41 protein-coding genes and 2 pseudogenes are annotated in these 49,362 nt (G+C 70.4%); 26 read left to right on the top strand and 17 right to left on the bottom strand.

Annotated elements, in window-relative coordinates:
* Positions 1-14: 14 nt before the first annotated feature.
* Entirely contained in the window at positions 15-602 is a 588-nt protein-coding gene (locus ACFWXC_RS37775) for a Dps family protein (RefSeq protein ID WP_384486056.1), read from the bottom strand.
* A gap of 211 nt (positions 603-813) precedes the next feature.
* Here ACFWXC_RS37775 and ACFWXC_RS37780 point away from each other — a divergent pair, with 211 nt between their 5' ends.
* From ACFWXC_RS37780 to ACFWXC_RS37790, 3 genes are all read left to right on the top strand, one after another.
* Positions 814-2,175: a dihydrolipoyl dehydrogenase family protein gene (locus tag ACFWXC_RS37780; RefSeq protein ID WP_384486057.1), complete on the top strand. Its 1,362-nt coding sequence runs from the start codon at positions 814-816 to the stop codon at positions 2,173-2,175.
* A gap of 91 nt (positions 2,176-2,266) precedes the next feature.
* Positions 2,267-2,605, top strand: coding sequence for a GNAT family N-acetyltransferase (locus tag ACFWXC_RS37785; RefSeq protein WP_384486059.1), 339 nt, complete (start codon positions 2,267-2,269; stop codon positions 2,603-2,605).
* A 122-nt stretch (positions 2,606-2,727) separates the two neighbouring features.
* Positions 2,728-4,470, top strand: a complete 1,743-nt coding sequence (locus ACFWXC_RS37790) for a pyruvate dehydrogenase (protein ID WP_384486061.1) — start codon at positions 2,728-2,730, stop codon at positions 4,468-4,470.
* A 4-nt stretch (positions 4,471-4,474) separates the two neighbouring features.
* Here the strand turns inward: ACFWXC_RS37790 and ACFWXC_RS37795 are convergent, their stop codons facing one another.
* From ACFWXC_RS37795 to ACFWXC_RS37815, 5 genes are all read right to left on the bottom strand, one after another.
* Entirely contained in the window at positions 4,475-6,085 is a 1,611-nt protein-coding gene (locus ACFWXC_RS37795) for an MFS transporter (protein WP_384486063.1), read from the bottom strand.
* Positions 6,082-6,822 carry a YoaK family protein gene (locus ACFWXC_RS37800; protein WP_384486065.1) on the bottom strand — a complete coding sequence of 247 codons (741 nt, stop codon included), beginning with the start codon at positions 6,820-6,822 and terminating at the stop codon, positions 6,082-6,084. The genes ACFWXC_RS37795 and ACFWXC_RS37800 overlap by 4 nt, the downstream gene beginning before the upstream one ends.
* The gene (locus ACFWXC_RS37805) at positions 6,803-7,327 is read right to left on the bottom strand and encodes a DoxX family protein (protein WP_384486067.1); all 525 of its coding nucleotides are present in this window, start codon (positions 7,325-7,327) and stop codon (positions 6,803-6,805) included. The genes ACFWXC_RS37800 and ACFWXC_RS37805 overlap by 20 nt, the downstream gene beginning before the upstream one ends.
* Before the next feature lie 49 nt (positions 7,328-7,376).
* Positions 7,377-8,039, bottom strand: coding sequence for a hydrolase (locus tag ACFWXC_RS37810; RefSeq protein ID WP_384486069.1), 663 nt, complete (start codon positions 8,037-8,039; stop codon positions 7,377-7,379).
* Positions 8,040-8,106: 67 nt separating this feature from the next.
* Complete coding sequence (locus tag ACFWXC_RS37815; protein ID WP_384486131.1) at positions 8,107-9,978, bottom strand: amidohydrolase; 1,872 nt, start codon at positions 9,976-9,978, stop codon at positions 8,107-8,109.
* A 344-nt stretch (positions 9,979-10,322) separates the two neighbouring features.
* Between ACFWXC_RS37815 and ACFWXC_RS37820 the strand changes: the two genes are divergently transcribed.
* Genes ACFWXC_RS37820 through ACFWXC_RS37835 form a run of 4 tightly spaced genes read left to right on the top strand, consistent with a single transcriptional unit; the run spans position 10,323 to position 13,204 of the window.
* The gene (locus ACFWXC_RS37820; RefSeq protein WP_384486071.1) at positions 10,323-11,294 is read left to right on the top strand and encodes an alpha/beta hydrolase; all 972 of its coding nucleotides are present in this window, start codon (positions 10,323-10,325) and stop codon (positions 11,292-11,294) included.
* Positions 11,295-11,307: 13 nt separating this feature from the next.
* Positions 11,308-11,547 carry a hypothetical protein gene (locus tag ACFWXC_RS37825; RefSeq protein ID WP_384486073.1) on the top strand — a complete coding sequence of 80 codons (240 nt, stop codon included), beginning with the start codon at positions 11,308-11,310 and terminating at the stop codon, positions 11,545-11,547.
* Positions 11,548-11,587: 40 nt separating this feature from the next.
* On the top strand, positions 11,588-12,310 hold the full coding sequence (locus ACFWXC_RS37830) for an alpha/beta fold hydrolase (RefSeq protein WP_384486075.1): 723 nt from the start codon (positions 11,588-11,590) through the stop codon (positions 12,308-12,310).
* 18 nt (positions 12,311-12,328) lie between these two features.
* Entirely contained in the window at positions 12,329-13,204 is an 876-nt protein-coding gene (locus ACFWXC_RS37835; protein WP_384486077.1) for an alpha/beta fold hydrolase, read from the top strand.
* 283 nt (positions 13,205-13,487) lie between these two features.
* On the opposite strand, the pseudogene ACFWXC_RS37840 reads toward ACFWXC_RS37835, so the two are convergent.
* The 3 genes and pseudogenes from ACFWXC_RS37840 to ACFWXC_RS37850 all read right to left on the bottom strand — a co-directional run.
* Positions 13,488-13,903: pseudogene (locus tag ACFWXC_RS37840) on the bottom strand (Tn3 family transposase); the annotation flags it as partial.
* 33 nt (positions 13,904-13,936) lie between these two features.
* Positions 13,937-14,140: pseudogene (locus tag ACFWXC_RS37845) on the bottom strand (DUF4158 domain-containing protein); the annotation flags it as partial.
* A 157-nt stretch (positions 14,141-14,297) separates the two neighbouring features.
* On the bottom strand, positions 14,298-14,936 hold the full coding sequence (locus ACFWXC_RS37850) for a CGNR zinc finger domain-containing protein (protein WP_384486079.1): 639 nt from the start codon (positions 14,934-14,936) through the stop codon (positions 14,298-14,300).
* 195 nt (positions 14,937-15,131) lie between these two features.
* Here ACFWXC_RS37850 and ACFWXC_RS37855 point away from each other — a divergent pair, with 195 nt between their 5' ends.
* Positions 15,132-15,869 carry an alpha/beta fold hydrolase gene (locus ACFWXC_RS37855; protein ID WP_384486081.1) on the top strand — a complete coding sequence of 246 codons (738 nt, stop codon included), beginning with the start codon at positions 15,132-15,134 and terminating at the stop codon, positions 15,867-15,869.
* A 116-nt stretch (positions 15,870-15,985) separates the two neighbouring features.
* Positions 15,986-16,129 carry an alpha/beta fold hydrolase gene (locus ACFWXC_RS37860; protein ID WP_384486133.1) on the top strand — a complete coding sequence of 48 codons (144 nt, stop codon included), beginning with the start codon at positions 15,986-15,988 and terminating at the stop codon, positions 16,127-16,129.
* A 521-nt stretch (positions 16,130-16,650) separates the two neighbouring features.
* Here the strand turns inward: ACFWXC_RS37860 and ACFWXC_RS37865 are convergent.
* On the bottom strand, positions 16,651-17,154 hold the full coding sequence (locus ACFWXC_RS37865; RefSeq protein ID WP_384486083.1) for a MarR family winged helix-turn-helix transcriptional regulator: 504 nt from the start codon (positions 17,152-17,154) through the stop codon (positions 16,651-16,653).
* 312 nt (positions 17,155-17,466) lie between these two features.
* Here ACFWXC_RS37865 and ACFWXC_RS37870 point away from each other — a divergent pair, with 312 nt between their 5' ends.
* From ACFWXC_RS37870 to ACFWXC_RS37885, 4 genes are all read left to right on the top strand, one after another.
* On the top strand, positions 17,467-18,411 hold the full coding sequence (locus ACFWXC_RS37870; RefSeq protein WP_384486085.1) for an NADP-dependent oxidoreductase: 945 nt from the start codon (positions 17,467-17,469) through the stop codon (positions 18,409-18,411).
* 153 nt (positions 18,412-18,564) lie between these two features.
* Positions 18,565-18,738, top strand: a complete 174-nt coding sequence (locus tag ACFWXC_RS37875) for a hypothetical protein (protein ID WP_384486087.1) — start codon at positions 18,565-18,567, stop codon at positions 18,736-18,738.
* Between the two features lie 103 nt (positions 18,739-18,841).
* Positions 18,842-19,090: a winged helix-turn-helix transcriptional regulator gene (locus tag ACFWXC_RS37880; RefSeq protein ID WP_384486135.1), complete on the top strand. Its 249-nt coding sequence runs from the start codon at positions 18,842-18,844 to the stop codon at positions 19,088-19,090.
* 104 nt (positions 19,091-19,194) lie between these two features.
* Positions 19,195-19,371: a hypothetical protein gene (locus ACFWXC_RS37885; RefSeq protein ID WP_384486089.1), complete on the top strand. Its 177-nt coding sequence runs from the start codon at positions 19,195-19,197 to the stop codon at positions 19,369-19,371.
* A 183-nt stretch (positions 19,372-19,554) separates the two neighbouring features.
* Here ACFWXC_RS37885 and ACFWXC_RS37890 read toward each other — a convergent pair whose 3' ends face one another.
* Positions 19,555-20,586, bottom strand: a complete 1,032-nt coding sequence (locus ACFWXC_RS37890; protein ID WP_384486091.1) for an aldo/keto reductase — start codon at positions 20,584-20,586, stop codon at positions 19,555-19,557.
* 392 nt (positions 20,587-20,978) lie between these two features.
* Between ACFWXC_RS37890 and ACFWXC_RS37895 the strand changes: the two genes are divergently transcribed.
* Positions 20,979-22,046: an LLM class flavin-dependent oxidoreductase gene (locus ACFWXC_RS37895; protein ID WP_384486093.1), complete on the top strand. Its 1,068-nt coding sequence runs from the start codon at positions 20,979-20,981 to the stop codon at positions 22,044-22,046.
* A gap of 195 nt (positions 22,047-22,241) precedes the next feature.
* Positions 22,242-23,522: an NtaA/DmoA family FMN-dependent monooxygenase gene (locus ACFWXC_RS37900; RefSeq protein WP_384486095.1), complete on the top strand. Its 1,281-nt coding sequence runs from the start codon at positions 22,242-22,244 to the stop codon at positions 23,520-23,522.
* A gap of 56 nt (positions 23,523-23,578) precedes the next feature.
* On the opposite strand, the gene ACFWXC_RS37905 is transcribed toward ACFWXC_RS37900, so the two are convergent.
* Genes ACFWXC_RS37905 through ACFWXC_RS37915 form a run of 3 tightly spaced genes read right to left on the bottom strand, consistent with a single transcriptional unit; the run spans position 23,579 to position 27,877 of the window.
* Positions 23,579-24,259 carry a response regulator gene (locus tag ACFWXC_RS37905; protein WP_384486097.1) on the bottom strand — a complete coding sequence of 227 codons (681 nt, stop codon included), beginning with the start codon at positions 24,257-24,259 and terminating at the stop codon, positions 23,579-23,581.
* Positions 24,256-25,605, bottom strand: a complete 1,350-nt coding sequence (locus ACFWXC_RS37910) for a sensor histidine kinase (protein ID WP_384486099.1) — start codon at positions 25,603-25,605, stop codon at positions 24,256-24,258. The genes ACFWXC_RS37905 and ACFWXC_RS37910 overlap by 4 nt, the downstream gene beginning before the upstream one ends.
* A 7-nt stretch (positions 25,606-25,612) precedes the next feature.
* Positions 25,613-27,877 carry an MMPL family transporter gene (locus ACFWXC_RS37915; RefSeq protein WP_384486101.1) on the bottom strand — a complete coding sequence of 755 codons (2,265 nt, stop codon included), beginning with the start codon at positions 27,875-27,877 and terminating at the stop codon, positions 25,613-25,615.
* A 798-nt stretch (positions 27,878-28,675) separates the two neighbouring features.
* On the opposite strand from ACFWXC_RS37915, the gene ACFWXC_RS37920 reads away from it, so the two are divergent.
* The 5 genes from ACFWXC_RS37920 to ACFWXC_RS37940 all read left to right on the top strand — a co-directional run bounded on the left by ACFWXC_RS37920 (position 28,676) and on the right by ACFWXC_RS37940 (position 34,433).
* On the top strand, positions 28,676-29,764 hold the full coding sequence (locus ACFWXC_RS37920) for an alpha-hydroxy acid oxidase (protein ID WP_384486103.1): 1,089 nt from the start codon (positions 28,676-28,678) through the stop codon (positions 29,762-29,764).
* A gap of 127 nt (positions 29,765-29,891) precedes the next feature.
* Entirely contained in the window at positions 29,892-31,031 is a 1,140-nt protein-coding gene (gene dpgA, locus ACFWXC_RS37925) for a 3,5-dihydroxyphenylacetyl-CoA synthase DpgA (protein WP_384486105.1), read from the top strand.
* Between the two features lie 5 nt (positions 31,032-31,036).
* Positions 31,037-31,681: an enoyl-CoA-hydratase DpgB gene (dpgB, locus tag ACFWXC_RS37930; protein ID WP_384486107.1), complete on the top strand. Its 645-nt coding sequence runs from the start codon at positions 31,037-31,039 to the stop codon at positions 31,679-31,681.
* Between the two features lie 53 nt (positions 31,682-31,734).
* A complete protein-coding gene (dpgC, locus tag ACFWXC_RS37935; RefSeq protein WP_384486137.1) occupies positions 31,735-33,057 on the top strand; it encodes a (3,5-dihydroxyphenyl)acetyl-CoA 1,2-dioxygenase DpgC in 1,323 nt (440 codons plus the stop codon).
* Positions 33,054-34,433, top strand: coding sequence for a sulfotransferase (locus ACFWXC_RS37940; RefSeq protein WP_384486109.1), 1,380 nt, complete (start codon positions 33,054-33,056; stop codon positions 34,431-34,433). Before dpgC ends, ACFWXC_RS37940 begins: the two co-directional genes overlap by 4 nt.
* A 7-nt stretch (positions 34,434-34,440) precedes the next feature.
* On the opposite strand, the gene ACFWXC_RS37945 is transcribed toward ACFWXC_RS37940, so the two are convergent.
* Positions 34,441-35,604: a sulfotransferase domain-containing protein gene (locus ACFWXC_RS37945; protein ID WP_384486111.1), complete on the bottom strand. Its 1,164-nt coding sequence runs from the start codon at positions 35,602-35,604 to the stop codon at positions 34,441-34,443.
* 223 nt (positions 35,605-35,827) lie between these two features.
* Between ACFWXC_RS37945 and hppD the strand changes: the two genes are divergently transcribed.
* A complete protein-coding gene (hppD, locus tag ACFWXC_RS37950) occupies positions 35,828-36,904 on the top strand; it encodes a 4-hydroxyphenylpyruvate dioxygenase (protein WP_384486113.1) in 1,077 nt (358 codons plus the stop codon).
* A 37-nt stretch (positions 36,905-36,941) separates the two neighbouring features.
* On the top strand, positions 36,942-38,450 hold the full coding sequence (locus ACFWXC_RS37955) for a tryptophan 7-halogenase (RefSeq protein WP_384486115.1): 1,509 nt from the start codon (positions 36,942-36,944) through the stop codon (positions 38,448-38,450).
* Here ACFWXC_RS37955 and ACFWXC_RS37960 read toward each other — a convergent pair.
* Positions 38,447-40,357: an ABC transporter ATP-binding protein gene (locus tag ACFWXC_RS37960; RefSeq protein WP_384486117.1), complete on the bottom strand. Its 1,911-nt coding sequence runs from the start codon at positions 40,355-40,357 to the stop codon at positions 38,447-38,449. The two genes, ACFWXC_RS37955 and ACFWXC_RS37960, sit on opposite strands and share 4 nt — an antisense overlap.
* 524 nt (positions 40,358-40,881) lie before the next feature.
* Here ACFWXC_RS37960 and ACFWXC_RS37965 point away from each other — a divergent pair.
* On the top strand, positions 40,882-42,147 hold the full coding sequence (locus tag ACFWXC_RS37965; protein ID WP_384486119.1) for a PLP-dependent aminotransferase family protein: 1,266 nt from the start codon (positions 40,882-40,884) through the stop codon (positions 42,145-42,147).
* Between the two features lie 30 nt (positions 42,148-42,177).
* Here ACFWXC_RS37965 and ACFWXC_RS37970 read toward each other — a convergent pair whose 3' ends face one another.
* On the bottom strand, positions 42,178-42,903 hold the full coding sequence (locus tag ACFWXC_RS37970; RefSeq protein ID WP_384486121.1) for an aspartyl/asparaginyl beta-hydroxylase domain-containing protein: 726 nt from the start codon (positions 42,901-42,903) through the stop codon (positions 42,178-42,180).
* A 675-nt stretch (positions 42,904-43,578) separates the two neighbouring features.
* On the opposite strand from ACFWXC_RS37970, the gene ACFWXC_RS37975 reads away from it, so the two are divergent.
* The 3 genes from ACFWXC_RS37975 to ACFWXC_RS37985 form a co-directional block, all read left to right on the top strand.
* Positions 43,579-44,412: an alpha/beta fold hydrolase gene (locus tag ACFWXC_RS37975; RefSeq protein WP_384486123.1), complete on the top strand. Its 834-nt coding sequence runs from the start codon at positions 43,579-43,581 to the stop codon at positions 44,410-44,412.
* Positions 44,413-44,467: 55 nt separating this feature from the next.
* Positions 44,468-44,686 carry an MbtH family protein gene (locus ACFWXC_RS37980; protein ID WP_384486125.1) on the top strand — a complete coding sequence of 73 codons (219 nt, stop codon included), beginning with the start codon at positions 44,468-44,470 and terminating at the stop codon, positions 44,684-44,686.
* An 83-nt stretch (positions 44,687-44,769) separates the two neighbouring features.
* A partial coding sequence (locus ACFWXC_RS37985; RefSeq protein WP_384486127.1) for an amino acid adenylation domain-containing protein occupies positions 44,770-49,362 on the top strand: 4,593 nt, incomplete at its 3' end.

The following is a 49,362-nucleotide window of genomic DNA, read 5'->3' on the forward strand; positions in this document are numbered from 1 at the left end:
GACGTCGGCCTCCCTCAGACGCGGACCAGGGGAGTGTCGACCAGGTGTTCCGCCAGGAACCAGGCCTGCAGCTCCCCGGTGCGGATCACCTGCGAGACCAGCAGGTCGTTGGTGCCGTCGTCGCCCATCTCGGCGGCCCGGGCGGCCGCGTCATGGGCGTCGATCAGGATCGTCTCGTGGGCCTCCAGGAGCCGCGAGAGCATCGCCGGGACCTCCTCGACGCCGTCCGGCGGACGCGGGATCGAGGTGATCTCGGCGACGTGCCGCGGGTCGCCCACCGCGACCCCGCCCAGGGTCTGGACCCGCTCGGCGACCGTGTCGACGAGGGCCAGCTGGTCGTCCGCGTGCTTGTCCAGCAACAGGTGCAGTTGGTAGAAGGTCGCGCCACGCAGCAGCCAGTGATGCTTCTTGTAGAGGCCGTACAGGATCTGGGTGTCCGCCAGGACCCGGTTCAGACGCTGGCAGGAGTACATGCGCGCCTCGTACGAGAGGCCGAGGGGGAACTGCTTGACGGTCCCGAACTCCTGGATGATCCCCCCCTTCTGGTGCAGCCAAGGCTGACTGTGCTGCAAGGCTTTCCCGGGCTCGGAGCTGGTGGTCATGGTGCGCCTCCTGGCGGATGTCCGATGCGGCTGTGTACGCGAGTGACGCTAGGCGCGGCGGCGGGGGAGGCGTTGCCCGGGAGCGCCCGCGTCGGCACCCCTGAGCGCACCCGGTTCGCTCTGGGACCGACCGCCGTGCACGCACGGACACGGGCCGCCCGCCGTATCGCCCTACCGTCGATGGCCGGTGGTCGTATGGAGCGAGGCAGACATGAACGAGCAGGTGGACGTGGTTGTCGTCGGCCTGGGGCCGGGCGGGGAGTACCTGGCCGGCACCCTTGCCGAGGCGGGACTCGACGTGGTCGGCGTCGAGGCGGAGCTGGTCGGGGGCGAGTGCCCCTACTGGGGGTGCGTGCCCAGCAAGATGATGATCCGGGCCGGCAACGCCCTCGCCGAGGCCCGGCGCGTGTCCGCCCTGGCCGGGCGAGCCGAGGTGGATCCGGACTGGGGCCTGGTCGCCGGGCGTATCCGGCACGAGGCCACCGACGACTGGAACGACCGGGTCGCGGCCGACCGGCTGACGGGCAAGGGCGGCCGCCTGGTCCGTGGCCGGGGCCGTCTCACCGGCCCGCGCCGGGTGACGGTCGGCGACCGTACCTTCGAGGCCCGCCGGGGTGTCGTCCTGGCCGCCGGCAGCCGCCCCCGCATACCCCCGGTGCCCGGCCTCGCCGCCACTCCGTACTGGACCAACCGCGACGCCATGTCCGCCAAGGAACTCCCGGCGTCGATGCTGGTGCTCGGCGGCGGCGCCATCGGCGTCGAGGTCGCCCAGGTCTTCGCCCGGTTCACCTGTCGGGTCACCGTCGTCGAGGGGCAGGCGCGGCTGCTGGCCCAGGAAGAACCGGAGGCGGGCGAACTCGCCGCCGAGGCCCTGCACGCCGACGGAGTGACCGTGCTGACCGGAGTGCGGGTCCGCCAGGTTGCCCATGACGGCGCCGAGTTCACCGTGTGGCTCGACGGTGAGGCCGAGCCACGCCGTGCCGAGCGGCTGCTCGTCGCCACCGGACGGTACAGCGAACTGGCCGAGCTGGGCGTCGAGGCGGCCGGGCTCGACCCGACCGCGCGCGCTGTCCTCACCGACGGACAGATGCGGGCGGCGGACGGTCTGTGGGCGGTCGGCGACATCACCGGACGGGGCGCCTTTACCCATGTGTCCATGTACCAGGCGCAGATCGCCGTACGCGACATCCTCGGCAGGCCGGGCCCCGACGCCGACTACCGGGCACTGCCCCGGGTCACCTTCATCGCCCCCGAGATCGCGGCGGTCGGACTGACCGAGCGGCAGGCCCGCGACCGGGGGCTGCGGGTGCGGACCGCCGTGCTGCCGAACGCCTCCTCGACCCGTGGCTGGATCCACGGGCCGGGAGGCGAGGGCTTCCTCAAGCTGGTCGAGGACGCCGACCGGGGCGTCCTGGTCGGTGCGACCTCGGCAGGACCGGCCGGCGGCGAGCTGCTGTACGGGCTGAACGTCGCCGTTCACGCCGAGGTCCCGGTCGAGCGGCTGCGGCACATGATCTACACGTACCCGACCTTCCATCGCGCGATGGAAACGGCCCTCGCCGCCCTACGCTGACCGCGCTCCAGCCGCCGGACCGGCAGGTGATCGAGCCGAGCCGGGAGCCGAGGGCGCCACCGATGAAGAAGATCGCGATGAAGGGAATCCGATGAACCGGCCCGCCACCACCCCCGTAGTCGTACACAACGACGCCAAGAGCCGCTACGAGATCCTGGTCGACGGCGAACGCGCCGGCCTCACCGCCTACCGTGACCACGGTGACCAGCGGGTCTTCTACCACACCGAGGTCGACGACGCCTTCGCCGGACAGGGCCTGGCCGGCCGGCTGGTCGAGGAGGCGCTCACCGACGTCCGCGCCGGCGGGAAACGCGTCGTACCCGTGTGCAAGTACGTGGCCAAGTTCCTCCAGAAGCACGAGGAGTTCGCCGATCTGGCCGACCCGGTGACCCCCGACGTACTGCAGTGGCTGCGCGGCGAACTCGACTGAGCGTGACATGCGCTGCCGGAGGTGATCCGGTGCGCTGATGGTCAACTCCGGTACGCCCCGGGCCGTTACCGTGACCGGCGGCGCGACGGCCCCCGCCGCGCCGCCGGAGCCCGAGGAGTGCCATGGCCAAGCAGACCATCGCGGAACAGTACGTCGACCTCATCGCGCGCGCCGGTGTGCGCCGCATCTACGGAGTGGTCGGGGACAGCCTGAACCCGGTCGTCGACGCGGTCAGACGGCATGACGCGGTGGAATGGGTCCAGGTCCGCCACGAAGAGGTCGCGGCGTTCGCGGCCGGCGCGGAGGCCCAGCTCACCGGCCGCCTCGCCGCCTGCGCCGGCTCCTGCGGCCCGGGCAACCTGCACCTGATCAACGGCCTGTACGACGCCCACCGCTCGATGGCACCGGTGCTCGCGCTGGCCGCCCAGATACCCAGCGGCCAGATCGGCACCGGCTACTTCCAGGAGACCCACCCCGACCGGCTGTTCGCCGAGTGCAGCCACTACTCGGAGCTGATCTCCTCGCCCCACCAGATGCCGCGCGTGGTGCAGACGGCGATCCAGCACGCCGTCGGCCGCCGCGGTGTGTCGGTCGTGGCCCTCTCCGGCGACACCGCCGCCGAGGACACCCCGGACGCGGCGCCGGAACTGACCCTGCCCCTGGATCTGCCCGCCATCCGGCCGGGTGACCGGGAACTCGCCCGCCTCACCGAGCTCGTGGACGCCGCGGAACGCGTGATGGTGTTCTGCGGCCGGGGCGTCGCCGGTGCCCACGCCGAGGTGATGGCCTTCGCCGAGAAGGTCAAGGCACCGGTCGGGCACGCGCTGCGCGGCAAGGAGCACATCCAGTACGACAACCCGTACGACGTCGGCATGAGCGGACTGCTCGGTTACGGCGCCGCCTACGAGGCGATGCACGAGGCCGACCTGCTGATCCTCCTCGGCACGGACTTCCCGTACACCGAGTTCCTGCCACGTCACGTGCGCACGGTCCAGGTCGACGTCCAGCCCGAGCGGCTCGGCCGGCGCACCCAGCTCGATCTCGCCGTCTGGGGCGACGTGGGCGAGACCTTGCGGTGCCTGACCCCCGCTGTGCGGGAGAAGTCGTCGCGCCGGTTCCTCGACCGCATGCTGGAGCGGCACGCGCATGCCCTCGAAGGTGCCGTGAACGCGTATACACGCAACGTCGAGAAGCAGACCCCGATCCACCCCGAGTACGTGGCCGCGGTACTGGACGAAGAGGCCGCCGACGACGCCGTGTTCACTGTGGACACCGGCATGTGCTGTGTGTGGGCCGCGCGTTACCTCACGCCGAACGGCCGCCGCCGCATCCTCGGCTCCTTCGTGCACGGCTCGATGGCCAACGCGCTGCCCCAGGCGATCGGCGCGCAGTTCCTGGACCGCGGCCGGCAGGTCGTCTCGCTCTCCGGCGACGGCGGCTTCTCCATGCTGATGGGCGACTTCCTCACCCTCGTCCAGTACGGCCTCCCGGTGAAGGTCGTCGTCTTCAACAACTCCTCGCTCGGCATGGTCGACCTGGAGATGATGGTCGACGGCCTGCCCCCGCACGCCACGTCCTACCCGCACACCGACTACGCGGCCATCGCCACCGCGGCCGGGGCACGGGGTATTCGCGTGGAGAAGCCCGCCGACGTACGCGGCGCGCTGCGCGAGGCCTTCGCCCATGACGGGCCCGCGCTGGTCGACGTCGTCACCGACCCCGCCGTCCTGGCCGTCCCGCCGAAGATCACCGCCGAGCAGGTCAGCGGCTTCGCGCTCTCCGCGAGCCGGACGGTGCTGAGCGGTGGAGTCGGCCGCATGGTGCACCTGGCGCGGGCCAACCTCCGCAACATTCCCCGCCCTTGAGGGCTCAGCGCGGCAGCACCGCCGGTCCGCCCGAGGTGTCGAAGGCGTGCGTCACCTCGGGCGCGGTGCCCGGGGTGAGCAGTGCGCGGGCCTCCTCCTCGAACCGGCGGTCGGTGGCCGTCAGCCGGACGTGGTGCTGGGCCCGGTGCTCGGCCCAGGACGAGACCAGGTAGTTCTCGACGAAGCGTTCGGGGTCGTGGCCGTCCTGGTAGAGGCCCCAGGACAGGGCTCCGGTACGGCGCCGGGAGCGCGCCACGCGGTGCATGCGGTTCGTGAACTCGGCCTGCCGGTCGGCCGGGACGCGGTAGACGACGGAGACCAGGACCGGGCCGTCGGCCTCTCCGGGTTCGAACACCAGGGGAGGCGCCGGCCAGTGGTCGGAGGGCGTGGGGTTGATGCCCTCGGCATCGTGCAGCGGCCAGCGCCGTACGCTGGCCGCGCTCAGCAGCATGGCGCCGCCGGCGATCAGCAGACAGGCGCTCAGCCCGAGCCAGTCGGCCACCGCACCCCACAGGGGCGCGGCCAGCGCCTGTCCGCCCTGGAAGACCAGGAGATAGACGGCGAGTCCGCGAGCCCTGACCCAGCCGGGGAGCCGGGTCTGCACGGCCGCGTTGAGCGTGGACAGGACGGAGATCCAGGCGAGGCCCGCGGGCAGCAGGGCGAGCGCGACCAGCCACGGGACGTGGACTGTGGCCAGCACCGCGAGCACCCCGGCGAACACCAGGGCGCCGGCCGCGAGGGTGCCGTTGGCGCCCAGCAGGCGACGGGCGCGGGGCAGCAGGAAGGCGCCGCCGACCGCGCCGATGCCCACCGCCCCGAGGAGCAGTCCGTAGCCGCCCGAGCCGAGGCCGAGGGAGCGGCTCGCGGTCAGCGGCAGCAGGGCCCACAGGGCGGCGCCGCCGGGGATGAACAAGAGCGTGCGCAGCAGGATCCGGCGGACGCCGGGCGCGTTCCAGACGTAGCGGCGGCCGGCGTACAGGGCGGCCAGCAGCCCCTCGTTCCCGGCGGGCGGGACGGCGGCCGCGGCGGGGCGCCGCCACAGCAGCAGGACGGCCGCGATACCCACGTAGGACGCCGCGTTGAAGGCGAAGACCCAGCCCGCGCCCGCCGCCGCGACCACAGCCCCGCCGAGCGCCGGGCCGACGGCACGGGCCAGGTTCATGTTCACCGCGCCCAGCGCCGCCGCCTGACCGAGCCGCTCCCGCTCCACCAGCTCCGGCTGGATCGCCTGCCAGGCCGGGCCCATCAGCGCGGTGCCGCAGCCCAGCAGGAAGGTCAGGAGCAGCAGCGCCGTCGGCGAGAGCGCGTCCAGGAACGCGAGCGCGGCCAGCACCCCGGACACCGCGAGCATCGCGAACTGCGCGGTCACCAGCACCGCACGCCGGTCGAACCGGTCGGCGACCACCCCGGAGGGCAGCGCGAGGAGGACGACGGGCAGGCTGGACGCGGTCTGCACCAGCGTCACCAGTGCGGCACTGTCCCCGACCAGCAGCCACTGGGCACCGACCGTCTGCATCCAGCTGCCGATGTTGGAGACCAGCTGGGCGATCCACAGCGCCCGGAACACACGGATCGCGAGGGGCGCCCACGGGGAGTCGGCGGCGGCGTCGCTCATGCCGCTCCCGACCGGGTCCAGGCGGGGTCGCCGCCGGCCAGGCGGTGCGTCGCCAGGGACGTGAGGGCCAGGAGCAGCAGGGCCAGGCCCAGGGTGAGCACCAGATGGCCGTGGAGCAGGAGTTCGGTCCCCGCGAACGCGCCGAGCAGCATGGCCAGGACGGACAGGATCCGGCGGCCGGGCCGGGGTGCGGCGCCGCCCGCCGCGGTGGAGTCCGCGGCCAGGCCCGTCAGAGTCAGCGTAAGTACGGTCGTGGTCATGTCGGGGACACCGAGGCGCCGGGCGACCGCGTTCTGCAGGCCCATGGCGAGCCCGAGGAACACGATCAGTGTGTACTGCACTACGGTGCCGACCCGGCCGTCGCCGACCGCGGCGGCGGCCACCGTGACGGCGACCAGCACGGTCTGTACGGCCGTCGCCGTCTTCAGCAGATTCCCGCGGTGGGCGGCGAACCGGGTGCCCAGCCGCCCGCCGGCCAGCGCTCCGGCCAGGAACGCGGCCAGCGCGACGACGGAGGCGAGTGCGGACAGGTTCGGGGCGCCCGCCAGCGCGAAGCCGAGGAACACCACGTTGCCCGTCATGTTGGCGACGAAGACATGCCCGAGGGACAGATAACTCACCGCGTCGACCAGCCCGGTGACCACCGTGAGCATCAACAGCAGGGGAGGGAGCGGGCCGTGCCGGTCGTCCCGGGGCGGTACCAGTGTGTGGAGGGCGTCAGTCAGCAGCCTGCGCACGAGGAGCTCCTTCCGGTGCGGAGGGGGCGCGGTGCAGCACCGCGCGGGTGAGCAGTCCGCTCGTGGGGCCGGTCACGACAGCCGCGAGGACGAGCCACAGCGGCCACGGGGTGAGGCCCAGCGCGTGGTCGACGGACCACCGGCCGGGCCCGGTGAGGGCCAGTGCCACCGAGATGACGACGAGGACCAGCGGATACTCGTACCCGTCGTTCTGCACCCACAGGCCCTTGGGCCACTTGACCGTTCCGGCGACCGTCATCACGCCCATCGCGGCCATCGCGGCCAGCGGCGTGAGCAGGCCGGCGGCCAGGAACACGCCGGCGCCTATCTGGCTGCCGCCCGCGACGACGGCAGTCAGCCGGCCGCCGCGGAAACCGTCGTGGCGGAACTCCTCCGTTCCACCCACCAAGCCCTTGCCCCCGAGGTGGAAGCTCACCTTCTGCACTCCGTGGCCGGCGATGAGGAGTCCCGCCAGCAGCCGGAGGACCAGCAGTCCAGCATCCATGTCTTTCTGCCTGTTCCTGCCTGTTCCTGTCTCGGTATGTGACGTCTGCTCAGCCGGCCGCGTGGGCGCCGATCATGGTCTGGGCGTAGACCAGGCCGAGGCCGTAGGCGCCGCCGTTCTCCTTGACCACGTTCGTGACCGCCTCGTACGTCTCCGTGCGGGCCCAGTCGCGCTGCAGCTCCAGGAGTACCTGGACCCAGGTGACCGGCACGGCGCCGCCCTGGACCATGCGCTGCACGGCGTGCCCATGGGCCTGCGGGGTGACACCGCCGGATGCGTCGGCGACCACGTAGACCTCGTAGCCCTGGGCGATGGCGGAGAGCGCCGGCAGGACCACGCACACCTCCGTCCACAGACCGGCTATGACGAGCTTCTCGCGGCCGGTCGCCTTGACGGCCTCGACGAACGCCGCGTCCTCCCAGGCGTTCATCGTGGTGCGGTCGATGATCTCCTGGCCGGGGAAGACGTCCGCGAGCTGCGGCATGATCGGGCCCGAGAAGGACTCGGCGGCCACGGTGCTCAGCACGACCGGCACGCCGAACGCCTTGGCGGCCTTGGCCAGACCCAGGGTGGAGTTGATGATCGCGGTGCGGTCGCCGCTGCCGGTGCCGAAGAACATCTGCGGCTGGTGGTCCACGAACAGCACGGCGCAGTTGTCGGGGGTGAGGAGGTCGGGGCTGGGGGCAGCGGTGACCTGGGCGATATCGACCATGACGGGAAACCTTTCTCGGCAGGCAAGCAGGGACAGCGGCCCGGAAGGAGTGGTCCTCCCGGGAGTCTCAGAGGAAGCAGGGGTCGGACGGTGTGGCGGCGCCGTCCGGGATCAGGCCGCGCCGGACCCGCCAGGCGCGGTGCAGCTCGGACTCGGCGACGGCCTCGCCAAGCGCCTCCGCCTGGCGTACGCCCGCCAGTCCGCGCGGGGCAGCCTGGTAGCCGCCGAAGTGCGCCACCGGGCTCCAGCCGGGGGCGATGGCCGGCAGCTCCTCGTCGAGGCCCTCGTACTCGCCGGCGGCGTAGACGATCCGGCCGCCGGTGACCGTGAGCAGCGACTCGATGTGGGCGATCTCCGGTTCGGGCACGGTGAAGTAGTCGTCGGAGAGGATCGCGAGGTCCGCGAAGAAGCCCGGGCGCAGGATGCCCTTGACTCCCTCCTCACCCGTCAGCTCGGCGCCGGCCCGGGTGAACATGCGCAGGGCGGTCTGCCGGTCCACACGGTTGGACCGGGGGCGGAGCACGAGGTCACCGGCGTTGCGCCCGCTGATCAGCCAGTGCAGGGCGACCCAGGGGTTGTAGGTGGAGACCCGGGTGGCGTCGGTGCCGGCGGCCACGGTCAGCCCGCGCTCCAGCATCTCCCGGATGGGCGGGGCGTCGGCCGCGGCACCGGGGCCGTAGCGGCGCAGGAAGGCCTCGCCCTGGAAGGACAGCCGGTTCTGCACGGACAGCGCACCGCCGAGCGCGGCCACGCGGTCGAGGCTCTCGGCCGACACGGTCTCCGCGTGGTCGAACAACCATCGGTTTCCGGCCGGGAAGAGACCCTCGGCGGCCAGCTTCTCGAAGACCGCGAGATCCCGGCGGATGGTCTCGTCGTACGTGGCGTGCAGCCGGAACCCCCAGCCGTTCTCCATGAGAAGACGCACCGCCTTCTCGAACTCCGGCTCGTAGTCGTCGTGTTCGGGACGCGGCTGGTTGAAGTTCTCGAAGTCCGCCGCCGCCCAGGTGAGGTTCTCGCCCGCGCCGTTGAGCCGCAGCCATGCGTCGCCGTCCCCGTAGTCCGCCATCTCGATCCAGCGGGTGAGGTCGGCGACCTCCTGGCCCGCGGTCTGCGGGAAGAGGTGGTAGGCGATACGCAGCGACAGCTCACCGGCCGCGGCCAGCTCGATGACGGTGCTGTAGTTCTCGGGGAAGTTCTGGAAGCCGCCGGCCGCGTCGATCGCCGAGGTCAGTCCGAACCGGTTCAGCTCGCGCAGGAAATGCCGGGTCGAGGACTTCCGGTGCTCCTCGTCCAGCACCGGCGCCTTGGCCAGCGTCGAGTAGAGGATGAGGGCGCTGGGCGCGGCCAGCAGCATGCCCGTCGGCTCCCCGTCCCGGCCGCGCACGATCTGGCCGCCCCTGGGGTCGGGGGTGTCCTTGTCGAATCCGGCGGCCTTCAGCGCCGCCCGGTTGAGGACGGCGGACTGGTACAGGTGCAGGACGAACACCGGGGTGTCCGGGGCGGCCGCGTTCAGCTCGGCGACGGTCGGCAGCCGCCGTTCGGCGAACTGCTCGGCCGACCAGCCGCCCACCACCCGCACCCACTGCCCCTTCGGGGTGCGGGCGGCCTGCTCGCGCAGCATCGCCAGGCCCTGGCGCAGCGTGGGGACGCCGTCCCAGCGCAGCTCCAGTACGTAGTTGAGCCCGCCGCGGATCACGTGCAGATGGGCGTCGTTGAGCCCCGGGACCACCCGCCGCCCGAGCGCGTCCACGACTTTGGTGGCCGAACCGATGTGCGGGGCCACGTCCTTGTCGTCGCCGACGACCGTGACCACACCGTCCCGGACGGCGATCGCCCCGGCATGCGGGCGGTTCGGGTCTGCGGTGTGGATTTTCGCGTTGCGCACGACGAGGTCTGCGGGATCGTCGACGGCCTGAGGAACCAGACCGCCGACCGGCATTGAGGACACGCTTGCGGGACCCCCTCCGGGATGGGAATTGCGGTGCCGGGGTCCGTGTTCGCCGTCGAATCAGAGGCGAACCGCGACCGCCGAGCCGTCACGCTAGGTCCGGTCCCCGCCGCGGTGTGTCCTGTGCGCGCACTCGTACCGGTCCCGCAGCGCACCGCCATACCGGTCCCGCAGCGCATCGCTCCGCAGGCTCCGCGGCGCGGCGCGTCCGCACGTGCGCTGCGGGGCCGCCGGAAGTGCGCTCCGGGGCAACTGCCCGGCGCACCGCGCTCCTACGGTGGGCCGCAGCGGCGCCGGACCGACCGGTGTGCCCCACGCAATCCCAGGAGACTCCCATGTCCGAAGCGTTCACGCCCGTCGAGCCGGTGCTCGAACCCGCCGCCCAGGCCTTTGTCGAGGCCACCGCCAACCCGCCCTACCTCTTCGACCTCGCCCCGGCGGACGGCCGCAAGGCCGTCGACGACGTGCAGTCCGGCGAGATCGAGAAGCCGGTGATCGACGAGGAGTGGATCACGGTCTCCGGCGGTCCCACGGGCACCGTCCGGGCGCGCATCGTCAAGCCGGCCGGCGCCACGGGCACTCTGCCGGTCATCATCTACATCCACGGCGCCGGCTGGGTCTTCGGCAACGCCCACACCCATGACCGCCTGGTCCGCGAACTGGCCGTCGGCGCCAACGCCGCCGTCGTCTTCCCCGAGTACGACCTCTCGCCCGAGGTCCGCTACCCGGTCGCCATCGAGCAGAACTGGGCCGTCGCCCAATGGGTCGTGGAGCAGGGCGCCGGCAAGGGCCTGGACCCCGCCCGGATCGCGGTGGCCGGTGACTCGGTCGGCGGCAACATGACCGCCGCCCTCACCTTGATGGCGAAGGAGCGCGGCGGTGTTCCGCTGCTCCAGCAGGTGCTGTTCTACCCCGTGACCGACGCGAGCTTCGACACCGACTCCTACCACCAGTTCGCCACCGGCTACTTCCTGCGCCGCGACGGCATGCAGTGGTTCTGGGACCAGTACACGACCGACGAGGCCGAGCGCGCCCAGATCACCGCGTCCCCGCTGCGCGCCACCACCGAACAGCTCACCGGCCTGCCCCCGGCCCTGGTCGTCACCGGCGAGGCCGACGTCCTGCGCGACGAGGGCGAGGCCTACGCCAACAAGCTCCGCGAGGCCGGCGTGCCCGTCACCGCCGTCCGCTTCCAGGGCATCATCCACGACTTCGTGATGCTCGACGCGCTGCGCGAGACCCACGCCGCCGAGGCCGCCATCTCCCTGGCGGTGCGCACGCTGCACGCGGCCCTGTACACCGGCTGACCCGGGCGACGGCGTGACCGCGAACGAGCCGTCCGAGCCCTCCGCACAGGACGGCCACCCGCGCCTGAAGCACCTCAAGGACCAGCTGACCGAGCACCACCGCCGGACCAAGGCCGAGCGCGAGGAAGCCGAGCTGGAGGAGGCCATCGAGACGGCGGCCTTCGACATGGGGACCGACATCGCGCACCCCGCCCCCGACCACGCGGAAGCCGGATACGACATCGACACGGACATCGGCGTCGACCCGCGCTGACCGCCCGCCTCAGACCTCGCAGAGCCGACAAGGAAATCTCATGACCGACTCCACACCCACCGTCGTCCTCGTGCACGGTGCCTTCGCCGACGCGTCCAGCTTCGCCCGGGTCATCCCCGAACTGCTGGCCGACGGCCTGAAGGTGCTCGCCCCGGCCGTGCCCAACCGCAGCCTCACCGGCGACGCCGCCTACATCGCCTCGGTCGTCCGCGCCATACCCGGTCCCGTCGTCCTGGTGGGCCACTCCTACGGCGGTGCCGTCATCACCGTCGCGGGCGCCGAGGACAACGTGCAGGCCCTGGTCTACCTGGCCGGTTACGCCCTGGAGGAGGGCGAGAGCCTCGGCGAACTGCAGGGCCGGTTCCCGGACTCCGAGCTCGCCTCGGCCCTGGTGTACACGCCGTTCCCGGTCGAGGGCTCGGACGAGCCCGGCACCGACGTGACCGTCGAGATCGACAGGTTCCCCGCGATCTTCGCCGCGGACGTGGACCCGGACCTCGCTCAGGTGCTCGCCGTCTCCCAGCGCCCGCTGGCCGGCGCGGCCTTCGCCGAGGCGGCCCCGGTCGCGGCCTGGAAGACCAAGCCGTCCTGGGGCCTGGTGTCGTCCTCGGACCACACCATCAACCCCGACGTCGAGCGCTACGGCTATGAGCGCGCCGGCATGACCACGGTCGAGGTCGACTCGTCCCACCTGGTCATGCTCGCGCACCCCAAGAAGGTCGCGGACCTGATCCGCGAGGCCGTCCGCAGCGTCACCGCCTGACCGGCGAAGGAGAAACACATGAGACAGCTGTCCCGACCGAGAACGAGACGCGGGCGCGTGCTCGCCGCGTCCTGCATGCTCGCAGCAGCCGCCGCCTTGTTCGCCTCGACCTCGCAGGTGACCGCGGCGCCGGCCGCCGCCGCGACGGACACCGGCAAGAAGCCGACGATCGTGCTGGTGCACGGCGCGTGGGCCGACGCCTCCAGCTGGAACGCGGTCATGGGCCGTCTCCAGCGCGCCGGTTACACCGTCTACGCCCCGCCGAACCCGCTGCGCGGGGTCGCCTCCGACGCCCAGACCCTGGCGTCGTTCCTGGCGACCGTCCCCGGCCCGGTGGTCCTGGTCGGCCACTCCTACGGCGGCTTCGTCATCACCAACGCGGCGACGAAGAGCGACAACGTGAAGGCGCTCGTCTACGACGACGCGTACATTCCCGCCGCGGGCGAGACCGTCTTCCAGATCAACGCGGCCGAGCCCGGTTCGTGCGTCACGGCCGATCCGTCGACGTTCCTGAACCTGGTTCCCTACCCGGGCGGACCGTCCGGCGACGCCGACGCGTACCTCAAGTGGGACGCGAACGGCGCCTACCAGGGCTTCCAGGGCTGCTTCGCCAACGGTGTGCCCACCGCCCAGGCGCGTCTCCTCGCGGCGGGCCAGCGCCCCTTCGCGGTCAGCGCGGGTTCGCAACCCTCCGGCGCCCCGGCGTGGAAGTCCCTTCCGTCCTGGGCCGTGGTGGGCACCATCGACCATGTCATCGTGCCGGCCGAGCAACTGGCGATGGCCCGGCGCGCGGGCGCGCACGTCACCGAGGTGAAGGCGGGCCACCTGTCCCTGGTCACCCGCCCCGACGTGGTCACCCGCGTCATCACGGAGGCGGCCGACTCCGTCGGCTGACCCGTCCGCCACGCCCGGTCGGTGTGATCACCTCCCGGGCTTCCCCACGGAGCAGACGGCCCGCCCCGCGAGGGTGGTGCCGAGCGGGCCGCGCACCGGTCGACACCGGGGCGCGGCCCGTCCGCATGCAGGCACATGCCATGCGGACAGCGGCGACGAGCGTACGAGCACGGATGCGATCCCCCGGGGACCTGGGCGGCCCTCGCCGCGGTGACGGGAGTGTGCCGGGCGCTGCCGTTCGTCGTCGGCGGTGACGGCGGTGACGATCCCCGCCCGCCGTGGGCGGCCGAGGCCCGGCGTCGTAGAGGACGTCCAGCACGTACAGGGAGTCGCGCGGGGTACCGGCCACCACCTACCCGCCCAGCCCCGCCGCTTGGTCGTTGATCACGTTCAGCCGGGTGGCGCCGCCCCGGCGCCCGAAGTACTTCGGGTTCGGCCGGGTGTACACCGACGGCACGGGCACGACGAACCGCATGCCGTCCACCGATGCGACCAGACCGCCGCCCCACGCCTGCGCGAGCGGGATCGACGCCTGGCAATCGATCACGAGGCGTTCGCGGCCCCGATGACCGGGGTGTAGCCGATCCACCGCTCCCGCAGCTGGCGCAGGGAGGCCGGTTCCGGCTCCAGCGTGGCGACGTGCAGACGGTCATCGTCGTCGAACACGATCTGCGAGTTCGCCGGCACCCGCGCGGCGAGGTACGCGGCGACCTCCGCCGGCACCTGCCGCGGGTCCGGCATGAACCGGCCCAGGTAGCGCACGCTCGTCAGCTGGACTGCGAAGCCGAGCCGGTGGTGCGAGCGCCGTTTGGCCTGCACTTTCTCCAGCTCCGCACGTGACGGCGCTCCGTTGAACGCCGCGTACTGGGCTGCCTGTTGAACCGACAGAAAGTCGACCGCCACCAGGTCCTCCGAAGATCGACAACATCGACCCACGAAGGCTGTGCCGCACGATCAGCCCAGGTCAAAGCGCGAATCGGAGTGCCGCAAGATTCATTTCAGTGGAGGTCTCAGTACCGCACGGGAGATTTCAGCGCGTTACCAAGGGGCACCACCGTGGTGGCGCGGCAACGTGCGGTATGGCTGGAGTCGCTCAGCCCTGCGTGTGGCGCTCGTCGGTGGTGATCTGCGGGTTGCTGTTGGCCCCGCGCGTGCGCTCGTAGTGACGGGCGACTCTGACCCGGTTGCCGCACACGTTGGCAGCGCACCATGTCCGCCGCTTGTTCGCGGCGAGGAACAGCATCGAGCAGGACGGATTCGCGCAGCGACGCAGGGTGGCCAGTCGCGCGGGTGAGGCGAACAGTTCGATGGTCTCGCGGGCAACAGCGGCGAGGGCGGCGTTGCCACCCTGCTCTGTGTGCCAGCGGGTCTGCATGGTGGTGCCGGTCTGGGACCTGACCATGCGCGGGCTCGTGGGCACGGTCGCAGCAGCCGCGTTGATGTCCTCGACAGAGGTGTCCTGAGGGGGGCGGCCGGCCAGGTGGGCGTCGAATACGTCACGGATCGCGGCCCGAAGCGTTCGGGTGGCCTCAAGGCTGGGGGTGGGGCCCTCGGGGAGCCGCGATGCCTGCAACGCCCACCAGGTCGCGCTGGCGGCCGGCGAGTCCATCAGATCGACGGGTGGTTGGGCGGCGAGCATCAGGGTGTCCGCAAGGTCGAGGGCGGCCAGGGGTTCGCCGCCCATCGGGAAGTCGGCGCGCTGCATGTCTTCAAGGCGGGGCCGGTTCGTCATGAACCCCATGTTAGCCATTAGCCCGCTCTGTCTCGCTGCGGGACGGGCCCCGGAAACCGCATGCCCCAATGGGCATAACCGACGCGTTGCCATCAGCGAGCTAACGTGTATAGCCTTGTCGTATCCATTAGGTCGACGTGGTGGCCAGAGTCGTCAGAGGCAGCTGGCCCACGTCCGGCAGGTGAGGAACGAAGCATGTCCGCCACACGCATCAACGTCGTGCTCGTGCACGGCGCCTGGGCCGACGGATCGAGCTGGAGGAAGGTGATCGGCCCGCTCAGGGCCAACGGCTGCAACGTCTCCGCCGCGCCCTTGCCGCTGACCTCGTTGGCCGACGACGTTGCGGCGCTCGATCGTGTTCTGGAACGGCTTGAGGGCCCCGTCGTCCTGGTCGGCCACGCATATGGCGGCGCGGTCATCGCGGCGACCCGCGTCCCGAAGGTCGCCTCGCTGGTCTACGTCGCAGCACTTGCGCCCGACGAGGGGGAGTCCGCCGGCGACGTGTTCCACCGAGGTCAGCCGCATCCCAAGAGGCCGCAGCTCGAGCCCGACTCCCACGGGCTGGTCTGGCTGCGCGACGAGGACTTCGGCAATGCCTTCGCGCAGAACGCCTCTTCCGAGGAGCAGGCGGTCCTGGCCGCCGTGCAGCGTCCCATCGCTGTGTCCGGTATCGGCGCCCCGATGGAGCGGCCCTTGTGGAAGGACCGCCCGAGCTGGTCCCTCATCGCCGAGGAAGACCGAATGATCGCCCCGGACACTCAGCGCTTCATGGCCGAGCGGATGGGCGCCCGCGCCCGGACCCGACCGGTCGACCACACGCCGCAGGTCACCGCACCCGGGGACGTCGTGGACATCATCCTCGACGCCGTGCGCGACGTGGCGGCAACCCGGCAGCGGCCCGTCTCGAACCAGCCCGAAGGAGAGGCATCATGACCGCGATTGCCCATCGAACCACCGATGCGAACGGCCTGAAGGTCCTCTAGCGTGCGGCAGGGGCCTCGGATGCCCCGAAGCTGCTCCTGCTGCACGGTTTCCCCAGCTCCGGCCGCCTGCTCCGGGACCTCGTCCCGCAGCCGGCCGGCCGCTACCACCTCATCGCACCCGATCTGCCCAGTTTCGGGCAGTCCGACATGCCGCACCGTGACAGCTTCACCTGCACCTTCGAAGCCCTTACGGACATCACGAGTGGCTGACACTGCTCGAAGGTGTCGATGAGCGGCACCGCACCGGGTTCGGCACACGCGGACGCGGCGGCTTCTTCGAGGCGCCTCGGATCGGCGTCGAGGAACCGTGCGTCCATGTGCACTGCGCGGCGGCCGACGAGCTCCGCCTGCCGGGCGGCGTGGCGCACCAGCGAGCACTTGCCGGTGCCGCCGGGGCCGTGGAGCTGGGCCACGAGCGGAGCGTCCGCCGGGCCCGACAGCATCCGGTCGAGCACCGCCCGCTCCGGCTCCCGGCCCGCCCGCTCCGGCTCCCGGCCCACCAGCACCGGCTCGTGCCTCGGCCGGCCGGCTTGCCAGTCCCGTCGCACCCGATCCGGACTCCGGAGAGACCGTTCGGCGGCGCTTGCGTGCTCGCATGTACGCAGCGCCGACTCGACGTCGTCCGGACGCCGGCCACAGTCCCTGTCCTCGGCGTAGCTCGCCGCTTGAAACCGGCCCCAGGTCGAGCGGGACGTGCCGGCGCTACCTTCTGCGTGGGCTGAGTCCAGTCCTTATGCTCCGCCTTTGCGGCGGCGAGGCCCGGCCGAGCGAGGCGGCGTCGAGCGCATGTGGTCGCGCACCGGCGCCAGCAGGGAGGCGAGGGTTTTGACGTCGTCGCGCGAGAGCGGCTCGAACAGCAGCCCGCTGACCACCTCGATGTGACCGGGCAGTACCTGCGCGAGCAGCGCGCGCCCGGCATCGGTGATGGTGACCGTGATGCTCCGCTCGTCGTCCGGAGAAGGGGCGCGCACGACCAGGCCCGCCTTCTCGAGCGAAGCAGCCTGGTAGGTCAGGCCGCTGCGGCTGTAGACGACCCCGTCCGCCAGGTCGGTCATGCGGTGACTGCCCGTCGGCGAGTCGCCGAGCCGGGCCAGCAGCTGGAACTGCACGTAGCTGAGATGGCCGGCCTCGCGCAGCTGCTGTTCGACCGCGTGCCGCAGCAGGCTGGTCACCTCGATGAGGTCGAAATAGGCGCCGAGCTGCACGGGGTCGAGCGAAGGCGGCGAATCAGGCATGACCGAAGTCTACTGCTTCGAATTCGAAGAGTGTGGTCTGCCGCCGTTCGAGCCGCTGCAAACGCACGGTGTGGGCAGCCCTGGGCCCGACTGAGCACCGCAGAACGTGGAGGCCGGGCAGTGGTGTGGCGCAGGGGTGCGGTCAGGAGGACGGCGCCGCACGCATTGACCAAGCCGCCGCCGAGCTCGTCGCGCCGATGAGGGCGGACCGGCGGTGACGGACGCCGCTTGCTTCGAATTCGAAGCAGCAGTAGTGTGCTCCTAGTTGCTTCGAGTTCGAAGCAATCACCTTGAAGTGAAAGCGAGACTCTGATGAAGGCAGTGCGTTTCCACGAGTACGGCGACCCCGACGTCCTGCGCTTCGAGGACGTGGAGCAGCCCGTCCCCGGGGTCGGTGAGGTCCGGATCCGCGTCGCCGGGACGTCGTTCAACTCCGTGGACGGCAACATCCGTGGCGGCTTCATGCGCGGCCCCATCCCGGTGGTGCTGCCCCACACCCCCGGTCTCGACGTCGCCGGCACGGTCGAAGCGCTCGGTGAGGGCGTGAACGGCCTCGAGGTCGGTGACGATGTCGTCGGCTTCCTGCCGATGGACGGCAATGGAGCCGCCGCGGAGTACGTTCTCGCGCCGGCCGAGGTCCTGACCCCGGCGCCCAAGAGCGTCCCCTTGACCGACGCCGCCGCGCTGCCGGTGGTGGGCCTGACCGCGTACCAGGCGCTGTTCGACCACGGCAAGCTGACGGCCGGGCAACGCGTGCTGGTCAACGGCGCCGGCGGTGCGGTCGGCGGCTACGCCGTGCAGCTGGCCAAGAACGCCGGTGCCCACGTCATCGCCACAGCCAGCCACCGCAGCAGCGAGGCGGTCAGGTCCGCCGGCGCCGACGAAGTCATCGACCACACCACCACCAGCGTGACCACGGCAGTGACCGAACCGGTCGACATCGCACTCAACCTCGCACCGGTCGACCCCGCCGAGCTGGCCACGTTGGTCACCCTGGTCCGTCCCGGCGGGGTCGTCGTGAACACCACGGTGTGGATGCCCGCCCCCAGCGACGAGGAGCGCGGCGTGCGGGGCATCGACCTGTTCGTCCGCAGCGACGCCGAGCAGCTGGCGCAGCTGGTGGCGTCGATCGACCGCGGCGAGCTGCGCGTCGACGTCGCCGAGCGGGTGCCGCTGGCCGAGCTGTCGGCGCTGCACGCGCGAGCCGCCGAGGGCGCGGTGCACGGCAAGGTCATCGTCGTCCCGTCCGCGGAATGACGCCGATCCTCCACCGAGAGGAAGAGACCACGGCACTCAGTCTGGATCCCGAAATCGCCATCGCGCCGGCCCCGACCGCCGGTGCGATGGCGGACGCGATACCACCGGCCGTGGGCGATATCGCGGCGCCCCGCGCCATGTGGGAGCCGGTCCTTGGCGACGCGGGAACGGCCCAGCCGATCCATCCCGGCCGACGTCAAGACCGGCGAGCACCATGCGACCGCCGGCGACGGCGCGCAGATCAAGATGCGCTGGTACGTCAAGGCCGGGGCGACGTCGGGCTCGGCCGTGCTGGGTGAGCTCCGTCAGGAGGAGACGGCCACCTGACGGCCGAGGTCGTGCTCGACGCCCTCCGGCCGCTGGAGGCCGCCGTCGAAGAGCCGCTTGACGCGGTGGGCGTTCTCCGGGCGGCCGGAGGTGCGGAAGAAGGCTGCCAGCGCCGTCCCGAACTCCTCGGCGGATGGCGTATCACCTGACCCCCGCCGGGCGTGAGCTCATGGTGGTCGTCGGTGCCCTGCAGCAGTGGGGCGACCAGCACCGTCCGCACCCCGACGGTCCGCTGGTGCGCCGGAGCAGCAGGACGAGCGGCCGCGCCCTGCGGGTCGCCTTCGTCGACGACGAAGGGAGGGAGGCGCCGCTCGATGACGTCGACCTGAGCGCACCGGTCACGGCGGCGTAGTCGTCGAGGGTGCAGTCGGTGAACGGCTTGGCGGCGCAGATGCCCGCGTCGTCGGAGTGGGCGATGGTGCGTGGGGTGGCGACGACGGCGTAGCCCAGCTTGCGGTGCGCATCGGCAAGGCCGGCGCAGGAGGGCGCATCGACTGGGAGTACGGGTACTTCCTCGTCCGCGCCCCTGTGACCGCCTCCGTCACTGAGACGACCGTGCGGGCCGGGCTCCGCCGGATGGCCGAGCAGAACAATGAGATCGCCAAGCGGATTACCGGGCTCGGCCAGTACTGACCCCGGCGCCGTCGTACAGAAGGTGCAACTGCCGCGCCAGGCCCTCGGCGTCGGTGACGTCGGCCTCCCGCGCCAGGTCCGGCCGCATAAACTGCGCCGTGGGTCCGGTCTGTTGGCGGTGCCGACGTCCCCCGGGTCCCACCTGCCGGGTGGTCCGGGTGACCGTGAAGGCCGCCGTGGCGGTCAGCGGCGGGCGCCGGTTCCGTGGACGCCGTACTGGTCGATCAGCGTGAGTTCCTCGTCCGTCAGCGGTGGGAAGTCCAGCGCCTTGAGGTTGTGGTCCAGCTGCCACGTGGAGCTCGCGCCGATGAGCGCGCTGGTCACCTGGGGTTGTCGCAGAACCCACTGCAACGCGAGCTGCGCCAGTGACTGACCCCGTCGCCGGGCGATCTCGTCGAGCGCCGTCGCGCGTTCGCGGTAGGTGTCGTCGATGGCCTCGGGCGACAGGAAGGCGCTGTCACGGGCGCGGGCGCCCGGGGGGATCGTCCCGTCGAGGTACTTGTCGGTCAGCAGGCCCTGGGCGAGCGGACTGTAGACCACGAGGCCGAAGCCGTCCTCGGCGGCGAGTTCGAGCAGGCCGTCGAGTTCCGGGCGACGGTCGAAGATCGAGTAACGGGGCTGATGGACCAGCAGCGGGACCCCGGCCCGGCGGAGCAACTCCGCCGCCTCGTGGGCCCGTTCGGCGGTGTAGTTGGAGATGCCTGCGTAGAGCGCCTTTCCGGACCGGACCGCACTCGCCAGGGCGCCGACGGTCTCCTCCAGCGGGGTGTCGAGGTCGGGGCTGTGGCTGTAGAAGATGTCGACGTAGTCGGTGCCGAGATCGCGCAGGCTGTGGTCGAGCGAGGCCAGGAGCGACTTGCGGGAACCGCCCCTGAGGTAGGGACTCGGACCGAGTGGGTTGCCGGCCTTGGTCGACAGGACGAGTTCGTCCCGGTAGGGCGCGAGGTCCTTTCGGAGCACCGTGCCGAAGAACTTCTCGGCGGCGCGCGGCGGCGGACCGTAGCGGTTGGCGTTGTCGAAGTGGGTGATGCCGAGGTCGAAGGCGTGCAGCACTATCTCGCGCTGGGTCGCGTAGGAGCGGTCCGTCCCGAACTTCTGCCAGAGGCCGAACGAGAAGGCGGGGAGTTCGAGGCCGGAGTCGCCGGCCCTGCGGTAGCTGCCGAGCTTTTCGTAGCGGTCGTCGGCCGCTCGATGGGAGGGGGCGCCAAATGCCATGCGGGGAAGGTCCGTCCAGGCGAGGGATCGGGGGGCAGGGCACATCCAATCAGGCAGGAAACGGCCGGCGGCCTTCGGCTCCGCACCGGCCGTGCGGCGGCGGATCGGCGCATTGACATTCCGATCGATCACTCGGAGACTCGATCGCATGCCCGAGGTCCTGATGCTCACCAGCGAGCGATGCGTCGACCTCGTACGGGTGTCCAGCGCCCAGTGTTGACCCTCTGGTCCCCTTCGCCAGTCCACTGTCGCGTGCTGCCGCGTCCGCTCCGACCCGCGAGGACGTGAGTCCCGCTGCCCCGGGTGCTCGACGCCGATCCGTGCACAGTGCCTGAGACGGCGTGCCCCTGCCTGCCTTCTGACAGCCGCCACCCCGCACAGTGATCGGAAGCATGATGAGCCCGGAATTCCTCTGGTACATCCCCAACACCGTCGAGCCGGGACATCGCGGTGACGACACGACGACCGGCTGGGGCTCCGTCGAGTACTCCACCGGACTCGCCCGTGCGGCCGAGGAACACGGGTGGGGCGGCGCACTCCTGGGAACGGGATGGGGCCGCCCGGACACCTTCACCGTCGCCACCGCGCTGGCCGCCCGGACCACCACCTTCAAGCCCTTGATCGCGATCCGCCCCGGCTACTGGCAGCCGGCTCACTTCGCCAGTGCGGCGGCGACCCTCGACCAGCTCAGCCGCGGCCGGGTCCTGGTCAACATCGTCAGCGGACTGGACAACCTCGCCGCGTACGGGGACACCCGCAGCGATCCCGCACAACGCTACGACCGCACCCGGGAGTTCCTCCATCTCGTACGACGCCTGTGGACCGAGGAGGACGTGACGTTCGACGGCGAACACTTCCAGGTCGGCCGGTCCACGGCGGCCCCACGCCCGTACGTGACCGGTACGAGAGCGCATCCGACGCTCTACTTCGGCGGTGCGTCCGAGGCCGCCGAGCGGGTGTCGGCGGCGGAGGCGGACGTCCAGCTCTTCTGGGGCGAACCGCTCGACGGACTCGCCGGACGGATCGACCGGCTCAAGGCGTTGAGCGAGCAGGTGGGCCGCAGGCACAAGCCGCTGGAGTTCGGGCTGCGGATCACCACGCTGGTGCGCGACACCACGGAGGAGGCGTGGCGCGCGGCGGAGGAGCGGGTCGCGAGGATGGCGGCGGACGAGGGGAAGGAGCTGACCTGGGCGGGGGACCGCAGGACCGCTGTCGGACAGCGGCGGCTCTTCGACCTCGCCGCGCGGGGCGAGGTGCTCGACACCTGCCTGTACACCACGCCCGGCAGGTTCGGCGGCGGGGGAGCGGGGACCACCTGGCTGGTCGGCTCCGCCGCCGACGTGGCCACGGCGCTGGACAACTACCGCAAGCTCGGCATCACCCACTTCGTCCTCTCCGACACCCCCTACCAGCAGGAGATCAGCCGCATCGGTGACCAACTGCTGCCCCGGCTGAGGTGACCACACGGTGGTGCGTCGCCTTCGCCTGCTCGTTTCCCTCCAGGGCCCGCCGCGGGTAGCCGGCCGGCTGACCGTACGTCCCGGCATCACCAGAAGAGGCCGCCGCACCGGGGAAAGCCGTCACCCCCGGATGCCACCGACATCGATGAGAACGGACGCGTAGTGAGCGCAAAGCAGCCCAGAACACTGAAGACCGTGACCGGAGCCGGTGGCACGTCGGAGACGTACGACCTGGCGATCGACCCGACCCGATCCACTCTGGACACCGCCGTGCGGGTGGCGAAGCTCGCCGAGGCGGCAAGGTTCGACGCGCTGTTCACCGCCGACCTGCTCAGGTTCGACGCCCAGGGCGCGATCGGATCGCAGGAGCCGCTGGTCTTCGTCTCCGCGCTGAGCCAGGTGACCAAGCGGATCGGCCTGATCGCGACGGTGTCGAGCACCTTCCACCACCCGTTCAACCTGGCCCGGCTCTTCGGCACCCTCGATCACGTCAGCAACGGGCGCGCCGCCTGGAACCTGGTGACCTCCTCGATCGGTGAGGAGAACTTCGGCGCCGGCGAACTGCCCAGCCCGGAGGAGCGCTACGCGCGCGCCGCGGAGACGCTGGACGTGGTCAACGCGCTGTGGGACAGCTGGGAACCCGGCGCGCTGACGGCCGGTGCGGACGGGAAGGCGGTGCTGCGGCGCGACCGGGTGCACCCGGTCCGGCACTCCGGCCGGTTCTTCACCGTGACCGGTCCGCTGAACATCCCGCCGCTGCCGCAGCGGCGCCCGGTGCAGATACAGGCCGGGCAGTCCGCGGCGGGGACGGCGCTGGGCGCCCGCTACGCGGAGATCGTGTTCACGTCGCTGCCGACCCTCGACCACGCTCTGGACTTCACCCGGAAGATCCGCGACCAGGCCCGGAGCCTGGGACGGGCCGACGGACTGCCACTGATCTTCAGCTCGTTCCACGCCACGTACGGCGCCACCGAGGCGGAGGCGAAGCGGCTCGTACGCGAGAAGCGGGAGTCGATCGACTTCGAACGCGGCCGTGCCCAGCTGGCCGACATGCTCGGCGGCGGAGTCGACCTGTCGGAGCTCCCGCTCGACGCGACGCTGCCGGAGAGCCTGCTGCCCGACGTGGCGTCGGTCAACCGCCGCCGTGGCCGGGTCGACATCTTCACCGGCTACGCGCGGCAGGGCTACACGCTGCGGGAGCTCGTCATCGCGGCGCAGGACACCGGACACTGGGCCGCCGCGGGAACACCCGAGCAACTCGCCGACGCCGTCGAGGAACGCTTCCGCGCAGGCGTCCTGGACGTGATCTCGCTGGGCGGACTCGCGGACCCGCACCAGTACGACTTCGTCGTCAACGGCCTCCTGCACGAGCTGCGCAGACGAAAGATCGTCGCCGCCGACTACACCGGCACCACGCTCCGCGAGAACCTCGGACTCGAACTGCCGGCCCGCGACACCGCACCCGTCCGGGGCTGACCCGGGCCGCGGGCAGCCGTGGGGAGCCGACAAAGGGCTCCGGCCCTTCTACCGGACTACGACAGCCGGTCCGGGGCGGAGTGGGCCAGACCCGTCCGGTAGGCGATGACGACGAGTTGCGCCCGGTCGCGGGCCTCCAGCTTCGTCATGGCGCGCTGCACGTGGGCGCGGACGGTGAAGGGGCTGAGGAACATCCGCTCGGCGATCTCCTGGTTGGACAGGCCGGTCGCGACCAGAGCCACCATCTCGCGTTCGCGCGGGGTGAGTACGGCGAGCCGTTCGGCGTGCTGCGTCGGGGCGTCGTCCGGTGTGGCCAGGAAACGGGCGACCAGGGAGCGTGTCGCGGCGGGGGACAGAAGGGTATCGCCGGCGGCGATCGTACGCACGGCGTCCAGCAGGTCCTCGGCCCCGATGCCCTTGCCGATGAATCCGCCGGCCCCCGCGCGCAGCGCCTGGGCGACGTACTCGTCGGTCTCGTACGTGGTGAGGATCAGGATGCGGCTGGCCCGCAGTTCCGGATCCGCGCAGATCTCCGACGTGGCGGCGAGACCGTCCACCTCGGGCATGCGGATGTCCATGACCACCACGTCCGGGCGCAGTTCCCGGGTGAGCCGCACCGCCTCCCTGCCGTCGCCGGCCTCGCCGACCACGGTGATGTCGTCGGCGCTGTCGAGAAGCAGCCGGAAGGCGCCGCGCAGCAGGGCCTGATCGTCCGCGAGCAGCACCCGGAGCGTCACGCCGCGCCCCCGGCCGCTGCGTCGTCCGCCCGTCCGCCGACTGTCGTTCCGTCAGTCATCCGCGCTCCGATCGTTGTTGCTCCGTCAGGCCTCCGCGCCGTGTCCCTGGCGGGCGGGAGGGGCAGCTGGGCGGAGACCAGGAAGCCGCCCTCCGGGCGCATGCCCGCGGAGAGGTGTCCCCCGACCGCGGTGGCACGTTCACGCATCCCGATCAGCCCGTAACCGGGCGGACGGTCCGGCCCCGTGGATACGGCCGGCCCCGTGGATACGGCCGGCCCCGTGGACGCGGTCGGCGCCGCACGGGCGGCCCCTCCGTCGTCGGCCACGGTGAGGGTCACGCGATCGCGGTTCCAGGCGAGGCCCACCCGGGCGCTACCCGTACCGGCGTGCTTGGTCACGTTGGTCAGGGCCTCCTGGACGATGCGGTAGGCGGTGAGGTCCACTCCCGGCGGCAGCGGCCTGGCCGTGCCCTCCTGGTGCACCGACACTTCCAGACCCGCGCGGCGGAACGACTCGAGGAGCGTGGGCAGCCGGGAAAGGCCGGGCGCCGGCTCGACCGGCTGGGCCGTGTCCCCGGACTGACGCAGCAGACCGACCGTGGCCCGCAGTTCGTCGAGTGCGTGGCCGGTGGTCTCGACGAGTTCCTTCAGGCTCTTGCGGGTCTGCTCCGGACGGGCATCGAAGAGGTGGGCGGCGACCATGGCCTGCGCGTTGGCCAGGGTGATCTGATGGGCCACGAGGTCGTGCAGTTCACGGGCTATGCGTACGCGTTCCTCGGCCACTCTCCGGCGCGCCTCGCTGTCCCGGCTCTCCTCGGCCCGCCGGGCCCGCTCCTCCACGGCCGCCAGGTAGGCCCGTCGGTTCTGCACCGAGTGACCGAGCACCCCGGCCACCAGAGGGAACGCCGCCACCGCCGCCACCCTGCTCGCGTCCTGCCACGAGAGGGCTCCGAACAAGGGGGCGGAGGCGACCAGCAGCGCCGCGGAGATGAGCAACACGGCGCCCGCCGCACGCCGTTCGGTGCGCGCGGCGAGCGAGTACGAGTAGGCGGTGATCACGGCGGGGGCCACGACGAGCGGGCTCAGCAGGAGGCCCAAGGGCGGCCCCAGCACCCCGCCCGCGGTCGTGACCGCCATGGCGGCCAGGGGAGCCCGGTGCCGCACCGGCAGCACGGCACAGGACACCACGGCGATGAAGTAGGCGGCGGCGGTCGGCGGTGCCAGCCTGCTGCCGTCGTCCTGCACCGCGCCACCGAGCAGACAGAGCGCGAACGCCGTCGCCGTGATCGCCGTCTCCCGCCACCACGTGCCGCGTGGTCGCGGGCCACCGCCCCCCGGGTTCGTCATGGCCGGCTCAGTGCCGGTGCCGGCCGACGGGGAGCCGCGGCACCGCCGCGTCCGGGACGGTCGCGTCCGGCACGGTCGCGGAAGCCGGGACGTGCCCGCTCAGTTCCTCGCCCTCGATATCCACCTTCGGCAGCACACGGTCGAGGATACGGGGCAGCCACCAGGCCCGGTGGCCGAGCAGTGCCAGGACCGCGGGTGCGATCGCCATCCGGACCACGAAGGCGTCGAAGGCGACGGCGGCGGCCAGACCGACGCCCATCGTCTGGATGGTCGGGCTGCTCATCCCGACGAATCCGGCGAACACGCTGATCATGATGATCGCCGCCGCGGCCACCACACGTCCGCTGTGCCGGAAACCGCTGACGATCGCCTCGCCGGGGGACGCGCCGTGGACGTACGCCTCTCGCATCCGGGTGAGGAGGAAGACCTCGTAGTCCATGGCGAGGCCGAACACTATGCCGATGATGAGAATCGGCATCAGCGACATGACCGGCCCGGTCTGCTCGATGCCGAGCAGGTCTGCCGCCCAGCCCCACTGGAAGACTGCGACGAGAACGCCGAAAGCGGAACCCACCGACAGCAGAAAGCCCAGCGCGGCCTTGACCGGGACCAGGAGCGAGCGGAAGACCACCGTCAGCAGGATGACCGCCAGGCCGATGACCACGCTCAGATACGGGACGAGGGCGTCCGACATGGCTTCGGAGATGTCGATGTTCATCGCGGTGGTGCCGGTCACCAGGACGACGGCGCCCGTCTCGGCCTCGACACCGGAGACCGCACCCCGGATCGCGTGCACCAGGTCCTTGGTCTCGCCGCTGTTCGGCGCGGACCGCGGGACGGCGGTGAGGACGGCCGTGTCCTCGGCCCGGCTGAGAACCGGGTCCCCGACCGACGCGACCCCGTCCACCGCCCGTACGGTCTTGACGACCAGGTCCGTGGTGGCGCGGGTGTCTCCGGACTCCGACGTGTCCACGACCACGGTCAACGGGCCGTTGAAGCCGGGGCCGAAGCCTTCTGACAGCAGGTCGTAGGCGCGGCGCTGAGTGGTCTCCACCGACTTGGACTCGTCTCCGGGCAGCCCGAGTTCCAGGCTCAGGGCCGGTAGGGCGACGACCCCGAGACCGAGCCCGGCGATCAACAGCACCGCCACGGGCCGGCGCAGCACGAACCGCGCCCAGCGGGCACCGAGTCCGGGCCGGCCGGCCGCGGTGGGCACCGGACGAGGGCGCTCGCCTCCCGGCCGGGTGGCCTTGCGGACGGCGCGGGACAGTATCCGCCGGCCGAAGAAGCCGAACAGCGCGGGGACCAGGGTCAGTGCGACGAGTACGGCAAGGGCCACGGCGCCCGCGCCGCCCATGCCCATCTTGGCGAGTTCGGGGATTCCGACGACCTGCAGCCCGACCAGGGCGATGAAGACGGTCGCGCCGGCGAAGACGACGGCGGATCCGGCCGTGCCCACCGCCCGGCCGGCGGCCTCCTCCGGCTCACTGCCCCGGGCACGCTCGTCGCGGAAGCGGGAGGTGATGAAGAGCGCGTAGTCGATGCCGACCGCAAGCCCCAGCATCAGCGACAGGATGGCGACGGTGGACGTCAGCCCCAGCGGAACGGCCAGCGCGGAGACCAGGCCGAAGGCGGTGGCCACGCCCACGAGGGCGGTCAGCAGCGACAGTCCGGCCGCCACCAGTGAGCCGAGGGCGAGGACCAGTACCACCGCCGCCACCGCGACGCCGATGAGCTCCGTCGTACCGCCCGGCTCCTCCTCCGTGTCCAGCGCCGAGCCGCCGATCTCCACGGTCAACCCCGCGTCCCGGGCCCGGCTCGCGGCATCTTCAAGGGCGCTCTTCGTCGGCCCGGTCAGGTCGACGGCGTCCGCGGTGTAGGTGATCGTGGAGTAGGCGATGGTGCCGTCCTCGCTGACGGCGCCGGTCTCGTAGGGGTCAGTGGTCGACGCGACCTGATCGCCCCCGTCCAGCGAGCCGAGCGTGTCCTCGACGGCCGCCTTGTTCTCCCTGGCCGTCACCCGCTGCCCGTCCGGGGCCCGGAACACCAAGCGGGCCTCGGCACCCTGGGAGTTGCTCTGGGGGAAGCGCTCGTCGAGCAGGTCGAACGCCTTCTGCGACTCCGTGCCGGGCATGGCGAGGTCCTCCTCCTCTCCGCCTGGCGCCAGGGCGGCGGCGCCGACGGCCACTACCAGGACACCCAGCCACAGACCACCCACGAGCCGGCGTCGCCGGAAGGCCCACCGTCCGACCCGGTAAAGAAATGTCGCCACTTGTCGATCACTCCAGACACCGCGAGGCAAGGAAAACGCGTGAGATTCACGCGCCTCCCACGCTCCCCTCCGGCGCCCTGCCGGGCATCGTCCCCAGCCGCCGTCCTCCCCTGGTGCGACGGGACCAGCCACTCACGTGTCCTGGTGCCTGCGCACTACAGACCGTCCGGGGGGGACACTCCGGGCAGGCCGGAGCCCGGCCACCGGGCGCCCGGCACAGCATGCTGGGGTGGCCGTGGTCTCCGCGCAGGGGGACACGCCCGCCGGAAGTGGTCCCGCGGGGGCGCCGTTCGGCCCGCGTCCGGTCCGGGACGGATGCACTGGCAGATCGGACAGTGGCACAGGATGTCGTATGGCTTGCGGACGGTGTCCACCGATCGGACCGCACCCGGTACCGCCACCGTCGAGGCCGCGGGCAACCGGGGACACCACCGCGGGCGGGCCGTTCTCCGCGATGAGGCGCAGGATGTCGTGGCCGAAGCCCAGCCGCACGCGAGCGCACTCGACCCCGACATGCTTGCAGACGTCGGTGAGCACCTTCTGGACGGTCGACTGACGGCATGACTTCCCCCATTGTGCGTCTCCCCCGCCTTTCCAGCGGTCCTTGCACCGGAAATTGCCGGCGAATCGCGGCTCGCTTGTCCGGTCGCCGATCCGGGTGGCCGCCGCCCGTGCAACCAGGAATCCGTAGTTTGTTTTCCGTTTGTGCGCACAGGAAATCGTTCAATGAACTCCCTTGCTGCGCAGGTCATCGGCGCTTGAAGATGTCCCGACAGCGTCCGTGCCTGGGGAGGGGCTATGCGGCTTTCGCTCGGCGACTACGCGCGGCTGGCACGGGAACGACTGGACCAGCCTGTATGGGACTTCTTCGAAGGCGGCGCCGGCGAGGAGCGCACGCTGCGGGCCAACACGGCCGCTTTCGACCGGATACGGCTGCGTCCCTCGGTGCTGACCGGCGTCACCGGGCCGGAACTCCGGACCAAGATCCTCGGCCGTACCTGGTCCGTTCCCCTGGCCGTCGCCCCGACCGGCTACCAGACCCTGGCACATCCGGAGGGCGAGCTGGCCACCGTGCGGGCGGCGGGGCCGCGCGGTGTCCCGGTCGTCGTCAGCATGTTCGCCGGCCACAGCATCGAGAGCCTCGCGGCGGTGGCCACGGCACCGCTCTGGCTGCAGATCTACTGCCTGCGGGACCGTGCCACGACCCGGCAGCTCGTGGAGCGCGCCGAACGTGCCCGGTTCGAGGCGATCGTCCTCACCGTCGACACCCCTCACCTGGGCAGGCGGCTGCGTGACCTGCGCAACGGGTTCCGGTTGCCACCGGATGTCGGGCCTGCCAACCTGCACGGGGACGGTTTCGACAACCCGGCCGGTCACGCCCTGGCCCAGTTCGACCCGGCGCTGAACTGGGACGTCGTGCCGTGGCTGCGCTCGATCACCCGGCTGCCCATCGTGTTGAAGGGGATCCTCACCGCGGCGGACTCGGAGCGCGCGGTCTCCGCCGGGGTGGACGGAATCATCGTCTCCAACCACGGAGGACGCCAACTCGACGGCGCACCGGCGTCCTTGGAGGCGCTGCCCGAGGTCGTCGCCGCGGTGGCAGGCGCGTGCACGGTCCTGCTCGACGGCGGTGTGCGCCGGGGAGCCGACGTACTGGCAGCCCGGGCGACGGGCGCGGACGCCGTCCTTCTCGGCCGCCCCGTGCTGCACGGACTTGCGGTGGACGGCGAGGACGGAGTCGCGCGGGTGCTCGACCTGCTCATCGAAGAACTCGTTGACGCGATGACCCTCACCGGCATCGCCTCCGCGGCCGCGGTGCCGCCCGAACTGGTACGTCCCGCACGCCCCCGAGTGACCTCGCCCGAGGCCATCGGGCACACCGACTGAACGTGCCCCACCGAAGCGGAGAACCGAACTCTCACCACTGGAGCGGAAAGGGGAGACGCATGAGGCTCACGTGGAACGTCAAACGGATCATCCGAAGCAAGAATCGTATGTGGGGGTGGACCTTCCGATGACCATCGACAGTGTGCGGCGAGAGGTGCTGCCGGCACCGGTCCGAGCGGAGGCCGTCCCGACAGTCCGGGCGAGAATCGTCGGCGTGGGTACGGCGGTTCCGCCGCTCTCGTACTCGCAGCAGGAGGTGCTGGACGTCTTCGGCGTCACCGATCCCAAGGCGCGGGGAGTGTTCCTCAACAGTTCCATCGAGCGACGGCACCTGGTGCTGCCGCCCATCGGCGCCGACGGCCGTCCCGTCGGCGAACCGCAGGGAGACCTGCTCGACAAACACAAGAAGCACGCCGTGGAGTCGGGCATCCGCGCACTGGAGGAGTGTCTGAAACGGGCCGGCGCCGGTCTGTCCGACCTCCGTCACCTCTGCTGTGTCACCTCGACGGGATTTCTCACCCCGGGCCTGAGCGCTCTGATCATCCGTGAGCTGGGGATCGACCGACACTGCAGCCGGTCCGACATCGTCGGCATGGGCTGCAACGCGGGCCTGAACGCCCTGAACCTGGTAGCCGGCTGGTCGGTGGCCAATCCCGGCGAGCTGGGTGTCGTGTTGTGCTCCGAAGCCTGCTCGGCCGCCTACGCCATGGACACCAGCATGCGGACCGCAGTGGTCAACAGCCTCTTCGGCGACGGCGCCGCCGCGGTGGCCGTGGTCGCCGACGGCAACGCGTCCCGCACCACCCCGGGCGCCCTCGGCGACGACGGCCCCCGCATCCTACGGTTCGCCAGCTGCATCATCCCGGAGGCTGTGGACGCCATGCGCTACGACTGGGACCGGGACCTCAACAGGTTCAGCTTCTATCTCGATCCGCAGATCCCCTACGTCGTCGGTGCCCATGCCGAGATCGTCGTCGACCGGCTGCTGGCGGGGACCGGCCTGCTCCGCGGTGACATCAGCCACTGGCTGGTGCACTCGGGTGGCAAGAAGGTCATCGACGCGGTCGTCGTCAACCTCGGCTTGAGCCGCCATGACGTACGGCACACCACCGGGGTCCTGCGCGACTACGGCAACGTCTCCAGTGGATCGTTCCTCTTCTCCTACGAACGCCTGCTGAACGAGCGGGTGACCCGCCCCGGCGACTACGGGGTGCTCATGACCATGGGACCCGGGTCCACTTTGGAAACGGCGCTGGTCCAGTGGTGAGCGGCGTGAGCTTCGGCCTGGAGATCGACGGATCCGGGCACCTGACACCCGCCCTGGTCCGCGCGGTCGAAGCGGCCTGCGCCGAGGCGGAACGCGTGGGTTTCCTCGCCGTGTCGGTCACCGGCGTCCCGGACGGCCCGGGCACCTACGCCGATGTCGCCCAGGTCAGCAAGTGGGAACGGGCGCTGCGACGGCTCGAACGGCTGCCCGCGACGACGGTCTCGGTCGCCTCCGGCGCGGTCGGCGGACTCGCGCTCGATGCACTCCTCGCCACGGACTACCGCATCGCGACCCCCGACACACGGCTGGAGGTCTCCCCGAGCGAGGCCGACGCCTGGCCCGGCATGGCGCTGTACCGGCTCGTCCAGCAGGCCGGCATCGCACCGATCCGGCGGACGGTCCTGTTCGGGCACCCGCTGACGGCGGCGAAGGCCATGGAGCTGGGCCTGCTCGACGAGATCGCCGCCGTGGCTCCCGCCGCGCTGGCCGAGGCGGCCGCCGCGGCCGGACTCCGCTCCGGCCGCGAGCTGGCGATCAGACGGCAGCTCATGCGCGACGCGGCTACCACCAGCTTCGAAGAGGCCCTCGGCGCCCACCTGGCGGCATGTGACCGGATGCTCCGCCAGACCACCTCGGGAGCGGGCCGGTGACGGCGGAGGCATCCGCGGGGCAGGGCACGGACCTGCGCCGCGACCTGGACCGGATCGCCGACGCGGTCGCCTGCGCCGGGGAGTTCAACGCCTCGGACACGGAGTGGGCCCCGCGGCAGCGGACCGCGGACGCCACGACGGCGGACCGGGTCAGACGACTGCGGGTCGCGTTCATGGACCGGCACGCCGACGAGATCTACGACCGGCTCACCGACGGGCGGTCCACACGCCCCAGGCTCGCGGAACTGGTGGCCGCGGCGGCCGACACCTTCCCCGCGCTGGTGCCGCCCGCGTACCCCGCCGAGCTACGGGCCGACAGAGCCGACCGGGAGATCGACCAGGGCATCTTCCTGCGGGGTGTGCTGCGCTCTCCGGTCGCCGGCGGGCACCTGCTGATGTCCATGCTCCAGCCGACCGAACGCGCGCTGCGGCTGCTGCCGGCGTTCCGCAGGACCGGACTCGTGCAGACCACGTCGGTAGGGCTGGAGCGCCGCGACGGCGTGGCCCACCTGACCATGTGCCGGGACGACTGCCTGAACGCCGAGGACAACCTCCAGGTCGACGACATGGAGACCGCGGTCGACCTGGCCCTGCTCGATCCCGCCGTGCAGGTCGCCGTGGTGCGCGGCGGGACGATGACCCACCCCCGCCACCGGGGCAGGCGCGTCTTCAGCTCCGGCATCAACCTCAAGGCTCTGCACGCCGGGGAGATCTCTCTCGTCGACTTCCTGCTGCGGCGTGAACTCGGATACATCAGCAAGCTCGTCAGAGGGGTGCTCGTCGACCGGGACGACGCCTGGCGCTCGGCCACGGTCGAGAAGCCGTGGATCGCCGCCGTCGACACGTTCGCCATCGGTGGCGGCTGCCAGCTGCTGCCGGCGTTCGACCATGTGATCGCCGGTGCGGACGCCTATGTCAGCCTGCCCGCCGCTCAGGAGGGGATCATCCCGGGGGTGTCCAACCTGAGGCTCGGCCGGGTCGCCGGGGCACGTCTGGCCCGCCAGGTCATCCTCGGCGGCCGGCGGATCCGGGCGTCGGAGCCGGACGCGCGTCTGCTGATCGACGAGGTGGTGGAGCCCCACGAGATCGACGCGGCCGTCGACCGGGCGGCCGACGCGCTGCGCGCCCCGGCGGTGGTGCCGAACCGCAGAATGCTGAACCTCGCGGAAGAACCCCTTGAGGCGTTCCGCGTCTATGTCGCCGAGTTCGCTCTGCAACAGGCACTGCGGGTGCACGCCGAGGACGTGAGCGACAAGGCCGCCCGGTTCAGCGGCGCGTCATCCGCGTCCCCCTCTGCGAGCCCCTTGCGAACACAGCCGGTCGGGACGCCCGAACGGTCATCCGACACCACGCGAAAACCTGGAGGTACGCGATGAGGAGCCGTCAGGCCGACCCCACGGACGCGGGAACCGACGTCGGAGACGGCTCGCACGATCCCGTCATCGCCGTCGCCCGGCGCAGACTCGACGAACTGCGCACGGTCCGGGCCCCTGTCGACGACTTCCGGACCGCGGTGAGGGACCTGGTGGTCATCGCCTCCCCGTTCCGAGGCGGAACCACGCTGCTGACCGAGCTCCTCCGCGGTGCTCCGGACCTCCTGCACTTCCAGGCCGAGATGCAGCCCATCCTGCGCCTCGCCGGGTGGACCTACCCTGACAACGGGGCGGAATCCGAGCGGATCACCGGCCTCACCGGGGACATCGCGTTCCTCGAAAAGGAGTTGGGAAGCGACGTAGGCAACCCGGTACACGACTGGAACAGCGTCGACTGGTCGCGCTACGCCCAGGACGTCCTCTGGCGCTGGATCGTGCAGTGGCCCATGCAGCCGCTCACCCTGGTGGAGGTCGAGGACATGCTGGCGGAGGCCCTCGGCGAGCTGGCGGTCGACGGCCCGGGCCGGGGCGGTGATCCGGCGCGGGCGGTCGGCCTGGCCCTGCTGAGGATGCTGGCGAATCGCTACAAGGAGGTGAACCCCTACTACGCGGACGTGTCGCCGGCCGAGATCGGAACAATCCTCCCGGACCTGCCACGGCCGCACGGACCGCACGGCGACACGGTCATCGAGTTCGCGCCCCTGGCCGTCCCGAGACCGTGGCAGCACGCGACACGGCAGGACGTGGAGAGCAGGACGGTCATCACCAAGACACCCGTCAACGTCTACAAGATGGAGGCCCTGCGAGCGCTCTTCCCCGAGGCCCGCATCCGCGTTGTTCATCTCACCCGCAACCCGGGTGCCGCGATCAGCAGTTACCGCGAGGCATGGCTGTCGCCCTGGTTCTTCAACGCCAAGGTGAGCACACCGCTGGACATCGCCGGTTACACCGAGCCGGGCCGCCCGTGGAGCCGTGACTGGTGGAAACTCGACTTCCCGCCGGGCTGGCAGGACCTCGTCCGCTCCCCGCTCGAGGAGGTCTGCGCCAGACAGTGGTGTGCCTCGCACACGGCGATCTTCGAATATCTCGACCGGAACAAGGACATCGACGTGATCCGGCTCGCCTACGAAGACCTGATCGGTACCGAATCGGAGCGGACCCGGGCGATCGACCTCCTGGCGGACTGGCTCGGCACGGACCGTAAACACTTCCTGGAGCCGGCCGTGCGGGGCATGGCGCCCATGAACTCGATCACGCTGCCGAAGCGGGCGAAGTGGCACCGCAACTACGAGGTGCTGCGTCCCGTGCTGCACAGCGAGGACGTGATGTCGATGGCCGCCGACATGGGCTACCCGCGGGACCTCGCCGACTGGCCGTGATCCCCGCTCAGCCGCGGTGAAGCCAGGCCAGCAGGTCGGGAGGGGCCAGGGCGGCCGCACGGGCGTGGTACCTGGACAGTTCACCGTCGGACAGCAGAGCCGCGCCGGATCCTGACCCGCCCCGCCGGAAGAAGGCCGTGTTGTTCCTCGCCGGCCCCAGGGGCTGGATCCGGTTCGCGGCGGCCCGCATCTGCTCGAACGAGGCGGCCGCCACCAGATCCGCCCAGTCGCCGCCCGCCGTGCCGACACCGAGGTACCGCCCCAGGCGCGTCATCTCGCCCGGCAGGTCCGCCGAGAGGTCCGCGTAGTGGAAGAGGAGGACCTCGGCGTCCGCACGGCGGGACCAGGCGTCCGAGAAGTGCCACATCATGCCCTGCATCGAGGACGGCTGCCCCTCGCGCGGCGAGTCGTCCTCGATCCAGTGGGCCAGCCACTTCTGCGCCGACACCGGATCCGGCTCGGGCCGCGGCCCCGCGGGCGCCGTCGCACGGCCGGGCGAGTCGACATTGCGGCTCTGGTGGTACAGCGAGACCGCCGTGTCCAGCGGGTGCCTGCCGACGACGATGTGGGTGACCTGGGGCGCCATGACGATGTCGCTCAGCGGCGTGTGGGTCTTGATCAGTCTCCGGTGCGACTGACCGGCCAGAGCGGCGAACACCTCGTCGCGCGGGCACACCATGTCGTCCAGCCACGGGGACAGTTGAGGCATCGGCGCCGGGAGGTCCGTGGTCCGCAGGATCAGCAGTGCGCAGATCATCTGCATCCACGTGGTGCCGCTCTTGGCCGGTGTGCTGATGACGATGTCACCGGGTCTGAAAGGGAACAGACGCCACCGCGCGGTCCGGAGGAAGTCCCACAGCGAGAGGGCGACGGCACGGCCGCGATCGGTCAGCGTCACCTGTATCCGGCGGCGGTCCGCCGGATCGACCCGCAGGTCCAGGTAGCCATGTCTGACCAGGGCGTCGACGATCTCGCCGGCCTGCTGGCCGGTGATCCCCAGCACGCGTTTGAGATCACCGGTCGCCGCCCCGCCGCGAAACGCCATGGCGCCCAGGACGAACTGCCCCTGCGGTGGAAGGTCGTCGAACGCCGCCGCTGAGAGGTGGGCGTCGAGGTCGGCTTGCAGATCGCTCGCTTCCCGGAGCACGGAGAGGAGCTGCTCATCGCTCATGGCAACAGGAAACACAGCCGTAGGTTATTGACCGTCATCCATTGCCGTCAATGCCGGGACGTACCGAACGGCACGGTCGGATATCAACACCGGGAAAAGTCAGGCCGTTTCGTGCACGCCGGTCTTCGTTCCCCTTCGCCGCGATCGTGAGGTAGCGTGCGACACATCACTGCATCAAATGCAGCCATCGCGTGGATGCGATTTCTGATACCGGGGGAATCCCATGGACATTGGTGCGATCGATCATCTTGAGTGCTATGTGGCCGACGCGGAGAACGCGGCGGAATTCCTGTGCGATGCGTTCGGATTCCGGATATCGGGTCGCGGTGGACCGGACACCGGCCTGGCCGGGTGCCACTCGGTGCTGCTGCGCCAGCGTGGGATCAGCCTCCTGCTGACCTCGGCACTCGGCGAGGACCATCCGGTCGCGGAGTACGTCGGGCGGCACGGTGACGGCGTCGCCGTCATCGCCGTCGCGACCGGCGACGCCCACGCGGCGTTCACCGAGGCGGTGGCCCGCGGTGCCGTGGCCGTGGAACCCCCCGTCGAACTGGGTGAGGAGGGGGCGCGCGTCACGTTCGCCTCGGTGAGCGGGTTCGGTGACGTCGCGCAGCGTTTCGTGGCGCGTGACGACGCCGGCGGTCCGTTCGCGCCCGGCCTCATCGTCGAGGACCCCTCGCAGGACACCACGCCGGGGCTGCTGAGCCGTATCGACCACATCGCCGTCTGCGTCCCCTCCGGCGAACTCGACCGCACGGTGAGCGATTACCGGTCGATATTCGGCTTCACGCAGATATTCGAGGAGCGAATCATCGTCGGAGACCAGGCAATGGACTCCAAGGTCGTCCAGAACGAGTCCGGTGGACTGACTCTGACCATCCTTGAACCGGATATAACGAAGAAGCCGGGGCAGATCGACGAGTTCGTCCGGACCCACGGCGGTCCCGGTGTGCAGCACGTGGCGTTCCTGACCGAGGACATCACGGCCGCCGTGCGTGAACTCTCGGAACGCGGTGTCCAGTTCCTGTCGACTCCGTCCAGCTACTACGACGTACTGAGCGAGCGACTCGGCACGCTCGCGCTGCCGGTGGACGAACTGCGCGAGCTCAGCATCCTCGCCGACCGTGACCACTGGGGCCTGATGATGCAGATCTTCACCCAGTCACGGCACCCGCGGCAGACGCTCTTCTACGAGCTCATCGACCGGCGCGGCGGACGTACCTTCGGCAGCAACAACATCAAGGCCCTCTACGAGGCAGTCGACCGGCAGCACGCCGCCGGTCAGGAACTCGGCTACTGAGCTACTGAGCTACTGAGCTACCGGGCGGAGGACTGGCATGGAGCAGGCGCAGACCGAAGAAGCCGACGTCGTCGTGGTGGGAGGGGGCCCGGCCGGCTCCACCCTCGCCGCCTTGGTCGCCCTCCAGGGACACCGGGTGGTGCTCCTGGAGAAGGAGAGGTTCCCGCGGTACCAGATCGGCGAGTCACTGCTGCCGTCCACGGTGCACGGGGTCTGCCGCCTCACGGGCGTCGCCGATGAACTGGCCGCCGCGGGCTTCACGAAGAAGCGCGGCGGGACGTTCCGTTGGGGAACGAACCGCGACCCGTGGACCTTCTCCTTCTCGGTGTCGCCGAGGATGGCCGGGCCGTCCTCCTTCGCCTACCAGGTGGAGCGGTCGAAGTTCGACCAGATCCTGCTGGACCATGCCCGCCGCCTCGGCGTGGACGTCCGGGAGGGGACGGCGGTGGGCCGGGTACTGGAGGACGGCGACCGGGTCGGCGGAGTCGGCTACACGGGCGAGGACGGGACGCGGCACGAGATCCGGAGCAGGTACGTGGTCGACGCGTCCGGCAACAAGAGCCAGATCCACGGCAGCGCCGGAGGCGCCAGGAAGTACTCGGACTTCTTCAGGAACCTCGCCCTCTTCGGCTACTTCACCGGCGGCAAGCGGCTTCCGGAACCCAACTCCGGGAACATCCTCTCGGCAGCCTTCGACAGCGGCTGGTTCTGGTACATACCGCTCAGCCCCGAACTGACCAGTGTCGGAGCGGTGGTGCGGCACGACATGGCGCAGAAGGTCCAGGGCGATCCCGAGAAGGCACTCCTCGCGCTGATCGACGAATGCCCGCTGGTCAAGGAGTACCTGGCCGATGCGCAGCGCGTCACCACGGGCCAGTACGGGCAGTTGAGGGTGCGCAAGGACTACTCCTACCAGGCCACGGCGTACTGGCGCCCCGGCATGGTCCTCATCGGAGACGCCGCGTGTTTCGTGGACCCCGTGTTCTCGTCCGGTGTCCATCTCGCCACCTACAGCGCCCTGCTGGCCGCACGCTCCATCAACAGCGTCCTCGCGGGCACGGTCGACGAAGCGGCCGCCTTCCGGGAGTTCGAGGCCAGGTACCGCCGTGAGTACAGCGTCTTCTACGAGTTCCTCGTCGCCTTCTACGACATGAACGTCGCCGAGGGGTCGTACTTCTGGCAGGCCAAGAAGGTCACCGGCAGCTCGGGGGCGGAGTTCGAGTCGTTCATCGAACTCGTCGGCGGTGTCGCCTCCGGGGAGAGCGTGCTCACCGACAGCCGGACCACCGTGGCGGATCTGCGGTCGCGGTCGGCGGAGTTCTCGGACGCCGTGGACCGGATCGCCACGGGAGCCGACGAGACGATGGTCCCCCTCTTCCGCTCCGAGGTGGTCCGCAACGCCATGCGGGAGGGCGGGCAGGTCCAGAGCCAGGCGATGCTGGGCGAGGACTCCGAGGAGGAGACACCGCTCTTCCCCGGCGGACTGGTCAGTTCACCGGACGGGATGTTCTGGCGGACGCCGCAGGCCGGCCGGACGGTCCGCTAGCGGCAGTCGGCCGGTCCCCCTTCCACCGGGGCGGCCTTCTGCGGGGCGAACTGGGTGCGGTACACCTCCGCGTAGAGCCCGCCGGCCGCGAGGAGTTCCTCGTGCGTCCCGCGTTCGGCGATCCTGCCCTCGTCGATGACCAGGATCTGGCTGGCGTCACGGACGGTCGGCAGCCGGTGCGCGATCACCAGCGAGGTCCTGCCCTCCAGCGCGATCGTCAGAGCGCGCTGGAGGGCCGCCTCCGACTTCGAGTCCAGGTGCGCCGTCGCCTCGTCCAGCACCACGACCGACGGAGACTTCAGCAGCAGTCGTGCCATGGCTATCCGCTGCTTCTCGCCGCCCGAGAGACGGTAGCCGCGGTCACCCACCACGGTGTCGAGCCCGTCGGGCAGCGATGAGATCACGTCCCAGACCTGCGCGGCACGACATGCCTCGACGATCTCCCGCTCGGCCGCGTCGGGCCGGGCATAGGCCAGGTTGGCCCGGATCGTGTCGTGGAACAGGTGGGCCTCCTGGCTGACCACGCCGATCGTCTCGCGCAGTGACTCCAGGGTCACGTCCCGGATGTCCTGGCCGCCGATGCGTACGGTCCCCGAGTCGGGGTCGTACAGCCTGGGCACCAGCCGTGTGACGGTCGTCTTGCCCGACCCGGAACGGCCGACCAGCGCGGTCAGCCGGCCGGCGGGCGCGCGGAAGCTCACCCCGTCCAGGACCTTGGTGCGGTCCGTACGTTCGGGAACGGCCGTCGCGATCGACTCCAGGGACGCCAGGGACACCTCCCCGGGGGCCGGGTAGCTGAACGACACGTCGTCGAACTCGATCTCCGGCGCACCGTCGTCCGAGGCGGTCGTGACGGGGCGGGCGTCGGGACGTTCCGTGATGGGCGGCTTCAGGTCCAGCACCTCGAAGACCCGGTCGAAACTCACCAGCGCGGTCAGCACGTTCACCTGCATGTTCGACAGCTGGTTGATCGGACCGAACAGCCGGGTCAACAGGGTCACCAGCGCGACCAGGGTGCCGAGCTGGAACTTCCCGTCGATGACGAGACTGCCGCCGAGCCCGTACATGACGGCCGTGATCAGCGAGGTGAGCAGACCCATGAGGAGGAAGAAGGAACGTCCGTACACCGCGGTGACCGCGGCGATGTCGCGAACCCGGCCCGCCCGGTTCTCGAAGAGCCCGGACTCCTCCTCGGGCCGTCCGTAGAGCTTGACGAGCAGCGCGCCGGCGACGTTGAACCGCTCGTTCATCAGGGAGGCGATGTCGGCGTCCAGTTGCATCTGCTCCCGGGTGAGCCGCTGCAGTCTCCTCCCGATCATCCTGCCGGGAAGCAGGAACAGGGGGATCACCAGCAGGGTGGCAACCGTCATCTGCCAGGACAGATAGAGCATGGCGGCGAACACCAGAACGAGCGTGAGCCCGGTCGACACCGCCTGCGACAGCAGCGACGTCACCGCCAACTGGGCGCCGACGACATCGGTGTTCAGCCTGCTGACGAGCGACCCGGTCTGCGTCCGGGTGAAGAACGCCATCGGCTGGCGCTGCACATGCCGGAACACCTGGGTACGCAGGTCGTAGATGAGGTCCTGGCTGATCCGGGCCGAGCACCTGATCTGCACGTAGAGGACCAGCGCGTCGAGCACCGCCAGCGCAGCGATCGTCAGGGACAGCGCGATCACGACCGAGAGCCTGCCCGGCACGACACCGTCGTCGATGATCGATTTCAGGATCAGCGGATTCGTCACGGTGATGACCGCGTCGGACGCGGTCACGAGCATCAGCAGTCCCAGACGCCACCGGAACGGCTTCGCATAGGGGATGATCCGTTTGAATGTGCCGGGCTTGACTTGCTGGCGGGTGACCGGGCCACCGAGGCGTAGCCCAGCCGGCCCAGTGCCTCCAGTCATGGGGGCGCGGACCTCCTTCGTCATCATGCTCCGCGTCCTGTGGCAGCCCGGCCGCGGACAGACCGGAAGGCGAAACGCATCCGCCCCTTACATCGACAATTCGCCAGCCGAGTATCCCCGTTGCGGGTTCGAGTGACAACACGCGTCCCGTCACCGATTGCGAGGTCGCGGTCACTGGTGAGGCCCGGAGATGCGCTGTTAGCATCGCGGAAGCAGCACACACACCCCGAAATTGCCGGAATGGGTGTCTCAAGGCACAGTCCTGTGAGGCCGGCGGACCGAATCGGGCCGCCGGAGCGGCGTTCAACCGCCTCCAGGCCGCAGTTGAACGGATTCCGGCAGGTGAGCAGCGGTGCCGCCACGACATGTGCGGCCACCGCCCCCGGTGCAGGAGGGTGACGTTGACGACCGACAATTTCCCCGGGACGGCGGCCCCGCCGCTCTCCAAGGAAACAGCAACGGACGGAGCCGTACTCCACAGGGCCGAACTCCACGGTAGCGTCTCGGATCCGACACTGGACACGATGAATTTCCTCAACGAGATCACCTCGCGGTATCCGCAAGCCATCTCGTTTGCCCCGGGACGCCCCTACGACGGTTTCTTCGACACCAGTCAGATATTCCAGCACATTCAGCGATACCTCGATCACCTCGCGGACAACGGGAATTCCCCGGAGGAAATCCGCGACGCGATGTTCCAGTACGGGCCGACCGCCGGGCGGATCCGCGCACTGATCGCCGAGTCGCTGCGCCGCGACGAGGGTATCGACGTCGCGCCGGAATCCATTGTGGTGACCGTGGGCTGTCAGGAGGCGATGCTCCTGGCCGTACGGGCGCTCATCGCCGACCGCGACGACGTACTCCTGGTGGCCAGCCCCTGCTACGTCGGAATCACCGGAGTAGCCCGGCTGCTGGATGTCGAACTGGTGCCGGTCGAGGAACAGGAGGACGGCCTCCGCTGCGCCGATCTGGAACAGGCGATCCTGGCCCAGCACGCCCGCGGCCGCCGGCCGCGCGCGTTCTACGTGGTGCCCGACCACTCGAATCCGTCCGGCACCACGATGCCGTTGCGAACCCGGCACGAACTGCTCGAACTCGCCGACCGGCACGACATCCTCGTCCTGGAGGACAGCCCCTACCGGCTGGTCGGCGGCGGACAACGGCTGCCGACGCTGAAGGCCCTGGACCGGCGCCGCCGGGTGGTGCATCTCGGCTCCTTCTCGAAGTCGCTGTTCCCGGGCGCCCGCCTGGGGTTCGCCGTCGCGGACCAGCCCGTGACGGACACGGCGGACCGGATCGGCCTGCTGGCGGACGAACTGGCCAAGATCAAGAGCATGGTGACGGTGAACACCTCACCGCTGAGCCAGGCCGCGGTGGCCGGCATGTTGCTCGCCGGCGGTGGACAGGCCGCCGGACTCAACAACGAGACGTCGGCCTTCTACCAGGAGGCCATGCGGTCCACCCTCCGGCATCTCGAACGGCGTTTCCCGCCCGCCGTCCGCGAAGCCCTGCACGTGCGCTGGAACGAGCCGAGCGGCGGATTCTTCTTGACGGTCCGGGTTCCGTTCCGCGCGGACAACGAGGCGCTCGCCCGCTCCGCGCAGGACTTCGGCGTCATCTGGACCCCGATGTCCTACTTCTATCCGCAGGGCGGCGGCGACTTCAGCATCCGCCTGTCGACCAGCTACCTGACCCAGAAGGACATCGGCGAGGGCGTCGAGAGGCTGGGCGACTACATCGAGCATGAGGCGCGGAGCGTGCAAGGGAGCGACCGGACCGAGAACGGGTGACCCGGCCCCACGCGACGGCCGGACCCGGTGCTACGCCTGTTCGGCCTGAAGCCGCTGGAACCGCTGCTCCCAGGCCTGCTGGTTGCGCTGAGCGCTCTTGATGAAGGGCGACTGGGAGATCGTCCACAGGACGAGCCGATTCGCGATGTTGTACGGGAAACGAACCGGCCGGACGATGTCCAGGAACAGCACGACCCGGTCCTCCTCGGTCTCGTTCCAGGCCGCGTGCGGGTAGGTGTCGTCGAAGAACATGCCCCCGCCTTCCCGCCAGTGCCGCGTCTCGCCACCGACCTCGATGCCGCATGACTCAGCGGGCTCGGGAATCTTCAGCGCGAGGTGGTAACGCAGGACCCCGTTGTAGGGGCCGCGGTGCACGGGCACCCGCTTCCCCGGGCCGAACACCGAGAAGAAGGCAGTGGTCAGGCCCGGGATCCGGGCGAGTGCCTCGGCGGTCTTCGGGCACCTTCCGAGATTGTCGGCGGAGGAGAAACCGTACCCGTGGAAGATGAATGTCTTCCACTGGTCGTCCTGGGTCAACGCGCGCTGTACCTGCGAGATGTCCTGGAAGTTCGGCAGGTCGTCCCGATAGGCCAACACCGTGTCGAGTTCCGACCGTATCTCCTGCCAGCGAGCCTCGATGAGGGGTGCCCAGGGGAACTTCTCACCGGTGATGAAAGGGGTCGTGGGCACGAGGGAGTGCTGACGGTTCTTCTTCTCCGTCCAGTGGACGACCTTTCTGACGTACTTGCGGATCATCCGTGTCTCCTCCACCGGAATCGCCGTGCCGGCCTGGGGGATTCCCCCGCCGGTACCGCACGCACTCCCGAGACACCATAGGGACTCGGCACACCGAAGTCAGTGGTCGGCGTTCCGGGCCGCCCGGTTGCCCGTCCATCCGGAACGCCCGTGTCACGGCGTACGGTTGCGGACCCGGATGGCACCTGATAGGGGCCTCCGGCCTTGTTCAACTGAATCCATGCCGCACTTGAACACCCTCCGCACGGACCGGAGACCGAGGCCACGGTGCCGATGCCCTTGCCGGGCAGTCGAGACGACGGGTGAGCGACGACACCGTATTGCGCCAACCTGGCTGGCGGGACAGTATTCGTCGGGGCGGGCTCCTTGGTCATGTGTCCGTGCTGTAGCGCCATGTCCTCAGCCGTCACAGAAAGGCAGATATCGCGCCCATCGGAGTGCGAAAAGCGGGCGTGCTCACCTGGTTGCACCGGGTTCTGCCGAGAGATCCAATGACGATGAAGATCGGGCCCGAGGGCCGACGCGTCTTTTGCTCACCAAAGGGGAGGAAGTCCGGCTCGTGGGCCACGTCATGGCGATCAGTCACAACGACCATTGCCGCCGGCCGGAACAGTGGGCCGAGTTCACGGCAGGGCGCGTCCGGAACGGCATCACATCAGACCGCGGGCAGCGGAAATGGCGCTGAATGGTGAACGCGCGCAGCGGCTGCCGACCAACGGCATCCGGCTTTCCTACGAACGGCACGGATCAGGTCGGCCGGTTCTCTTCATCATGGGCACGGGTGCCGCCGGGCGGGTGTGGACCGTGCACCAGACTCCGGCGATCGTGCGCGCGGGCTATCAGGCCATCACGTTCGACAACCGTGGAATACCGCCGTCCGACTGCCCGCCGGGCAGATACGCGCTGGCGGACATGGTCAACGACACGAGAGGGCTGATCGAAAGCCTGCGACTGGGACCCTGCCGGGTCGTCGGGGTCTCCCTGGGCGCGCTCATCGCGCAGGAGCTGCTGATCAGCGCGCCCCACCTGGTCCGCTGTGCCGTGCTGATGTCGACCAAGGCACGTTCCGACAGGGCCCGGAGCGCGCACGAGGCGGCTCATCGCATACTCGCGGAATCCGGCGTCCAGCTGCCACCGGAGTACTCGGCGGCCATGTCGGTCTTCCAGATGCTCTCGCCCGCGACCCTCGACGACGAGGACGCGATCTCACTCTGGCTGGACGTCTTCCAGATCCCGGACAACGGCGGAGGCGTGGCCGCGGGGCAGAGCTGGGCCGGTCTCGCCGGCGCCGATCGACGCCCGGCACTGCGGAACGTCACGGCTCCCTGCCGGGTCGTCGCGTTCACCGACGATCTCATCACGCCACCCGTACTGGGCGCTGAAGTCGCCGATGCCATTCCGGACTGCGACTTCGTGGAGATCTCGGCCTGCGGCCATCTCGGCTACCTCGAACGCCCCGACGAGGTCAACGCGACCATCCTCGAATTTCTGCAGAAGCACGACGACTGACCCGGCGAAAGCCCGCCGCGTTCGCCCTTGCCACCCGAATCGGAAAGGAACCGAGATGACGAACCCCTTCGAGGACCCCGATGCCGACTACTTCGTGCTCGTGAACGACGAGGGCCAGCATTCCCTGTGGCCCACCTTTGTCGACGTGCCGGCCGGGTGGCAGGTCGTCTTCGGAGAGAAGGGCCGCCAGGAGTGCCTGGACTACATCGAGGCGAACTGGCGGGACCTCCGCCCCAAGAGCCTGATCGAAGCCATGGAGAAGAGCCAGTCCTGAGACGTTGAAGGCCGGATCACCGGCCGGACACGAAGGTGGCCACCGCGTCGCCAGAAGGCGCTCGACAGTCGAGGAGTCCAGGAATGTTCGATGCGGCGATTGACGGTCGGGAGCTGACGGCGGCACAACGTGCCATCTGGAACGCACAACAACTCGAGCCGGCCGACCCGATCTACACCATCGGCGAGTACCTGGATATCCAAGGAGATCTGGACGTAGATCTCTTCGTGGCCGCGATCCGCCGGATGCTGACCGAGGCCGACGCGTTCCAAGCCTGTTTCCGAGGCTCCGGAAACGAGGTGCGGCAGTATGCCGTGCCGCCGCATCTGCTTCCCGTCCATGTTCTGGACTTCAGCTCGTCGGACAGCCCCCGGGCGGCCGCGGTCGACTGGATGCGCACCGACATGAAACGGCCCTTCGACCTCGCGCGCGGACCTCTTGTCACCAACGCGGTCGTGCGTATTTCGGAGCGACGTCACTTCTGGTACCAGAGCTGCCATCACCTGGTGGGCGACGGCTTCAGCGGCTCCGTGCTCGCCGCCAGAGTGGCACAGATCTATGCCACGCTCCTCGCCGGAGACGATCCGTCGGGAGCCGCACTGCGATCGTCCGCCCTGCTGGCCGCGGCGGACCTCGAATACCGGCAGTCGGCGGAATTCCAGCAGGACCGGGAATTCTGGCGGGAATCACTCGCGGGATGCCCCGAGACGGTGACGGTGAGCGGCTCCCCCGTCCGCCGGGCCCGGTTCCTTCCGCACAGGCATCTGGTGGAGATCGACGCGGGCCGGGCGGCGCAGATCAGATCGGCCGCCCGAGGGTTCGGAACCAGCCTGGCCGGACTGGCGGTCGCGGCGGGAGCCACCTACCTCCACCGGTTCACCGGAGCCGACGACCTCATTCTCGGCATCCCCGTGCTCGGGCGAACCGGCCACCGGATGCGTGCGATCTCCGGGATGAGCAGCAATGTCGTCCCCGTACGCTCACGACTGGACCCCCGCACCCCCCTGGCCGACGTGGTACGGGCCACGTCGCGGAACATCCGCACCGCGCTCAGGCACCAGCGCTACCAGCAGACGGACATGCTCAGGGACCTCAACCGGGTTGGATCCGGGCCGCTCTTCGGCACCACGGTCAACGTCATGTCCTTCGACTACGGCGTGCGCTTCGGAGACTGCACGGCGACGGCCCACAACCTCTCGAACGGCCCCGTCGATGACGTGGACATCTCGCTTTACCACCGGTCGACCGATGCCCCACTCCAGATCGCCGTCGACGTGAACCCCGACACCTACAGTTCCGCAGACGCCGAAGACGTGGCCCGACGCTTCGTCAACATCCTGACCTGGATGTCCCACGCCACCCCCACCGAACGAACCGCACACGTACCCGTGCTCACGGACGCGGAACGGCAGCGGGTGGTGGTGGGCTGGAACGACACGGGTGTGGTGGTGGGGGATGTGTCGTGGCCGGTGTTGTTCGCGGAGCGGGTGGCTGCTGATCCCGCTGGGGTGGCGGTGGTGTGCGGGGATGAGGAGGTGACGTACGGGGAGTTGGATGATCGTGCGTCGCGGCTGGCCGGGGTGCTGGCGGGGCGTGGGGTGGGGTTGGAGTCGGTCGTCGCGGTGGTGCTGGAGCGGTCGGTTGATCTGGTGGTGGCGTTGCTGGCGGTGTGGAAGGCGGGGGCTGCCTACCTTCCGATCGATCCGTCGTATCCGGTGGACCGGGTCGGGTTCATGCTGGCGGATGCGGCTCCGGCGTGCGTGGTGACGGCTGGTGGGGTGGTGGACGTCCTGCCGTCGGAGGCTGCGGTTGCGGTGGTGTGTGTGGACGATCCGGCTGTGGTGGCGGAGATGGCGGCCGTGGATCCGGCCGTGACGCTCGGGTCGGTGTTGCCTGACTGTGCGGCGTACGTGATGTACACGTCGGGGTCGACGGGTACGCCGAAGGGTGTCGTCGTTACTCAGCGGGACCTGGTTGAGTTGGTGTCCGACCGGTGCTGGGGCGACGAACCCGGGCGGGTGCTGGGGTATGCGCCGTATGCGTTCGACGCGTCGGTGCTGGAGCTGTGGGTGACGCTGGGGCGTGGCGGGTCCGTGGTGCTGGCCCCTGCCGGTGAGCTGGACGGCGGGCTGATCCGGTCGCTGGTCGACACACAAGGGCTGAGCCATGTGTTCGTGACGGCGGGGTTGTTGCGGGTGCTGGCCGACGAGGACCCCGGATGCTTCGCCGGCCTGCGCGAGGTGCAGACGGGCGGAGATGTGGTGCCGGCGTCCGCGGTGGCGGCGGTGCTGGAGGCGTGCCCGGACATCCTGGTGCGGAACCTGTACGGGCCCACGGAGATCACCCTGTGCGCCACGCAGTACCCGGCCGCGGCCGCCGGGGCGCTGCCGACGGTGTTGCCGATCGGACGCCCGCTGGACAACACCCGTGTGTACGTCCTGGACGGGTATCTGCACCCGGTTCCGCCGGGGGTGGCGGGGGAGTTGTATGTGGCCGGTGCTGGGCTGGCCCGTGGCTATCACGGCCGCACGGGGCTGACGGCGGAGCGGTTCGTGGCGTGTCCGTTCGGAGCGCCGGGTGAGCGGATGTACCGGACCGGCGACCTCGCCCGTTGGACGGCCGACGGGCAGCTGGTGTTCGTGGGCCGGGCGGACGACCAGGTGAAGATCCGCGGTTTCCGCGTCGAGCCGGGTGAGGTGGAGGCCGTCCTGGCCGCCCATCCCGGTGTTGCCCAGGCGGTGGTGACCGTCCGTGAGGATCTGCCTGGTGACAAGCGGCTCGTCGCGTATGTCGTCCCGGACGGTGCCGACACCGCATCCCGACCGGACGAGGACCTCGCCGCGGACCTGCGCGGTTACACCGCCGGGCGACTGCCCGGGTACATGGTCCCCGAGCGGTTCGTGTCCTTGCCCGCACTGCCGCTGACCGCCAACGGCAAGCTCGACCGGGCCGCACTGCCGGTACCGGGGGTCGCGGTGACGAGCGGTGGGCGCGCGCCCGCCTCCCGTACGGAACGCCTGCTCTGCGAAGCGTTCGCCGACGTACTCGACCTGGACCGGGTCGGGCCCGACGACGACTTCTTCGGTCTGGGCGGACACTCTCTGCTGGCCACTCGTCTGGTGTCCCGGGTCCGGGCCCGCCTCGGCGTCGAAGTGGGCGTTCGGATGCTGTTCGAGGCACCGACTCCGGCGGCTCTGGCGGCATGCCTCGGCGACACCGGCCAGGTGCGAGCGGACCTGGTGCGGCGGGAGCGACCTGGCCGGGTGCCGTTGTCGTTCGCGCAGCGGCGGCTGTGGTTCCTGGCCCAGCTGGAGGGGCCGAGCCCGACGTACAACCTGCCGGCTGCGTTGCGTCTGACCGGACAGGTCGACATCGACGCGCTGGGGGCGGCGCTGTCGGACGTCGTCGCACGTCACGAGGTGCTGCGCACGGTGTTCCCGGTGGCGGACGGTGAGCCGCACCAGCACATCCTGTCGCCTGCCGAGGTGGGGGAGTTGCTGCGAGTCGCACGGGCCACCGAGGAGCAGGTGGCGGATCTGGTCGCGGCCGAGGCAGCGCACGGGTTCGATCTCTCGGCGCAGGCTCCGGTGCGGGCGCTGCTGATCGAGACCGCCGTGGATGTTCACGTGCTGGTGCTGGTCATCCACCATGTCGCGGGCGACGGATGGTCGCTGGGGCCGCTGGCCCGTGACATCTCCCGGGCATACACGGCGCGACGCGAGGGACGCGCGCCGGAATGGGAGCCGTTGCCGGTGCAGTACGCCGACTACGCCCTCTGGCAGCGCGAGTCGCTGGGTGAGGAGGGGGATCCCGGCAGCGTGCTGGCGGACCAAGTCCGCTACTGGCGCGAGGCGTTGGCGGGCGCTCCGGCGGAACTCGCGCTGCCGGTGGACCGGGTCAGACCGGCCGTCGCCTCGCATCAGGGGCACACCGAGGCGCTCGAAGTCCCCGACGATGTGTATGCCGGCCTTGTGGCGCTGGCGCGCGAGCAGGGTGTCACGGTGTTCATGGTGGTGAAGGCCGCGCTGGCCGTGCTCCTGTCGCGATCGGGGGCGGGGGAGGACATCCCCGTCGGAACGGCGGTCGCGGGGCGGACCGACCAGGCCCTGGACGAGCTGGTCGGGTTCTTCGTCAACACGTTGGTCCTGCGTACGGACCTGTCCGGCGATCCCTCGTTCACCGAGGTTCTCGGACGGGTGAGGGAGTCCAGCCTGGCCGCCCTGGAGCACCAGGACGTGCCGTTCGAGCGACTCGTGGAACTTCTCGCACCGGACCGGTCGCTGTCCCGGCATCCGCTGTTCCAGGTGATGCTCACCGGCCAGAACATGGATGAGGCGGCCCTGGAGCTGCCCGGGCTGCAGGTCACATGGATGCCGGTGGGATCGCTGCCGTCCCGGTTCGACCTCGACGTCGCGGTGGGCGAGGTAACCGGCCCTGACGGCCGGACCGTGACGTTGCGGGGATCGGTGACGGGCGCGACGGATCTCTTCGACCCGAAAACCGTCAGGTCGATCACTGACCGGTTGATACGCGTGTTTGAGGCGGTGGTCGCCGATCCACAGGCGAGGGTGAGCAGGATCCAGGTGCTGTCGGGGGTGGAGTGGCGGCGGGTGGTGGAGGTGTGGAACGACACGGGTGTGGTGGTGGCGGGGGTGACGTTGGCGGAGTTGTTCGAG

Origin of the sequence: Streptomyces sp. NPDC058683 (assembly GCF_042716195.1) — a bacterium.
Taxonomy (GTDB): Bacteria; Actinomycetota; Actinomycetes; order Streptomycetales; family Streptomycetaceae; genus Streptomyces.

Excerpts from the sequence above, each read along its gene's own strand:
- ACFWXC_RS37775 (WP_384486056.1), bottom strand. The coding sequence starts at position 602 with ATGACCACCAGCTCCGAGCCCGGGAAAGCCTTGCAGCACAGTCAGCCT.
- ACFWXC_RS37780 (WP_384486057.1), top strand. The coding sequence starts at position 814 with ATGAACGAGCAGGTGGACGTGGTTGTCGTCGGCCTGGGGCCGGGCGGG.
- ACFWXC_RS37785 (WP_384486059.1), top strand. The coding sequence starts at position 2,267 with ATGAACCGGCCCGCCACCACCCCCGTAGTCGTACACAACGACGCCAAG.
- ACFWXC_RS37790 (WP_384486061.1), top strand. The coding sequence starts at position 2,728 with ATGGCCAAGCAGACCATCGCGGAACAGTACGTCGACCTCATCGCGCGC.
- ACFWXC_RS37795 (WP_384486063.1), bottom strand. The coding sequence starts at position 6,085 with ATGAGCGACGCCGCCGCCGACTCCCCGTGGGCGCCCCTCGCGATCCGT.
- ACFWXC_RS37805 (WP_384486067.1), bottom strand. The coding sequence starts at position 7,327 with ATGGATGCTGGACTGCTGGTCCTCCGGCTGCTGGCGGGACTCCTCATC.
- ACFWXC_RS37810 (WP_384486069.1), bottom strand. The coding sequence starts at position 8,039 with ATGGTCGATATCGCCCAGGTCACCGCTGCCCCCAGCCCCGACCTCCTC.
- ACFWXC_RS37815 (WP_384486131.1), bottom strand. The coding sequence starts at position 9,978 with ATGCCGGTCGGCGGTCTGGTTCCTCAGGCCGTCGACGATCCCGCAGAC.
- ACFWXC_RS37820 (WP_384486071.1), top strand. The coding sequence starts at position 10,323 with ATGTCCGAAGCGTTCACGCCCGTCGAGCCGGTGCTCGAACCCGCCGCC.
- ACFWXC_RS37830 (WP_384486075.1), top strand. The coding sequence starts at position 11,588 with ATGACCGACTCCACACCCACCGTCGTCCTCGTGCACGGTGCCTTCGCC.
- ACFWXC_RS37835 (WP_384486077.1), top strand. The coding sequence starts at position 12,329 with ATGAGACAGCTGTCCCGACCGAGAACGAGACGCGGGCGCGTGCTCGCC.
- ACFWXC_RS37850 (WP_384486079.1), bottom strand. The coding sequence starts at position 14,936 with ATGACGAACCGGCCCCGCCTTGAAGACATGCAGCGCGCCGACTTCCCG.
- ACFWXC_RS37855 (WP_384486081.1), top strand. The coding sequence starts at position 15,132 with ATGTCCGCCACACGCATCAACGTCGTGCTCGTGCACGGCGCCTGGGCC.
- ACFWXC_RS37865 (WP_384486083.1), bottom strand. The coding sequence starts at position 17,154 with ATGCCTGATTCGCCGCCTTCGCTCGACCCCGTGCAGCTCGGCGCCTAT.
- ACFWXC_RS37870 (WP_384486085.1), top strand. The coding sequence starts at position 17,467 with ATGAAGGCAGTGCGTTTCCACGAGTACGGCGACCCCGACGTCCTGCGC.
- ACFWXC_RS37890 (WP_384486091.1), bottom strand. The coding sequence starts at position 20,586 with ATGGCATTTGGCGCCCCCTCCCATCGAGCGGCCGACGACCGCTACGAA.
- ACFWXC_RS37895 (WP_384486093.1), top strand. The coding sequence starts at position 20,979 with ATGATGAGCCCGGAATTCCTCTGGTACATCCCCAACACCGTCGAGCCG.
- ACFWXC_RS37910 (WP_384486099.1), bottom strand. The coding sequence starts at position 25,605 with ATGACGAACCCGGGGGGCGGTGGCCCGCGACCACGCGGCACGTGGTGG.
- ACFWXC_RS37920 (WP_384486103.1), top strand. The coding sequence starts at position 28,676 with ATGCGGCTTTCGCTCGGCGACTACGCGCGGCTGGCACGGGAACGACTG.
- dpgA (WP_384486105.1), top strand. The coding sequence starts at position 29,892 with ATGACCATCGACAGTGTGCGGCGAGAGGTGCTGCCGGCACCGGTCCGA.
- ACFWXC_RS37940 (WP_384486109.1), top strand. The coding sequence starts at position 33,054 with ATGAGGAGCCGTCAGGCCGACCCCACGGACGCGGGAACCGACGTCGGA.
- ACFWXC_RS37945 (WP_384486111.1), bottom strand. The coding sequence starts at position 35,604 with ATGAGCGATGAGCAGCTCCTCTCCGTGCTCCGGGAAGCGAGCGATCTG.
- hppD (WP_384486113.1), top strand. The coding sequence starts at position 35,828 with ATGGACATTGGTGCGATCGATCATCTTGAGTGCTATGTGGCCGACGCG.
- ACFWXC_RS37955 (WP_384486115.1), top strand. The coding sequence starts at position 36,942 with ATGGAGCAGGCGCAGACCGAAGAAGCCGACGTCGTCGTGGTGGGAGGG.
- ACFWXC_RS37960 (WP_384486117.1), bottom strand. The coding sequence starts at position 40,357 with ATGACTGGAGGCACTGGGCCGGCTGGGCTACGCCTCGGTGGCCCGGTC.
- ACFWXC_RS37965 (WP_384486119.1), top strand. The coding sequence starts at position 40,882 with ATGAATTTCCTCAACGAGATCACCTCGCGGTATCCGCAAGCCATCTCG.
- ACFWXC_RS37970 (WP_384486121.1), bottom strand. The coding sequence starts at position 42,903 with ATGATCCGCAAGTACGTCAGAAAGGTCGTCCACTGGACGGAGAAGAAG.
- ACFWXC_RS37975 (WP_384486123.1), top strand. The coding sequence starts at position 43,579 with ATGGCGCTGAATGGTGAACGCGCGCAGCGGCTGCCGACCAACGGCATC.
- ACFWXC_RS37980 (WP_384486125.1), top strand. The coding sequence starts at position 44,468 with ATGACGAACCCCTTCGAGGACCCCGATGCCGACTACTTCGTGCTCGTG.